At 70.3% G+C, this 54788-nt stretch carries 49 protein-coding genes, 2 tRNA genes, 8 pseudogenes and 1 riboswitch (2 of these 60 only partly in view); of the genes and pseudogenes, 32 read left to right on the top strand and 27 right to left on the bottom strand.

Going from position 1 to position 54788, the window contains the following annotated elements; translation table 11 throughout:
• Window positions 1–430 carry the 3' portion of a glycine zipper domain-containing protein gene (locus tag LRS04_RS18175; RefSeq protein ID WP_257817541.1) on the top strand. Its footprint begins 215 nt before the window's first position, so the window shows 430 of its 645 coding nt (coding positions 216–645); the start codon falls outside the window, past its left edge; the stop codon is at window positions 428–430.
• 63 nt (window positions 431–493) lie between these two features.
• Here LRS04_RS18175 and LRS04_RS18170 read toward each other — a convergent pair whose 3' ends face one another.
• The 3 genes from LRS04_RS18170 to LRS04_RS18160 form a co-directional block, all read right to left on the bottom strand.
• The gene (locus LRS04_RS18170; protein ID WP_257817540.1) at window positions 494–793 is read right to left on the bottom strand and encodes a hypothetical protein; all 300 of its coding nucleotides are present in this window, start codon (window positions 791–793) and stop codon (window positions 494–496) included.
• 178 nt (window positions 794–971) lie between these two features.
• On the bottom strand, window positions 972–1664 hold the full coding sequence (locus LRS04_RS18165) for a TlyA family RNA methyltransferase (protein ID WP_257819177.1): 693 nt from the start codon (window positions 1662–1664) through the stop codon (window positions 972–974).
• 40 nt (window positions 1665–1704) lie between these two features.
• On the bottom strand, window positions 1705–3465 hold the full coding sequence (locus LRS04_RS18160) for a class I adenylate-forming enzyme family protein (protein WP_257817539.1): 1761 nt from the start codon (window positions 3463–3465) through the stop codon (window positions 1705–1707).
• A 227-nt stretch (window positions 3466–3692) separates the two neighbouring features.
• Between LRS04_RS18160 and LRS04_RS18155 the strand changes: the two genes are divergently transcribed.
• Together LRS04_RS18155 and LRS04_RS18150 are read left to right on the top strand one after the other, a co-directional pair.
• The gene (locus LRS04_RS18155) at window positions 3693–5795 is read left to right on the top strand and encodes a TonB-dependent siderophore receptor (RefSeq protein WP_257817538.1); all 2103 of its coding nucleotides are present in this window, start codon (window positions 3693–3695) and stop codon (window positions 5793–5795) included.
• A gap of 11 nt (window positions 5796–5806) precedes the next feature.
• Window positions 5807–6784 carry a PepSY domain-containing protein gene (locus LRS04_RS18150; protein ID WP_257817537.1) on the top strand — a complete coding sequence of 326 codons (978 nt, stop codon included), beginning with the start codon at window positions 5807–5809 and terminating at the stop codon, window positions 6782–6784.
• Window positions 6785–6808: 24 nt separating this feature from the next.
• Here LRS04_RS18150 and LRS04_RS18145 read toward each other — a convergent pair.
• From LRS04_RS18145 to LRS04_RS18130, 4 genes and pseudogenes are all read right to left on the bottom strand, one after another.
• A pseudogene (locus tag LRS04_RS18145) lies at window positions 6809–9473 on the bottom strand (valine--tRNA ligase).
• A 152-nt stretch (window positions 9474–9625) separates the two neighbouring features.
• On the bottom strand, window positions 9626–10111 hold the full coding sequence (locus LRS04_RS18140) for a DUF2497 domain-containing protein (RefSeq protein WP_374576601.1): 486 nt from the start codon (window positions 10109–10111) through the stop codon (window positions 9626–9628).
• Window positions 10112–10337: 226 nt separating this feature from the next.
• On the bottom strand, window positions 10338–11876 hold the full coding sequence (locus LRS04_RS18135; RefSeq protein ID WP_257817536.1) for a TolC family outer membrane protein: 1539 nt from the start codon (window positions 11874–11876) through the stop codon (window positions 10338–10340).
• Window positions 11877–12001: 125 nt separating this feature from the next.
• Window positions 12002–12568 (bottom strand): protein-L-isoaspartate O-methyltransferase, encoded by a 567-nt coding sequence (locus LRS04_RS18130; RefSeq protein ID WP_257817535.1) that lies wholly within the window; start codon window positions 12566–12568, stop codon window positions 12002–12004.
• A 148-nt stretch (window positions 12569–12716) separates the two neighbouring features.
• Here LRS04_RS18130 and LRS04_RS18125 point away from each other — a divergent pair.
• Window positions 12717–12790, top strand: a tRNA-Cys gene (locus tag LRS04_RS18125).
• Here the strand turns inward: LRS04_RS18125 and LRS04_RS18120 are convergent.
• Window positions 12780–13964, bottom strand: a complete 1185-nt coding sequence (locus LRS04_RS18120; RefSeq protein ID WP_257817534.1) for a glycosyltransferase family 9 protein — start codon at window positions 13962–13964, stop codon at window positions 12780–12782. The genes LRS04_RS18125 and LRS04_RS18120 overlap by 11 nt on opposite strands.
• Window positions 13965–13972: 8 nt before the next feature.
• Window positions 13973–16019 (bottom strand): annotated as a pseudogene (locus LRS04_RS28265) (prolyl oligopeptidase family protein).
• 237 nt (window positions 16020–16256) lie between these two features.
• On the opposite strand from LRS04_RS28265, the gene LRS04_RS18110 reads away from it, so the two are divergent.
• The 4 genes and pseudogenes from LRS04_RS18110 (at window position 16257) to LRS04_RS18100 (ending at window position 19651) form a co-directional block, all read left to right on the top strand.
• Complete coding sequence (locus LRS04_RS18110; RefSeq protein ID WP_257817533.1) at window positions 16257–17573, top strand: MFS transporter; 1317 nt, start codon at window positions 16257–16259, stop codon at window positions 17571–17573.
• A 94-nt stretch (window positions 17574–17667) separates the two neighbouring features.
• Window positions 17668–18153: pseudogene (locus tag LRS04_RS28260) on the top strand (radical SAM protein); the annotation flags it as partial.
• 499 nt (window positions 18154–18652) lie between these two features.
• Window positions 18653–19087, top strand: a pseudogene (locus LRS04_RS28255) (SPASM domain-containing protein); the annotation flags it as partial.
• A 387-nt stretch (window positions 19088–19474) separates the two neighbouring features.
• Window positions 19475–19651, top strand: a complete 177-nt coding sequence (locus LRS04_RS18100) for a hypothetical protein (RefSeq protein WP_257817531.1) — start codon at window positions 19475–19477, stop codon at window positions 19649–19651.
• Here LRS04_RS18100 and LRS04_RS18095 read toward each other — a convergent pair.
• Window positions 19648–19806, bottom strand: a complete 159-nt coding sequence (locus tag LRS04_RS18095) for a hypothetical protein (protein WP_257817530.1) — start codon at window positions 19804–19806, stop codon at window positions 19648–19650. The two genes, LRS04_RS18100 and LRS04_RS18095, sit on opposite strands and share 4 nt — an antisense overlap.
• A gap of 37 nt (window positions 19807–19843) precedes the next feature.
• On the bottom strand, window positions 19844–20833 hold the full coding sequence (locus tag LRS04_RS18090) for a YafY family protein (RefSeq protein WP_257817529.1): 990 nt from the start codon (window positions 20831–20833) through the stop codon (window positions 19844–19846).
• A gap of 77 nt (window positions 20834–20910) precedes the next feature.
• On the opposite strand from LRS04_RS18090, the gene LRS04_RS18085 reads away from it, so the two are divergent.
• Window positions 20911–21189 carry a hypothetical protein gene (locus LRS04_RS18085; RefSeq protein ID WP_257817528.1) on the top strand — a complete coding sequence of 93 codons (279 nt, stop codon included), beginning with the start codon at window positions 20911–20913 and terminating at the stop codon, window positions 21187–21189.
• Window positions 21190–21203: 14 nt separating this feature from the next.
• Complete coding sequence (locus LRS04_RS18080; RefSeq protein ID WP_257817527.1) at window positions 21204–21596, top strand: GFA family protein; 393 nt, start codon at window positions 21204–21206, stop codon at window positions 21594–21596.
• On the opposite strand, the gene LRS04_RS18075 is transcribed toward LRS04_RS18080, so the two are convergent.
• Entirely contained in the window at window positions 21593–21949 is a 357-nt protein-coding gene (locus tag LRS04_RS18075) for a DUF6285 domain-containing protein (RefSeq protein WP_257817526.1), read from the bottom strand. The genes LRS04_RS18080 and LRS04_RS18075 overlap by 4 nt on opposite strands.
• Window positions 21946–22941 carry a phosphotransferase family protein gene (locus LRS04_RS18070; protein ID WP_257817525.1) on the bottom strand — a complete coding sequence of 332 codons (996 nt, stop codon included), beginning with the start codon at window positions 22939–22941 and terminating at the stop codon, window positions 21946–21948. Before LRS04_RS18070 ends, LRS04_RS18075 begins: the two co-directional genes overlap by 4 nt.
• A gap of 117 nt (window positions 22942–23058) precedes the next feature.
• On the opposite strand from LRS04_RS18070, the gene LRS04_RS18065 reads away from it, so the two are divergent.
• On the top strand, window positions 23059–24408 hold the full coding sequence (locus LRS04_RS18065) for an acyl-CoA dehydrogenase family protein (RefSeq protein WP_257817524.1): 1350 nt from the start codon (window positions 23059–23061) through the stop codon (window positions 24406–24408).
• Here LRS04_RS18065 and LRS04_RS18060 read toward each other — a convergent pair.
• Window positions 24405–25817: a Mur ligase domain-containing protein gene (locus tag LRS04_RS18060; RefSeq protein WP_257817523.1), complete on the bottom strand. Its 1413-nt coding sequence runs from the start codon at window positions 25815–25817 to the stop codon at window positions 24405–24407. The two genes, LRS04_RS18065 and LRS04_RS18060, sit on opposite strands and share 4 nt — an antisense overlap.
• 349 nt (window positions 25818–26166) lie before the next feature.
• Here LRS04_RS18060 and LRS04_RS18055 point away from each other — a divergent pair.
• The 7 genes from LRS04_RS18055 (at window position 26167) to LRS04_RS18025 (ending at window position 30986) form a co-directional block, all read left to right on the top strand.
• Window positions 26167–26242: transfer RNA gene (locus tag LRS04_RS18055), tRNA-Asn, on the top strand.
• 166 nt (window positions 26243–26408) lie between these two features.
• Window positions 26409–27248: a hypothetical protein gene (locus LRS04_RS18050; RefSeq protein WP_257817522.1), complete on the top strand. Its 840-nt coding sequence runs from the start codon at window positions 26409–26411 to the stop codon at window positions 27246–27248.
• Between the two features lie 245 nt (window positions 27249–27493).
• Complete coding sequence (locus tag LRS04_RS18045; protein ID WP_257817521.1) at window positions 27494–28588, top strand: PPC domain-containing protein; 1095 nt, start codon at window positions 27494–27496, stop codon at window positions 28586–28588.
• 122 nt (window positions 28589–28710) lie between these two features.
• Window positions 28711–29373: a M10 family metallopeptidase C-terminal domain-containing protein gene (locus tag LRS04_RS27075; RefSeq protein ID WP_308238174.1), complete on the top strand. Its 663-nt coding sequence runs from the start codon at window positions 28711–28713 to the stop codon at window positions 29371–29373.
• Complete coding sequence (locus tag LRS04_RS18035; protein WP_257819270.1) at window positions 29370–29567, top strand: hypothetical protein; 198 nt, start codon at window positions 29370–29372, stop codon at window positions 29565–29567. The genes LRS04_RS27075 and LRS04_RS18035 overlap by 4 nt, the downstream gene beginning before the upstream one ends.
• Window positions 29568–29611: 44 nt before the next feature.
• Window positions 29612–30469: a hypothetical protein gene (locus LRS04_RS18030; RefSeq protein WP_257817520.1), complete on the top strand. Its 858-nt coding sequence runs from the start codon at window positions 29612–29614 to the stop codon at window positions 30467–30469.
• 148 nt (window positions 30470–30617) lie between these two features.
• Window positions 30618–30986: a group III truncated hemoglobin gene (locus LRS04_RS18025; RefSeq protein WP_257817519.1), complete on the top strand. Its 369-nt coding sequence runs from the start codon at window positions 30618–30620 to the stop codon at window positions 30984–30986.
• Here the strand turns inward: LRS04_RS18025 and LRS04_RS18020 are convergent.
• The 3 genes and pseudogenes from LRS04_RS18020 to LRS04_RS18010 form a co-directional block, all read right to left on the bottom strand.
• Window positions 30983–31840: an MFS transporter gene (locus LRS04_RS18020; protein WP_257817518.1), complete on the bottom strand. Its 858-nt coding sequence runs from the start codon at window positions 31838–31840 to the stop codon at window positions 30983–30985. The two genes, LRS04_RS18025 and LRS04_RS18020, sit on opposite strands and share 4 nt — an antisense overlap.
• Before the next feature lie 70 nt (window positions 31841–31910).
• Window positions 31911–32153, bottom strand: a pseudogene (locus LRS04_RS18015) (MFS transporter); the annotation flags it as partial.
• A 215-nt stretch (window positions 32154–32368) separates the two neighbouring features.
• A complete protein-coding gene (locus LRS04_RS18010) occupies window positions 32369–32809 on the bottom strand; it encodes a VOC family protein (RefSeq protein WP_257817517.1) in 441 nt (146 codons plus the stop codon).
• 243 nt (window positions 32810–33052) lie between these two features.
• Between LRS04_RS18010 and LRS04_RS18005 the strand changes: the two genes are divergently transcribed.
• From LRS04_RS18005 to LRS04_RS17990, 4 genes and pseudogenes are all read left to right on the top strand, one after another.
• Window positions 33053–34126: an efflux RND transporter periplasmic adaptor subunit gene (locus LRS04_RS18005; RefSeq protein WP_257817516.1), complete on the top strand. Its 1074-nt coding sequence runs from the start codon at window positions 33053–33055 to the stop codon at window positions 34124–34126.
• Between the two features lie 26 nt (window positions 34127–34152).
• Window positions 34153–34536: pseudogene (locus LRS04_RS28250) on the top strand (efflux RND transporter permease subunit); the annotation flags it as partial.
• A 25-nt stretch (window positions 34537–34561) separates the two neighbouring features.
• Window positions 34562–35635, top strand: a complete 1074-nt coding sequence (locus LRS04_RS17995) for an efflux RND transporter permease subunit (RefSeq protein WP_374577250.1) — start codon at window positions 34562–34564, stop codon at window positions 35633–35635.
• Between the two features lie 22 nt (window positions 35636–35657).
• The gene (locus LRS04_RS17990) at window positions 35658–37391 is read left to right on the top strand and encodes an efflux RND transporter permease subunit (RefSeq protein ID WP_257817514.1); all 1734 of its coding nucleotides are present in this window, start codon (window positions 35658–35660) and stop codon (window positions 37389–37391) included.
• A gap of 3 nt (window positions 37392–37394) precedes the next feature.
• Here LRS04_RS17990 and LRS04_RS17985 read toward each other — a convergent pair whose 3' ends face one another.
• Together LRS04_RS17985 and LRS04_RS17980 are read right to left on the bottom strand one after the other, a co-directional pair.
• Window positions 37395–39155, bottom strand: a complete 1761-nt coding sequence (locus LRS04_RS17985; protein ID WP_257819175.1) for an ABC transporter ATP-binding protein/permease — start codon at window positions 39153–39155, stop codon at window positions 37395–37397.
• 107 nt (window positions 39156–39262) lie between these two features.
• Window positions 39263–40006: an Ig-like domain-containing protein gene (locus tag LRS04_RS17980; protein WP_257817513.1), complete on the bottom strand. Its 744-nt coding sequence runs from the start codon at window positions 40004–40006 to the stop codon at window positions 39263–39265.
• A gap of 114 nt (window positions 40007–40120) precedes the next feature.
• Here LRS04_RS17980 and LRS04_RS17975 point away from each other — a divergent pair, with 114 nt between their 5' ends.
• On the top strand, window positions 40121–40720 hold the full coding sequence (locus tag LRS04_RS17975; RefSeq protein WP_257817512.1) for a TIGR00730 family Rossman fold protein: 600 nt from the start codon (window positions 40121–40123) through the stop codon (window positions 40718–40720).
• Here the strand turns inward: LRS04_RS17975 and LRS04_RS17970 are convergent.
• The gene (locus LRS04_RS17970; RefSeq protein WP_257817511.1) at window positions 40717–41640 is read right to left on the bottom strand and encodes a LysR substrate-binding domain-containing protein; all 924 of its coding nucleotides are present in this window, start codon (window positions 41638–41640) and stop codon (window positions 40717–40719) included. The two genes, LRS04_RS17975 and LRS04_RS17970, sit on opposite strands and share 4 nt — an antisense overlap.
• Window positions 41641–41737: 97 nt before the next feature.
• On the opposite strand from LRS04_RS17970, the gene LRS04_RS17965 reads away from it, so the two are divergent.
• A complete protein-coding gene (locus LRS04_RS17965) occupies window positions 41738–41905 on the top strand; it encodes a hypothetical protein (RefSeq protein ID WP_257817510.1) in 168 nt (55 codons plus the stop codon).
• Here LRS04_RS17965 and LRS04_RS17960 read toward each other — a convergent pair.
• The 4 genes and pseudogenes from LRS04_RS17960 to LRS04_RS17945 form a co-directional block, all read right to left on the bottom strand.
• The gene (locus LRS04_RS17960; RefSeq protein ID WP_257817509.1) at window positions 41902–43947 is read right to left on the bottom strand and encodes an NAD(+) synthase; all 2046 of its coding nucleotides are present in this window, start codon (window positions 43945–43947) and stop codon (window positions 41902–41904) included. The two genes, LRS04_RS17965 and LRS04_RS17960, sit on opposite strands and share 4 nt — an antisense overlap.
• Before the next feature lie 94 nt (window positions 43948–44041).
• Window positions 44042–44551 (bottom strand): carboxylesterase family protein, encoded by a 510-nt coding sequence (locus LRS04_RS28245; RefSeq protein WP_257817508.1) that lies wholly within the window; start codon window positions 44549–44551, stop codon window positions 44042–44044.
• 223 nt (window positions 44552–44774) lie between these two features.
• Window positions 44775–45650: pseudogene (locus LRS04_RS28240) on the bottom strand (carboxylesterase family protein); the annotation flags it as partial.
• A 72-nt stretch (window positions 45651–45722) separates the two neighbouring features.
• Window positions 45723–47309 carry a carboxylesterase/lipase family protein gene (locus LRS04_RS17945; protein WP_257817507.1) on the bottom strand — a complete coding sequence of 529 codons (1587 nt, stop codon included), beginning with the start codon at window positions 47307–47309 and terminating at the stop codon, window positions 45723–45725.
• A 279-nt stretch (window positions 47310–47588) separates the two neighbouring features.
• On the opposite strand from LRS04_RS17945, the gene LRS04_RS17940 reads away from it, so the two are divergent.
• The gene (locus LRS04_RS17940; protein ID WP_257817506.1) at window positions 47589–47888 is read left to right on the top strand and encodes a low temperature requirement protein A; all 300 of its coding nucleotides are present in this window, start codon (window positions 47589–47591) and stop codon (window positions 47886–47888) included.
• 170 nt (window positions 47889–48058) lie between these two features.
• On the opposite strand, the gene dksA is transcribed toward LRS04_RS17940, so the two are convergent.
• Entirely contained in the window at window positions 48059–48487 is a 429-nt protein-coding gene (dksA, locus tag LRS04_RS17935; protein WP_257817505.1) for an RNA polymerase-binding protein DksA, read from the bottom strand.
• Window positions 48488–48579: 92 nt separating this feature from the next.
• Complete coding sequence (locus LRS04_RS17930) at window positions 48580–49008, bottom strand: flagellar assembly protein FliX (RefSeq protein WP_257817504.1); 429 nt, start codon at window positions 49006–49008, stop codon at window positions 48580–48582.
• 204 nt (window positions 49009–49212) lie between these two features.
• Between LRS04_RS17930 and LRS04_RS17925 the strand changes: the two are divergent.
• The 6 genes and pseudogenes from LRS04_RS17925 to LRS04_RS17900 all read left to right on the top strand — a co-directional run bounded on the left by LRS04_RS17925 (window position 49213) and on the right by LRS04_RS17900 (window position 52690).
• Window positions 49213–50334, top strand: a pseudogene (locus LRS04_RS17925) (flagellar basal body P-ring protein FlgI).
• Window positions 50334–50642 carry a rod-binding protein gene (locus tag LRS04_RS17920; protein WP_257817503.1) on the top strand — a complete coding sequence of 103 codons (309 nt, stop codon included), beginning with the start codon at window positions 50334–50336 and terminating at the stop codon, window positions 50640–50642. The pseudogene LRS04_RS17925 and the gene LRS04_RS17920 overlap by 1 nt, the downstream one beginning before the upstream one ends.
• 11 nt (window positions 50643–50653) lie before the next feature.
• Window positions 50654–51103: a flagellar basal body protein gene (locus tag LRS04_RS17915; protein WP_257817502.1), complete on the top strand. Its 450-nt coding sequence runs from the start codon at window positions 50654–50656 to the stop codon at window positions 51101–51103.
• Between the two features lie 65 nt (window positions 51104–51168).
• A riboswitch (FMN riboswitch) is annotated at window positions 51169–51329 on the top strand.
• An 85-nt stretch (window positions 51330–51414) separates the two neighbouring features.
• Window positions 51415–51909 (top strand): 6,7-dimethyl-8-ribityllumazine synthase, encoded by a 495-nt coding sequence (locus tag LRS04_RS17910; RefSeq protein ID WP_257817501.1) that lies wholly within the window; start codon window positions 51415–51417, stop codon window positions 51907–51909.
• Entirely contained in the window at window positions 51909–52334 is a 426-nt protein-coding gene (locus tag LRS04_RS17905; protein ID WP_257817500.1) for a PaaI family thioesterase, read from the top strand. The genes LRS04_RS17910 and LRS04_RS17905 overlap by 1 nt, the downstream gene beginning before the upstream one ends.
• On the top strand, window positions 52331–52690 hold the full coding sequence (locus LRS04_RS17900; RefSeq protein ID WP_257817499.1) for a DUF1330 domain-containing protein: 360 nt from the start codon (window positions 52331–52333) through the stop codon (window positions 52688–52690). Before LRS04_RS17905 ends, LRS04_RS17900 begins: the two co-directional genes overlap by 4 nt.
• Here the strand turns inward: LRS04_RS17900 and LRS04_RS17895 are convergent.
• The gene (locus tag LRS04_RS17895) at window positions 52619–54202 is read right to left on the bottom strand and encodes an ABC-F family ATP-binding cassette domain-containing protein (RefSeq protein ID WP_257817498.1); all 1584 of its coding nucleotides are present in this window, start codon (window positions 54200–54202) and stop codon (window positions 52619–52621) included. The genes LRS04_RS17900 and LRS04_RS17895 overlap by 72 nt on opposite strands.
• 165 nt (window positions 54203–54367) lie before the next feature.
• Between LRS04_RS17895 and LRS04_RS17890 the strand changes: the two genes are divergently transcribed.
• On the top strand, window positions 54368–54788 hold the 5' end (the start) of the coding sequence (locus tag LRS04_RS17890; RefSeq protein ID WP_257817497.1) for a DUF2157 domain-containing protein. It continues 647 nt past the right edge of the window; 421 of the gene's 1068 nt are visible here — the first part of the coding sequence; the start codon lies at window positions 54368–54370; the stop codon falls past the right edge of the window.

The following is a 54788-nucleotide window of genomic DNA, read 5'->3' as shown; positions in this document are numbered from 1 at the left end:
GGCGGCCCGCAACAACCGCCAGGACGGCGCCCTGCTGGGCGGCGGCGTGGGCGCCATCGCCGGCGCCATGGTCGGCAACAAGAGCGCCGCCTGCACCGGCGGCCAGGTCCCCTACTCCTCGTCGGGCAGCTACTACGGCGGCAGCAGCTACGGGTCGTACGGCGGCGGCTACCCGCAATACTCCTACGGCTACGGTTCGGGCTACGCCCCGCGCCCGGGCCGCTACGTCGAGCGCAGCTACTACGGCGATGGCTATGATGACGCCTGGGCCTATGGCCGCCGCGGCGAACGCTATCGCGTGGCCCGCGCCGCCGGCCCCGACGGCTGCACCCTCGCCGAGAGCCCGATCTACATGCCCGACGGCCGCACCGAGACCCGCATGGTCCGGGTGTGCCGCGACAGCTCCGGCCGCTACGCGGTCGTCGACTAAGCCTTCTACCTGTAGAGCATCTGACCTTCAGGCCGCCCGGCTCGCCCGGGCGGCCTTTTTCTGTCAGTGGGCGCCGCCCGGCTTCGGCGCCTCGGGCTTCTTCTCCTCGTCCGCCGGCTTGCAGGCGCATTTGCAGGGCCCGGGCGGCTTGCCGCTGGCCATCGCCTTCCACTGCGGACCGCCGCAGGATGCGGCCTGGGCGACGCACTTCGAGCCCCCCACCTTGCCCGGCGGAGGGCTCTCGGCCATGGCGCGGCGGCGCGGGGGATCGCCGGACGGCGCAGGCGCGGACTGGGCGACAGCCGGCGCAGCGGCCAGCGCCCAGACACAGAGGATGACGGACGCACTCAGGCGGATCGACATGGCTTGGGCCTCCCTGGCTTTCGTTGCAGGGGTCGGTCCTCGGCGGAGATGTCGGCGGCCCCGATCGCGAAGACAAGGCGATCCGTGGTCGTCGAAGCGGCAAGCGACTCCGACATGGGGTGATCCCCTGGGCGATGACGGAGGCTAAGCCTGCCGGCAGATACAGGCAATCTCGACTTTAGCTGCGCCGAACGGCGTGGAGCAGCCACTCCCGGTTCCCCTCGCCGCCCGCGATGGGACTTTCCATGGTGGCGAGAACGTCCCAGCCCGCTGTCGCCAGGAAGGCGGCGACGCCGTCGAGGGCCTCCCGCCGAGCCGCCTCATCCTTGACCAGGCCGCCCTTCCCCACCCGCTCAGGACCCACCTCGAACTGGGGCTTCACGAGCGCGACCAGCGCGGCGCCCGGCGGGGCGAGCGCGAGCGCCGCCGGCAGGGCCTTGGCGAGGCCGATGAAGCTTACGTCGGTGACGATCAGGTCGATGGGTTCGGGGATCAGCTCCGGCGTCAGGTCCCGGGCGTCCGTCGCCTCAAGGTTCACCACCCGGGGGTCGGTCTGCAGGTTGGGATGGAGCTGTCCGCGGCCCACGTCGACCGCATAGACCCTGGCCGCGCCGCGGCTGAGCGCCACCTCGGTAAAGCCGCCGGTCGAGGCCCCGACGTCCAGGACCACGGCGTCCCGGACCGTGACGTCCCAGACCTCGAGGGCGTGAACCAGCTTCAGCGCGCCGCGGCCGACCCAGGGGTGGGCCGCGACCGCGGCGATCTCGGCGTCCCCGGCGACCAGGTCCGAGGCCTTGGCGACCGTGCGGCCGTCGACGGTGACGCCGCCGGCCTCGATCGCGGCGCGGGCCTTGGCGCGGCTGTCGAACAGGCCGCGCTCGACCAGCAGGAGATCGACCCGCCTGCGCAGATCAGGCGTCCGTCTTCTCGGCCTCGAACAGCTTCTTGAGCTCGTTCTTGAGGATCTTGCCGTTGGCGTTCCGGGGCAGGGTCTCGTGCCAGAACTTCACCTGCACCGGCACCTTGAAGGCCGCCAGCCGCTCGGCCACGTGGGCGCGGAGCTCCTGTTCCGTGGCCTCGGCGCCCGGCTTGAGGGTCACGACGGCCGCCGGCTCCTCGCCGAGGATCCGGTGCGGCACGCCGACGATCGCCGCGTCCATGATCGCGGGATGGTCGTAGAGGACGTTCTCCACCTCCACGCAGTAGATGTTCTCGCCGCCGCGGATCAGCATGTCCTTGGCCCGGTCGATGATGAAGCAGAAGCCCTCCTCGTCCATGCGGGCGAGGTCGCCGGTGCGGACCCAGCCGTCGACGAAGGTCTGGGCCGTCGCCTCGGGCTTGTTCCAGTAGGCGCGGGCGTTCATCGGCCCCTTGGACCACAGCTCGCCGACCTCGCCCGGCGGCAGCACGGTCTTGCCGTCCTCCACGTCGCGGATCTGGATCTCGGCGACCGCCGCGGCGACGCCGCAGCTGTCGGGGCGGTTGACGTAGTCCTCGGCGCCGTTGGAGGTCACCGTGGCGCAGGTCTCGGTCATGCCCCAGCCCTGGCCGGGCTGCGACTTGGGGAAGGCCTCGCGGATGCGCCGCACCAGCTCCGGCGCCGACGGCGCGCCGCCGTAGGCGACGGCTTCCAGGCTGGAGAGGTCGTAGTTGCCGCGCGCCGGGTGCTCGATGAGCTGCCAGGCGATGGTCGGCACGCCGCCGGCCTGCATGATCCGCTCGCGCTCGATCAGCTCGAAGGCCCGGATGGTGTCCCACTTGTACATCATCACCAGCTTGGCCCCGGCGAACAGCGACGGGTTCAGCACGGCGAAGCAGCCGGTGACGTGGAAGAACGGCACGCTGATCAGGCTGGAGCGCTGCGGCGCGCTCGGATCCGGCATCGGGGGCATCTCGCCCCGGCGCAGGAAGCCCCTCGCGCCGGCGGCGGCGGCCGTCAGGATGTTGGAGTTCACGCCACGCTGGGTGGCGAGCGCGCCCTTCGGCTTCCCCGTGGTGCCGGAGGTGTAGAAGATGGTCGCGTCGTCGTCCGGGTCGATCCGGACGTCCGGCAGCGGCTGGTCGGGCAGCTTCGCCCAGTCGTTGGGCGCGCCGATCACGTCCTCCAGCTTGGACACGTAGGGGTGGGCGATCTCCTCGGGCTCGCGGCTCACGTAGGCGCGGACGAGGTCCGGGCACTCGCTCAGGTGCTCCTTCAGCCGCTCGTAGCGTTCGGCGTCCATCACCGCGACCTTGGCCCCGGAGTCGGTCAGGCCGTAGTGCAGCTCGGGCCCGGTCCACCAGGCGTTCAGCGGAGTGACGATCGCGCCGATGGAGGCCGCGCCATAGAAGGCCACCACCCACTCCGGCACGTTGCGCATGATCACCGCCACCCGGTCGCCCTTCTGCACGCCCTGAGCCTGCAGCTCGCGGGAGAAGGCCGAGACGGCGCGGTAGAAGGCCTCGAAGCTGACCCGCTCGTCCTCATAGACCAGGAAGATCTTCTCGCCGTGGGCCCGGCCCGCCTCGACGACGGCGCGCAGCGACGGCGGAAGGTGCTTCCAAACCTTGTAGGTCACCCCGCGGATGACCTTCTCCTCGGCCTCCAGCGGCGTGCCGGGCTGCGTCATGAGGGCGTGGGCCTGCTGGATCGACATGGCGGGCCAGCCAGGCGGCAGAACAGCCTCGGACATCGTTTCACTCCTAATGCTCGCGCGTGGTCTCGAACCCCAGCCCCGCGTCTGTCGGTAGGTGAACAAGCATAACCTAGCGTCAGAGGCAAACGGCCGTTTGAGTCCGGCCGCCGCCCGCACCCTGCGGCGCCAAGGTCACGCTACGCCCGTTTCGGCGCCGGTGCATTGACGCTCGCGAAGCGCCCGAGTAGCTGCAACTTATTCTCAGAAGCGTTCGCAGAGTTCCGATGCCCCTGCCCCACACCCGCCTGTCCGCCGCCCTGCTCAGCGGCGCGAGCCTCCTGGCCACGACCGCGGCCTACGCGGCCGAAGATGCGCCACGCCAGATCGAAGAGCTGGTTGTGACGGGCGAGGTCGGCTTCGGAGCGGACACGGTCCAGGCCGGCGCCTTCAACAACGCCCGCGTGCTCGACACGCCGCTGACCGTGAACGTCATCTCCCGGGAGGTGCTCGACGCCCAGGGCGCGCAGGGCCTGTACGACGCGCTGCGCAACACCGGCGGCGTCACCCGCTCGCAGCTCGCCGGCGGCACCTACGACAACATCGCCATCCGCGGCATCCTGGTGGAGAACCGCGGCAACTACCGCCTGAACGGCGCGCTGCCGGTCATCAACCTCGTGGAGCAGCCGCTCGAGAACAAGGCGCGGGTCGAGGTGCTGAAAGGGGCCTCGGCGCTCTACTACGGGTTCGTCCCGCCCTCGGGCGTGATCAACATGACCACCAAGCGCGCCGAGGCGGGCGCCGCCCCGGTGGCCGAGGTGACGTTCCGCGCCGACAACCACGGCTCCACCATCGGCTCGGTGGACCTGGGCGACCGGTTCCTCGACGACCGGCTGGGCGTGCGCGCCAACCTGGCCGGCGGCCACCTGGAAACCGGCGTCGACAAGGTCTCCGGCGACCGGGCGCTCGCCGCCTTCGCCATCGACATCGATCCGATCGACCAGCTCAGCATCGACCTCGATTTCGAGTACCTGGAGAAGGACATCGCCGAGACGGCGGCCATCGCCCTGCTGGGCGCGGTGAACAACGCCATCACCCTGCCCGGCGTGCCGAAGAACACGACGAACCTCGCCGACGACTGGCAGCACTACGACGCCAAGGCCAAGAACATGCTGGCGGCGGCGACCTACCGGATCACGCCGCAGATCTCCGTGAAGCTGCAAGCCGGCCGCGCCGAGACGGTGCGCGACCGCGCCTTCTCGCAGTTCGGCGGCTACAACCTCTCGACCGGCGAAGGCACGCTGACGGTCTTCCAGACCCGGGGCCAGAAGTACGTGAACCGGAACCTCCGCGCCGAGGTCACCGGCCTCTTCGACACCGGCCCGGTCGAGCACGAGGTCGTCCTCGGCTGGACCTGGAACGAACGCGAGCAGAACGGCCGGCAGAGCCCGACCTACACGGTCTCCCAGAACCTCTTCACGCCCCGGGATGTGCCGCACCGGCCGCTGACCACCGCGCTCACCCAGAATCCGTCGATCATCCATGACGAGGGGACCTACCTCGTCGACCGCATGACCTGGGGCCCGCTGCAGGTGATGGGCGGCGTGCGCTGGACCGACTACGAGAGCCGCTCGAACCTCGCCGCGGCGCAGCCGACGGTCTATTCGGCCTCCAAGGCCACGCCGGCCGTGGCGGTGGTCTACAAGCCCGTGGAGTGGGTCAGCCTCTACGCCACCTACCTGCAGGGGCTGGAGGAAGGCGGCATCGCGCCGGCGAATACAGTCAACGCCTTCGAAGTCCTGCCGCCGGCGGAGTCCGAGCAGTGGGAAGCCGGGGTGAAGGCGGAGGTCGGCGCCGGCGTCGTGGCCTCGCTCGCCTGGTTCGAGATCACCCGGGCCAACGCCTTCACCAACGCCGAGCGCCGCTTCGTGCTCGACGGCGAGGTGGAGTACCGCGGCGTCGAGGCCATGGCCGCCGGCGAGCTCACCGAGAACCTGTCGCTGGTCGGCTCTCTGCTGTGGCTGGACGCCGCCCAGAAGAACGCCGCGGACGTGCGCCTGATCGGCAAGCGGCCCGAGAACACCGCCGAATGGACCGCCAGCCTGTTCGCCGAGTACGAGATCGCCCAGGTGGACGGCCTGGCGGTGAACGCCGGCGTCTTCTACACGGGCGACCGGGCGGTGAACGCGCTGAACCAGGCCTTCATCGACGGTTACGCCACCTTCGACCTGGGCGCCCGCTACACCCGGGAGATCGCCGGCAAGGAGACCTCCTTCCAGGTCAACGTCGAGAACCTCGCCGACAAGGACTACTGGAACACCGCCGGCAACGGCCTGATCGGCGTCGGCGCGCCCCGCACGGTGAAGTTCCGCATCACCCGGGCGCTCTGAGGATGGGGACCTTGCGCAAGCTGCACGCCTGGTGCGGGCTTGTGCTCTGCCTGCTGCTCGTCCCGATGGCGCTGTCCGGCGCCGGCCTGGTGTTCAAGCCGCAATGGCTGCGCGCCACCGTGCCGGGAGCCGACGCCGCCGTCGTGGTGACGCCGGACGAGGCCGCCCGGGCCATGCGGGCGGCCGAGGCCCAGTTCCCGGCGGCGACCTCGGTGATCTTCGCGGGGCCGGCGATCGGCGTGCACGAGGTGCTGGGCCCCGATGGCGGCGGCTACGTCGCCGCAGGCTCGGGAGCGCGCGTCCAGGCGTGGGGCAAGAACGAGCGCGTGGTCGACTGGCTGTTCGACCTGCACCACCACCTGCTGGCCGGCGACACGGGCACGACGGTCGCCGGGACCGCCGGCTTCCTGGCGGTGCTGATGATCCTGACCGGCGTGATCCTTTGGCTGCCCGCCTGGCGGAGTTTCGGCTGGCAGTTCTGGCCGATGCGCAACCGGCGCGCCGGCTGGATCGGCGCGCACCGGGACCTCGGCATCGTCGCCGCCCCGGTCGCCGCCTTGGTCGCCCTCACCGGCTCGGGCGTCGCGCTGGACGCGGTCTATGCCAGGGCCATGGGCTTCGAGCGCATGAAGCCCCCGGCGGCGGCCGGGATCGGCGAGATGGACTGGGCGGCGGCCTTCGCGGCGGCGCAGGCGCGGTTCCCGGGCGCCGAGATCCGCATCGCCGCCTTCCCCAAGCCGGGCAAGCCCGCCCTGATCCGCGTGCGCCAGCCCGCCGAGTGGCACGCCAACGGCCGGACCAGCCTCTGGCTCGACCCGGCCACCAGCCGCATCCTCAAGGTCGACGACGCCCTGGCGCAGGCGCCCGCCCAGCAGGTCTACAACACCTTCTGGCCGCTCCATGCCTCGAAGGTGGGCGGCCTCCCCCTGGAAGGTGGTCACCTTCCTGGCCGGGCTATCCCTGGCGGCGCTGTCGCTCTACGGGGCTGAGTCCTACCGCCGGAAGCTGTTCCGCTAGACGGCCGCCAGGCGCGCCAGGGCGCCTTCCAGCTTGGCCCTGGCGGTCTCGGCCTCGGCCAGGCGCTCGCGGTTCTCCTCGACGACCTCTTCCGGAGCCCGGGCCACGAAGTCGGGGTTGCCGAGCTTCTTGGCGGTCTTGTCGATGTCGGCCGAGAGGCTGGCGACCTCCTTGGCGAGGCGCGCGCGTTCGGCGGCCAGGTCGATGAACTCGGCCACCGGCAGGGCCAGGGTCGCGCCATCCACGACGTAGGGGATCGACCCTTCCGGCGCGGCGTCCACGAAACGGACCTCCTCGACCCGCAGGAGGCGGGCGATCAGCGAGGCGCCGTCCTTCAGCACCTTCTTCTGGGCGTCGGTGGCCTCGACCACCAGCAGGGCCGGCTTGGCCGACGGCGGCACGTTCAGCTCGGAGCGGACCGAGCGGCCTTCCGAGATGGTCTCGATCAGCAGCTCGATCTCGGCGTCGGCCCGTCGGTCGATCAGGGCGTCGCCGAGCTGCGGCCAGGGCGCGGTCATCAGGAAGCCCCTCGTGGGCCCGCGTCGCGCCCAGGTCGGCCGTCTGGCCCCACAGCTCCTCGGTGAGGAACGGCATGACCGGATGCAGCAGGATCAGGATCTGGTCGAGCGCCCAGGCGGCGGTCGCCTGGGTCTCGGCCTTGGCGACTTCGTCGTCGCCGTTGAGGATCGGCTTGGCGAGCTCCACGTACCAGTCGCAGAACTGGCGCCAGATGAACTTGTAGAGCGCGTCGGCCGCCTGGTCGAAGCCGCAGTCGGCGAGCGCCGCCGTGACCGTCTGGGCGGTGCGGGCCGTCTCGCCGACAATCCAGCGGTTCAGCGGAACCTGCACCTGCGCCGGGTCGAAGCCCGCGGCCCGCTGGCAGCCGTTCATCTGGGCGAAGCGCGTGGCGTTCCACAGCTTGGTGCCGAAATTGCGATAGCCCTCAATGCGTTGCTTCGAGAGCTTGATGTCGCGCGCGGCGCCCGACATGGCGGTCAGGGTGAAGCGAAGCGCGTCGGCCCCGAACTCGTCGACGAGTTCGAGGGGGTCCATGACGTTGCCCTTGGACTTCGACATCTTCGCGCCCGAGGCGTCGCGGACGAGCGCGTTGATGAACACCCGCCGGAACGGCACCTCGCCCATGAAGTGCAGACCCTGCATCATCATCCGGGCGACCCAGAAGAAGATGATGTCGAAGCCGGTGATCAGGGTGTGGGTCGGGTAGAACCGGCGCAGGTCCTCGGTGTCCTCCGGCCAGCCCAGCGTCGAGAACGGCCAGAGCGCCGAAGAGAACCAGGTGTCGAGGACGTCCTCGTCCTGGCGCAGCGGCTCGTCGCGGCCGTAGAGCTCGCGGGCCTGCCGCTTCGCCTCGGCCTCAGTCTCCGCGACGAAGCACTTCCCGTCCGGTCCGAACCACGCCGGTATGCGGTGGCCCCACCAGAGCTGGCGTGAGACGCACCACGGCTGGATGTTCCGCATCCACTCGAAGTAGGTCTTCTCCCAGTTCTTCGGCACGAAGACGGTGCGGTCGTCCTCCACCGCCTTGATCGCGTCGCGGGCCAGCACGTCGGCGGCGACGTACCACTGGTCGGTCAGGTAGGGCTCGACGACGACGCCGGAGCGGTCGCCGTGCGGCACGGTGTGGCGGGTCTTCTCGACCTCGCGCAGCAGGCCCAGGGCCTCGAACGCCTCGACCACCTTCTTGCGGGCCGCGAACCGGTCCAGGCCGCGGTACTCCACGGGGACGTTGTCGTTCAGCTTCGCGAAGTCGTCGAAGACGTTGATCATCGGCAGGTTGTGCCGCTTGCCGACCGCGAAGTCGTTGAAGTCGTGGGCCGGCGTGATCTTCACGGCGCCCGAGCCCTTCTCGGGGTCCGGATATTCGTCGGCGATGATCGGGATCGGCCGGTTGACGATCGGCAGGCGCACGGCCTTGCCGACCAGCGCCTTGTAGCGCTCGTCGCTCGGGTGGACCGCGACGGCGGTGTCGCCCAGCATGGTCTCGGGACGCGTCGTGGCCACGACGATCTCGCCGGAGCCGTCCTCCAGCGGATAGGCGAAGTGCCAGTAGTGGCCGTCGACCTCGCGCTGCTCGACCTCCAGGTCGGAGATCGCCGTCTGGAAATGCGGATCCCAGTTCACCAGCCGCTTGTCGCGGTAGATCAGCTTCTCCTTGTAGAGCGTGAGGAACACCTTGCGGACGGCGGCCGACAGGCCCTCGTCCAGGGTGAAGCGTTCGCGGCTCCAGTCGCAGGAGGCGCCCAGCCGGCGCAGCTGGTTGACGATGGTCCCGCCGGACTTGGCCTTCCACTCCCAGACCTTGGCGACGAAGTCGTCGCGGCCCATGTCGCGGCGGCTCTGGTTGCCCTGCTCGGCGAGCTGGCGCTCGACCACCATCTGGGTGGCGATGCCCGCGTGGTCCGTGCCTGGCAGCCACAGGGCCGCCTTCCCACGCATGCGCTCGAACCGGATCAGCACGTCCTGAAGGGTGTTGTTCAGCGCGTGCCCGATGTGCAGCGATCCCGTCACGTTCGGCGGCGGGATGACGATGGAGAACGGCTCGGCGGCCGGGTCGTCGGTCGGCGCGAAGCCGCCCGAGGCCTCCCAGGCGGCGTAGAGGCGCGGTTCGGCGGTCTTGGGGTCGAAATTCTTGTCGAGCATGGGTCAGCTTTGTTGCGAGAGCGGTGCATACACACCCGCTCATCCCGGCGAAAGCCGGGACCCAAGCTGAATCTCGGGAAGGGCTCTCTAGGCCGCGCGTCCGCCGACGCCGCATGGGTCCCGGCTTTCGCCGGGATGAGCGGTGTTGGAGATCAGCGTACTCGGCCGCGGGCGATGCGCTCGACCTCGGCGTCGACGGCGGTCTGGACGATGGCCGGCAGGTTGTCGTCCAGCCACTGCTGGAGCATCGGGCGGAGCAGTTCGCGGACCACGTCCTCGAGCGTGCGGCCGTGGGCCGGCATCTCGATGGCCGCCGTCAGGCGTCCGAAGGCGGTGGCGGCCGCGCTGGCGGCCACGGCGCCGACCAGGGCGTCGGCGGCAGCCGGGGCTGGCGCCGCAGCGGCGACCGGCGCGGGCGCGGGCTCGGGTTCCGGCGCCGGCGGCGTGTAGACGTCGAGGTCGCCGTGGGTCTCGACCTTGTCGGTCAGCTCCAGGGCGTCGTCGTCCTCCGCGTCCGGCTCCGCGGCAGCGGCGGCGGCGACCGGCTCGGGCTCGGGTTCGGGGCGCCGGCTCAGGTTCCGGAGCGGCCTCGGCCACCGGCTCGTCGGCCGGCGCCGCCTCGGCGGGAGGTTCCTCACCGGCGGGCGCAGCGTCCTTGGCCTCGGCGGCAGGCGCGTCGTCCTCGGAGATGATCCGGCGGATGGAGGCCAGGATCTCCTCCATCGTCGGTTCTTGCGAAGACTGCTCGGACATGGGGTCGGACCGCCGCTCTAGAGAGAATCCCTGAGACGCAGCCTAAGCGCGCCCGGCCAATCCTGCAATTTGCGCGACAGGACCAAATTCGCCTGCCGCGCGAATGACCGCCTAGGGCTGTGTCGCAACACCCGGCGCCGGCTGGGCGACAGGCGGCGGCTGCAGTCCGGGACCGATCGGCGCCTCGACCGCCTTCTCCGCCGGATGCGGTGTCGGCGGCAGGGCCACCGTGCGGTCGATGATGGCGATGGGCTCTTCCCAGGGCACCCAGCCCCAGGTGATCCGCAGCTTCCGGAAGTTCCGGCTGGCGTCGTACTGCGGCACGGTCGGCACCAGGTTGCGGCCTTCGAGACGGCCCATGGCGGAGATCACGCTGGCGGCGGCGACATATTCGTCGCGGCGGGCGGTCACCTGGGCGAGCTGGCCGGCGCGCAGCTCCTGCTCGGCGTTCAGCACGTCGATGGTGGTCCGCAGGCCGACCTGCTGCTCCTGGCGCGTGCCTTCGGCGGCGATCTGGGCGGCGCGCACCTGCTCGGCGGTCGAGGCAATGTTGGCCCTGGACGCGATCAACTGGTTCCAGGCCTGGGTGACCTGCTGCAGCACCGTGCGGCGCTGGGTCTCGACGTTGATCCGGTCGGCGTTGTTGCGCTCCGAGGCCGCACGGATTCGCGAGGACACCAGCCCGCCCGAGAAGAGCGGCACCGTGACGCCGATGGCGGTCACGGTCTCGCGCGGGTAGAGCCCGCGTTCGAAGGGATCCAATGGCGCCGGCCCGAAACGCGTGGTGCTGGAGACCGCCACGTTCGGCAGGCGCTCCGCGTGGGCGCCGGCGAGACGCGCCCGGCTGGCGGCTTCCGCATACTGCTGGCCGCGCAGCAGCGGACTGTACTGCTCGGCCACCTGGAAGGCCTCGTCGACCGTCGGCGGCAGCAGGAAGGCCAGCGACGGCTCGGGCTCCAGGGTGCCCGGGTTGCGGCCGACGACCGTGGCATAGTTCGACCGGCTGTTGCCGAGCTGGGCCTGGGTGCTTTCCAGCAGCGACTGGGCGGCCGCCAGGCGGGCCTGCGACTGGGCGACGTCGGTGCGGGTGATCTCGCCGACCTCGAAGCGGGCGTTGGACTCGTCGAGCTGGCGCTGCAGGACCGAGACGTTCTCCTGACGGATGAGCACGGCTTCCTGGTCACGCCGGACGTCGGCATAGGCGGTGATCACCTGGCCGAGCACCTGGGCCTCGATCCGGCGCAGGTTCTCGCGGCCGGCCAGCACGTCGGCGTTGGCGGCCGAGACCGCCGCGGCCACCCGGCCGCCCGTCCAGATCGGCTGGGAGAAGGTGATCGTGGTCGAGCCGGAGTTCCCGTCGACGATCGTGCGCTGCAGCGGGCTGGTCAGCGCCTCGCGCGGCGTCCGCACGTCGGACCAGGCGGCCTGGCCAGATACGTTCAGCGTCGGGCGCCAGCCCGTGCGGGCCTGGACGTAGCTTTCGTCCAGCGCGCGCTGGCTGGCGCGCTGGGCCTGCAGCGTCGGATTGCTCTCGTAGGCCGCGGCGATGGCGTCGGCGAGGGTCTCAGCGGCGACGGGCGCGGCGACGGCGCCTGCGGCCCCCACGCTGAAGATCGCGGCCATCAGGCGGCCGCGAAGGCTCTTCGACATCAGATATCCCCGATATTTAGGCAAGAGAGACTGTAGCCCTATATGACTTTGCCTAAGGCCAAGACCAACCGGGCGTCACCTTAAGCTTTTTTCACCCGGGAGTTTCCCAGGTGTTTCAAGCCCACTTAAAAGGCGAAACCGTGTTGAGCCTCGAAGCCTTCGAGGACCGGCGGCGTCGCGTCGAAGAGCTCACGTCGACCGATCCCGTCCTCGGTGCGCAGGTAGATGCACGCCTTGCCGACCGGACCGTCGCGCTCCACCACCGCCAGGCGGCCGCCGGGCGCCAGGGCGTCGAGCCAGGCCTGCGGCGCCTTGGCGACCGCGCCCTCGCACACGATGCAGTCGTACTCGCCGCTCACCGCCGTCAGGTCCTCGCCGTCGACGCGGTCGACGCTGAGGCCGAGGCCCTCCACCACCGCGCCCGCGTAGGGCGCCGCGATGGCCAGCGTCCGCTCGCCCGGCATGGGACGCAGTTCCTGCAGCAGCTTGGAGACGTCGCGCGGCTTCAGGAGGAAGCGGCCCGGCGCATATTCCACCTCGATGTCGGCGTAGGCCAGGTAGGCCTTGCCGGCCGGGGCGAACTGCTCGCGCGGCAGGGCCCGCATCACGTCATGGAGGCGCACGTCGGTGACGTCCTGGGTGCGCACCTGGCTTTCCACCATGTTCAGGCGGGCGGCGGCGAGATCGGCCATCTAGTCCTCGAGACGCAAGCGGAGATCGTGCCGGGCTTATAGGTCTGCGTCGCGGCCTCACGCAATGCGGCCCGCTGACAGACGTTGCTCCGGGCGGACGGTTCTGTTAGCCAGCGCGTCTTCTCGGACGCCGCGGCGCCCGAGAGGCGGCCTGATGGCGGAGTGGTGACGCACCGGACTGCAAATCCGTGAACCCGGGTTCGATTCCCGGTCAGGCCTCCAAATTTCCCGACAATCGACCTTCCAGCGCGGCGTCCATCGCTGCGACGACGCTCGCCCAGTCGCCGGGCGCCGGCTGGCGGAAGAGCTTCAGCTCCGGATACCAGGGCGTCCGCCGGCCGTCGGCCCAGCGCCAATCCAGGGCGATGTAGGGCAGCATGACGAAGCAGGGCCGCCCCAGCGCCCCGGCCAGGTGCGCCATGGCCGTGTCCGTCGTGATCACCAGGTCGAGCCGGTCGAGAATCGCGGCGGTGTCGGCGAAGTCGCCGCGCGGATCCTGCAGGTCCGCCAGCGCGCCGTGGCGGGCGAGCGGCGCCAACAGGTCCGGGGACGGCAGTCCGCGGTAGCGCTCCACCGGCTGGGCCGGATTGCCGTGCCAGACGACGCCGATCCGGCCCTCCGCGAAGTCCCGCCATCTGGCCTTCGCCGCGTCCGGCGTCGCGAGATAGGGCGGCGATGGCAGCCCGCCCACGTGCAGCGGGAGAGAGAACGGCATGGTCCAGAGGTCGTGCGCCGGCACGGGCACGGTCTCGTCGGGCCCGCAGGCGATCACCGCGTCGACGCCGGGCATGGCCGCCAGGAGCCGCACGAGCGGAGCCTGGGCCAGCACCGTCACGCGTCCCGCGCCCATCGCCTTCAGCCGCGGCACATAGCGGATCGCCTGGATCTGGTCGCCGAAGCCCTGCTCCGGCAGCAGGAGGAGCGAGCGTCCGGCCAGGGGCTCGCCGCGCCACTCGGGACAGCCGATCCCCTGCCCCCGCCGGACCTGCAGGTTGGGCCGCGCGTCCTTCAGCCGCCAGCCGTCCTCCAGTCGGCCGGCCCCCAGAAGGGCGTCCGCGGCGTCCTGCAGCAGGTCGGGCGTCGCCGCGCCGGCGGCGATCACCCGGTCGTAGAGTCCCGCCGCCTCGTTCCAGCGGGCGACCCGCCGGTAGAGGTTGGCGAGGTTGACCAGGGGCCGGAGGTCACCGGGCGGCGCGAGCGCCACGGCGGCGACCAGCGGCGCCTCGGCCTCGAGCACCCGGTCCTGGGCCCTGAGCAGGGAGCCCAGGTTGGCGAGCGCCCCCAGGTGATCCCCCTGCCCCGCCAGCACGGCGCGGTAGCCGGCCTCCGCCTCGGGAAGCCGGCCCTGCTGGTGGTGACGCGCCGCCTCGGCGAAGCGCGCGGCAAGCTCGCTCACGGCCGGCGTCAGTCCATCAGCTGCTGCGACAGGTAGGTGTATTCCAGCGCCTGTCGCATGGCCCGCTCGTTGAGGTTCGCGGCCGCGGCGTGACCCCCGTCGATGTTCTCGTAGTAGAGGAAGTCGTACCCCAGCTCCTTCAGGCGGGCGCCGGCCTTGCGGGCATGGGCCGGGTGCACGCGGTCGTCCTTGGTCGAGGTCTCCAACAGCACGCGGGGGTATTTCTGGCCGGCCTTCAGGTTCTGGTACGGGGAATAGCTCTCGATCACCGCCCGCTCGGCCGGCACGGCCGGGTCGCCGTACTCCCCGACCCAGGAGGCGCCGGCGCCGATGCGGGTGTAGGCGATCATGTCGAACAGCGGCACCTGGATCACCACCGCATTGTACAGCTCCGGCCGCTTGGTCAGCGCCACGCCCATGAGCAGGCCACCGTTGGAGCCGCCCATGATGCCGAGGCGGCGCGGGCTGGTGATCTTCTTCGCGATCAGGTCCTCGGAGACGGCGAAGAAGTCGTCATAGACCCGCATGCGGTTCAGCTTCAGGCCGGCGTTGTGCCAGCGCGGGCCGAACTCGCCGCCGCCGCGGATGTTGGCGACGACGTAGACGCCGCCCTTCTCCAGCCAGAGCTTGCCGACGGTGGCCGCATAGGCCGGGGTCTGGCTCGAGAGGAAGCCGCCGTAGGCATAGAGCAGGGTCGGCGCCTGGCCGTCGAACTTCAGGTCCTTGGGCCGGACCACGAAGTACGGGACCTTGGTGCCGTCCTTCGAGGTCGCCCAGTTCTGCTCCACGACGTGCTTCGAGGCGTCGAAGCGGGCCGGCATGGTGCGCAGCACCACCGGCTCGCCCTGGGCGGCGTCGGCCAGGAACTGCTGGGTCGGCGTCAGGTAGCTGGTGGCGATGACGATCATCCGGTCGTCATGGTCGGTGGTCGAGCCAATCTGGATGGTGGAGTCCTTCGGCAGGTCGAGCTTGCGCGAGGTCCAGGCGTCGCCCTTCCGCGCGAAGGTGACGATCTGGCCCTTCACGTTGTCGTAGAGCGCCACCACCAGCCGGTTGCGGGTCGTCGCCACCTGCTCGATGGCCTGGCTTTCGGTCGGCCGGAGCACCAGCTTCGCCGAGAGGTTCGACGGGTTGGCCTTCACGGCCGCGAGGTCGAAGTCGAGGAGATCGCCCCTCCTTGAAGCCCTTGGCCGCCCAGTCCTGCTCGAGGCTGACCAGCAGCCGGCCGGCGACATAGCCCTGGACGCTGGCCTTGGACGGCAGGTCGAGCTTCTTCGGCCCGGCCTCGGTGATCAGGTAGTGCTCGGCGTTGAAGGTATCGAGCGGCCGGTGCGCCAGGATCGCCTGCACCTTGCCGTCCGGATCGCGCAGCACGATGGACGAGACGCCGTAGCCGCCGTCCTTGGCGTCGCCGCGGAACACCTCCTTCGCCGCCGACAGCGGCTGGCCGCGCTTCAGCAGCTTGAGGACATAGGGATAGCCGGAGGTCGTGACCTGGCCCTTCTCCCATTCGGTCGCGACGGCGAGCGTGTCCTTGTCCACCCAGTCGTAGCGGTGCTTGCCCTCGGGCAGGCGGAAGCCGCCGTCCACGAACTTGCCGGTGGCGATGTCGAACTCGCGGACGATCTCGGCGTCCTTGCCCCCGTCGGACAGCGCCACCAAGCAGAGGCGGCCGTCGGGCGGCAGGCAGTCGGCCCCGTGCCAGACCCAGTTGGCGTTCTCCGCCTTGGCGAGTGCGTCGACGTCGATGATCGTCTTCCACTCGGGCTTGCCGGTGCGGTAGCTCTCGACGCTGGTCGTCCGCCAGATGCCGCGGACATGCTCGCGGTCCTGCCAGAAGTCGCGCAGCGTCCCGTCGTCGGCGAAGCGGACGGCCGGGATCCGGTCGGTGGCCGTGGCGATCTTCAGGGCGTCCTCGTAGAGGCCCTTGTAGCGCGGGTCGTTCTGCAGCTGCGGCAGCGAGCGGGCGTTCTCGGCCTTGGCCCATTCGAGGGCGCGGGTCCCCTCGATCTCCTCCATCCAGGTGTAGGGATCGTCGTTCGGGGCGGCCCCCATCAGGAAAACTCCGGCCAACAAGGTCGCAAGGACGCGCGCATTCATCTGTGAGGTGACCCCGACTGAGACTTTGCGCCGATAGAGCGCGAACTGGGCCCGGCGCTCAAGACCGAAGATCGCCCGGCGGGGATCGGACGGGGCTGCCCCGAACACCGGGGCTGGAGCCGTCGCGGTCGCTTCCCCTATGCTGGACGCCTCGCCGGCCCCAGGGGCGCGGCCGCATCCGTCAGGCCGCGCATGACCCCGTTCCACCTGCTCCTGGCCAACAACCTGGTCGCCAACATCACCAACTTCACGGTGTGGTTCGCGATCACCTTCTGGGTCTATCTGGAGACGCGCTCGGTGTTCGCCACGGGCATGATCGCCGGCGTCTATCTCACCTTCACCGCGGCGTTCGGCATCTGGTTCGGCAGCCTCGTCGACCACCACCGCAAGAAGGTCGCCATGCTCGGCTCCAGCGCCGTCTCGCTGGGTTTCTACGCGCTCGCCTTCGCGCTGCACGAGCTCGCGCCCGACGGCGCGCTCCGGGAGGTCTACGGCCCCTGGCTGTGGGCCTTCGTGCTCACCGTCATGCTGGGCGTCATCGCCGGCAACGTGCGGATGATCGCGCTCCCCACCCTCGTCACCCTGCTGGTGCCCGAGGATCGGCGCGACAAGGCCAACGGGCTCGTGGGCATGGTCACCGGCATCGGCTTCCTGACCACCTCGGTGATCTCGGGCTTCCTGGTCGCCTGGGGCGGCATGCATCTGACGCTCCTGCTGGCTCTGGCGGCGACGGCGCTGGCCATGCTCCAGCTTTCGGCGGTCCCGGTGCACGAGCCGCGCGCCGAGGCGCATCCCGACGCCCCACGGGAACCCAAGCGGGTGGATCTGGCCGGCACCATTCGCGTCATCGCCGGCGTTCCCGGCCTCTTCGCCCTGATCCTGTTCGCCAGCTTCAACAACTTCCTGGGCGGCGTCTTCATGGCCCTGATGGACGCCTATGGCCTGTCACTGGTGTCGGTGCAGACCTGGGGGCTGCTGTTCGGCGTGCTCTCCACCGCCTTCATCTTCAGCGGCCTGGTGATCGCCAGGACCGGGCTGGGCAAGAGCCCCTTGCGCACCCTGCTGCTGGTCAACCTCGCCATGTGGGCGGTGTGCTGCGTCTTCACCCTGCGCTCCTCGATCGAGCTGCTGGCGGTCGGCTGCTTCATCTGGTTCGCCCTTGGCCCCTATGCCGAGGCGGCCGAGCAGACCACGCTGCAGACGGTGGTTCCCTTCGAGCGCCAGGGCCGGGTCTTCGGCTTCGCCCAGTCGGTGGAACAGGCGGCCTCGCCGCTCACCGCCTTCCTGATCGGGCCGCTGACCCAGTTCTACTTCATCCCGCTGATGACCCACGGCGCCGGCGCGGACGCCATCGGCGCCTGGTTCGGAACCGGCCCGGAACGCGGCATCGCGCTGGTCTTCACCCTGGCCGGCCTGATCGGCGTGGTGGCGACGGTTCTGGCGTTCAACTCGCGCGCCTACCAGCAGCTGAAGGACGCCTATGCGCGGGCGCCGGCCGCGGTGGCATGAGGCTCTGGCGCCACCTGTGATTGTGCCTTAAGGTCGCCCTCGGTCAGACAAACGATTGGACCGGGGTGGGCGCCGGAGTTGCGAGGGCGCGTGCGTGTTTGGTCCCATCGACCGTCGAGATCCCGTCACCGACTGGGCTGAGAAGCTGGCGCCGCTCGCGCCCCATAGCCTGAAGGTCCTGCTGGACGTCTCCAACAAGTGCAACCTGCGCTGTCGGATGTGTCACTTCAGCTATGACACCGTCTTCTACCGGCCCAGCCAGTACATGACCCCGGACGCCTTCGCGCAGATCGCCGCGAAGGTCTTCCCCTATGCGCGCGAAGTGGTGCTCTCGGCGGGCAGCGAGCCCCTCACCTCGCCGCACTTCGTCGAGATCCTGCAGATCGCCGGCCAGTATGGCCTGCCCGAGCTGAAGTTCCTGACCAACGCCCAGTTGCTGACGCCGGAGATTGGCGAGGCGGTCATCGCCCACGGCGTCACCCAGATCGACGTCTCGATCGACGGGGCGACGAAGGCGACCTACGAGCACATCCGCCGCGGCGGGTCGTTCGAGCGGCTGAAGGCCAACCTGGCGCGCCTGACCGCGCGAAAGCGCGAGCTCGGCGTCGCGACGCCGCTGCTCCAGTTCAATCTCACCCTGATGCGCGCCAACCTCGGCGAACTGGACGCCTTCGTGGACCTGGCCGAGGAACTGGGCGTCGCGCGGATCGGGGCGCGGCACCTGATGCCCTACGACGGGCTAGGCATGGACCTGGAGTCGCTCAGCCACGTCCCGGACGAGGCCGACGCCGCCTTCCGCCGCTTCCTGGACCGCGCCGCGCGCTCGGCGGTGAAGGTGATCAACTTCCCGGACTTCTTCCGGCCGGAGCCCCCTGCGCCGGCCATGCCGTGCGCCGCGCCCCTTGTCGACGCCGCCGCGCCAGAGCCCGCGACCTTCGCGCCGGCCGCGCGCAACACCCTGCCGCTGGCCGCGCACGTGGACCAGCCCGCCGTTCCGGTGGTCGAGGCCGGCGACGTCCTGCTGCTCCAGGGGTGGGCGGTGGACGGCGGCGGGCGGCCCCGGGTGGTGGTCGAGCGCGATGCCATGGCCGTCGATCCGCCCGAGCTGGTCCAGCCGAACTGGCGGGTGCGGATGGGAGAGGCCAGGTTCGTCAACGGGAGCCGGTTCGACATCGCCGAACTCTTCCCCGACCATCCCGGCAACAACGCCAGCGCCTGGACCTTCGAGGTCCGGCGCGAGGACATCTGGTCCGCCCCCCGCGTTCACGACGCGCCTGCATGTGACGGCCGAGGGCGCCGGCGGGGCGCGGAAGCCGCTCGGCAGCTATCAGGTGGCCTTCACGGGCTCGCAGGCGGTCGCCCCCTTCGTGTTCTGCGGCAAGCCGTTCGAGGCGGTCTTCATCGACGTGAACGGCGACGTGAACCCTTACGCCGACTGCCGGCCGGACGGGCCGTACGGCAACCTCCTGGCCGAAGGGTCGACCTTCGAGGCCATCTGGTTCGGCGACGACTACCGGAGCCTGCGGGAGGCGATCATCCGGCGCAATCCGCCGGCCATGTGCCTGACCTGTCCGAACTTCATCAACCGCAACGTCAACGACGGAGCCTACTTCGAGGCCCGGACCATCGAGGGGGCCTTCCGCCGTCCGATCGGCCGCATCGACGACGCCGGGGCGCTGCGCCGGCTCCCCGGCGGCGCGCTGGAGATCGCCGGCTGGACCCTCGCGTTCGACCCCATCGCCCGGGTCGAGATCTGGGCGCGGGAGGGCGACGAGCCGCCGACCGCCGCCGGACGCCGGCTCGGCGAGGCGACCTTCCATGAGGGTCACGCGAAGGGCGCACCGGCCCAGCCGGCCTTCCGCCGCTACGCCAACCGCGACCGCTGCCAGTGGACCTTCCACGTGGGCCGGGACGCCCTGCGCATGCTGGGCCCCGCGCCGAGGCTCGAGGCGGTGGCCTTTGTCGAGGGCGCGGACCTGCCCACGCCGGTCGGCGCCTTGCGCCTGCCCTCGAGGCGGAGCTTGGCCGTCCCGCTCGACGGCTTCGTGCAGCGCTTCCGCGACGCGGCGCGGAGCTAGGCCTGGCCGCGCCGCTCGCGCCAGATCTCCAGGGCGAGCTTCGGACGGATCAGGAACAGGCCGCTCCAGACCACCAGGGCCAGCGCCCGGGTCAGCCGACGGCGCGGACGGATCTCGAGTTCGTAGAGCGTGGCGTAGTCGGCGGTGACGGTCATCGGCTGGCTCCTCTTCACGAGGACCAACCTGGAGCCCCTATGCGTCAGTTCCGGACGTATGTGCGCGGCGGGCCAGTTCGATCTGCTCCACGAGGATGTCTTTCAGCCGCTGCGGGGCCAGGACCTGGACCTGGTCGCCCCAGGTGAACAGGTGCCAGGCTAGCTCGCGCATGCCGCTTGCCCGGAAGCGGACGACGACCGACCCGTCGGCCTGGGTCTCCAGGGTCTGGTCGGAGTGGAAGCGCCAGCGGAGCGCCCCCTCCGCCGAGGCCGGGAGGATGCGCAACACCACGTCCTCGGTGTCGTCCTGGTAGATGCCGAAGCTCTCGTCGGCGTAGTCCTGGAGCGAGAACGCCGGATCGCGCCGCGCCGGCCTGCCGGTGGCCTCCACGTCTCTCAGCCGGTCGAGCCGCCAGTTCCGCGGGCTCCCCTCGCCTTCCGCCGCCACCAGGTAGTTGGCCCGGCCGAACAGCACGCCATAGGCCGTCACCTCCCGCTCCCGGCCCGGGGTCGAGCCGCCCTCGTACCGGAAGCGAAGGGTCGAAAGCCCCTTGAGGGCGTCGCGGATCGTCGCCAGCACCGCCTCGTCCTCGAACGGCCTGGGCCCCGCCTGCACGGCGATGGTCTCCGCCTGCAAGAGGGCCTCGAGATCGGGCGCCAGCCGCCGCCGCGCCGCCGCCCGGGTGGCGGCCAGGACCTTCTGCTCCAGCGTGCGCAAGGCGCCGGCGCGGCCGGTGGCCCCCTGGGCGGCCCAGGCCTCGGCCGCGGCGTTGAGCGCCGCGAGCTCCTCGGCGGTGGGTGCCTGGAAGAGGCCGTCGAGGCCGCTGGGGATGCGGAACCTACGGGTCGGCGGGTCCTCCACCACCTCCAGCTGAGGGAAGATCTCCCAGACGGCGTCGCGCATCCGCTCGGCGGTGCGTCGCCCGACGCCCAGCCGCTCGGCCATCTCGTCCAGCGTCAGCCCTTCGGCGGTGCTGGCGAGCATCCGCGCCAGCTCCAGGAGCTGGGTGGCCTTTTCGTGCCTCATAGGCGGTACGTCCGTTTCTGTCGCACCAGCCCATCAGAACCGAACCTGTCGCAACCCGCAACGGAGTTCGAAATCCGATGGCCAGCTACCGCCGCTTCAAGCCCCGCACCGTCCGCCCGATCGACGATCCGCGCCCCGTGCCGCCGCCGGCCGCGCTGGTGGACGCCGTGCTGCGCTACCACGACTGCGAGGACGAGCAGAGCTCGGGCTTCACCCTGCTCCGGCTCTCGGCCGCCCGTCTGCGCCAGCGCGAGGTGAAGGCGGCCCTGGGAACCCATGCCGCGCGCGCCGCCCGGGTCTCGATCCTCTGGAACGAGCGCGAGAGCGAGATCATCCGGGTGCTGGAAGCCGCCTGAGGCGTTCAGGCCTCATGACCGAGACTGTCAGAACCGGCGGCTGCGCCTGCGGCGCCGCCCGCTTCACCACCCGCGGCGAGCCGGACCGCGTCGGCCTCTGCCACTGCCTGACCTGCCGCAAGGCCCACGCCGCCGCCTGCTTCCCCTTCGCAGTGTTCCGCGCCGACCAGGTCGAGACGGCGGGCGACCTGGCGTCGTGGGAAAGCTCCCCCGGCTACCATCGCAACTTCTGCCCGGCCTGCGGCTCGCGCGTGACCAACGAGACCGGCGGCGAGATCGAGATCAGCATCGCGAGCTTCGACGAGGTCGGCGTCTTCGCGCCACAGTACGAGAGCTGGACCGTTCGCCGTGAGCCGTGGCTCCCGCCCCTGCCGCTGCCGCAGTACGACCGCAACCGCGGCGACTAGCCGACCTCGGGCCGGTACTTCGGCTGGTCGATGGCGAGCTGGTCGAAGGCCAGCGTGCGGAGCGCCTCCAGGAGGCCCGGCGTCGTCTCCGTGAAGTCCCCGGACCGGATGCGCTCGCAGAGCTCCGCGTTCAGGGCCGAGAACTCACCCGGATGGCCCAGAACTTCGGCGAACGCCTCGGAGGCGCGCGCTTCCGCAGCCGGGCCCTTCGTCAGCTCCCGCTCCACCACCGACAGGACATTCACCGCCACCCGGGCCAGGAAGGCGTTCCTCGGATCGAGGCCCGGCCGCACCTGGTCGATCCAGAGCGCGACAGCCTGCACGAGCTCTTCGGTTTTCGGATGGGTGATCACAGGCCCTGCTCCAGGAGGACGACGAGGTCGGCCTCGGTCTCCGACACGCGCCGGCCGATCATCGGCCGCTCCACCGACTTTTCGACGCCGGTCTGCCAGCTCATGTACATGGTCAGGCACATGACGCCCCAGCGCAGCGAGCCCAGCATCTGCCAGAACCGCAGGCGGGCGAGATCGATCGGCCGGCCGCCGGCCGCCTCGTAGCCCGCCAGCAGGTCGGCGTAGTCGCCGAAGCCGCCCACCGGCTTCTCCGGCCGCCCGAACCGCCAGGAGTTGGTGCAGATCCAGCCCATGTCCTCGGCCGGGTCGCCGATGTGGGCGAGTTCCCAGTCCAGCACGGCGGCGACGCCCCGCTCCGGGTCGAACATGATGTTCCCGTTGCGGAAGTCGCCGTGCAGCAGGACGGGCGCCGCCGGCTCCGGCGTGCGCTTGCGCAGGTACTGGAACGCCAGCTCCAGGACCGGCCGCTGGGCGCCTGTCGTCCGGTAGACCTCCTCGTAGCGGTCGAGCTCCAGGACCGCGTCAACCGTCTTGAGGTTCAGCCCGTCCGGCGGCGGCGTCGCGTGGATCCTGGCGAGCACCTCGCCACACTGGAAGGCAAGCTTCGGCCGCACGCCATCGAACCGGGAATCCTCGACGATCTTCTTGCCGAGCGTCTCGCCGGCGGCCCGGACCATCACATAGGCCTCGCCGAGGCCATCCGAGTCGTCGCAGACGTGGCGGACGTGCGGGACGAGCGCGGTGTTCTTCGCCGCCGCGCGGATCAGGGCCGCCTCGGTGGCGAGCGAGATCGATCTCGCGGTCTCGGGATCAAAGGGGGCCGTGCGCCGCCGCAGGATCAGCCCCTCGCGGGCCGCGCCCGAAACGATGTCGAAGGTCCAGGTCTCCATGCTGGCGCCGCCGGACAGCCGTTGCGCGCCTTCGACCCGCGCGCCCTCGCCCGCCAGCCGCTGGGCCAGCTTCGGAAGCGCTTCGGCAACGGGCGTTTCCATGACCCGGGGGAACCTCCTCGATACTCTAGGCTCACGATCTGGCGGGGCTCCGGCGGGCTTGTAAATCCTCCCCCGGCGTCAACTCCGCCCAAGAGACGAGAGCCCGGAGGAAACGCCATGGACTTCGCCCTTCCGCAGGAGCTGCAGGACTACCTGGACGAGCTCGACCGCTTCATCGAGGCGGAGATCATGCCCCTGCAGCGGCAGGACGATAACGAGCGCTTCTTCGACCACCGCCGCGAGCACGCCCGCACCGACTGGGACAACCAGGGCCTGCCCCGGCCAGAGTGGGAAGCCCTGCTCGCCAAGGCCCGCAAGATCGCCGACGACGCCGGCCACTACCGCTTCGCCTGGCCGAAGGAGATGGGCGGAAAGGGCGGCAGCCAGCTCGCCATGGCGGTGATCCGCGAGCATCTGGCGGCCAAGGGCCTGGGCCTGTTCAACGACCTGCAGACCGAACACTCGATCGTCGGCAACAACCCCTTCGTGCTGATGTTCAAGGAGTTCGCCACCAACGCCCAGTACGAGCGCGACGGGGACAAGCTGCTGAACGGCGGCATGCGCACGGGCTTCGGCCTGACCGAGCCGAACCACGGTTCCGACGCGACCTTCATGGAGACCCGCGCCGTCCGCGAGGATCGCGACGGCCAGCCCGGCTGGCTGATCAACGGCGAAAAGATGTGGACGACGGGCATGCACGTGGCGACCCACGTGATGGTCTTCGCCCGCACCTCGGGGAAGGACGGCGACGCCACCGGCATCACCTGCTTCATCGTCCCGGCCGATACGCCCGGTGTGAAGGTCGAAGAGTACATGTGGACGTTCAACATGCCGACGGACCACCCGCGCGTCAGCTTCACGAACGTCTGGATTCCCGAGGACAGCTACTGGGGGCAGATCGACCGCGGGCTGGGCCTCGGCCAGAGCTTCGTGCACCAGAACCGCATCCGCCAGGCCGCCTCCAGCCTGGGCGCGGCGCAGTTCTGCATCGACGAGAGCGTGAAGTACGCGAGGAAGCGCAAGCCGTTCGGCAAGGCGCTGGCCGAAAACCAGGCCATCCAGTGGCCGCTGGTCGAGCTGCAGACCCAGTGCGAGATGCTCAGGCTGCTGATCCGCAAGACCGCCTGGCAGATGGACCAGATGGACCACAAGGAGATCGAGAAGACGATCTCGGACAAGGTGTCCATGTGCAACTACTGGGGCAACCGGCTGGTCTGCGACGCCGCCGACCGGGCGATGCAGATCCACGGCGGCATGGGCTATTCCCGGCACACGCCGTTCGAGCACATCTACCGCCATCACCGGCGCTACCGGATCACCGAGGGCTCGGAGGAGATCCAGATGCGCAAGGTGGCCGCCTACCTGTTCGGCTACCTCGGACCCAAGCGGGAGCAGTTCAAGGAGCTGAACGCGGCGGAGAAGGCGGCGAAGGAAGCCTACGTCCAGCCGATCCCGGGGCCCCGCTAGGCGGCGGCCGCGCTGGCATAGAGCCGGTCGAACACCGCGGGCAGGCTGTCCGGCAGGCCGAGCAGCGGGCCGGACGACAGCAGCAGGACGACCTCGTCCCCCTTGAGGGACGACAGCGCCGCGGTGGCGTCCTCGGCCGTGCGCACGCCCTCCGTCGGGATGCCGGCTGCGGCCGTCCGGGCGAGGATCTCCTCGAAGCTCGACTGGTTGTGGCTGGCGGCCCCGTGGCTCGGCGGCGGCGCGATCAGCGCCCGGGCGACGCCCTCGAACACGGTGTCGTACCAGCTGAGCGCATCGCGCGAGCGCCAGGAGAACGTGTGCGGCTCGAAGACCACGGTCAGCGGCCGGGTCGGATAGTGCAGCAGGAGCGCCTCGATGGCCGAGCGGGCCTTCTCGTAGGAGGAGCCGAAGCCCTCGATCACCGGCACCTTGGAGGCGGCGGTCAGGCGGTCCAGCCGGCGGCGGATGCCGGCGAAGCTGGCCACCGCCCGGACGAGCTGGGCCTCCGGGACCAGCCCGCGCTCCAGCAAGTAGGCGGCGACGCCGACGATGTTCTCGATGTTGTGCTCGCCGAGCAGCGAGGTCGAAAGGGAGATCCGGCGTCCGTCCGGGGCGACCAGGGTGAAGCGGGTGACCTCGCCGTAGGCGACGCCCTCGCTGTACCAACCCTCGCACGGCGCGGTGTCGTACCAGACGATGCGGGACCTGGCCTCGCCGGCGATGGCGCGGACCGCCGGATGCTCGCGGGCGACCAAGAGGCCCTCGGCGGGCAGCAGGCGCAGCAGCTCGCGGAACGGCGCCTCGTAGTCCGCGAAGGTCGGGAAGACGTTGACGTGGTCGTGGATCAGCGAGGTCAGCAGCAGGTCGCGGGGGTGGTAGAGCACGAACTTCGAGCGCCGGTCGTTCGGCCCGACGATGTACTCGTCGCCTTCCAGGATCACCTCCGGCGCGGCGCCCCAGTGGCCGGTGGCCGGCAGCGAGGGCGAGATCGCCCCGATCATCCAGCCGGCGTCGCGGCCGGCGTCCTTCAGCACATGGGCCATGAGCGCCGTGCAGGTGGACTTGCCGAAGGAGCCGGCGACCACGGTGTTGAGGCGCCCGGCGCTCGCCTCCCCCACCAGTTCCGGGAAGGTGGTGACGGTCACGCCGCGGCGACGGGCCTCCGCCACCTCCACATTGTCGTCGCCGCCGAGCTTGGCGCTGGCCCCCAGCACCAGGACGTCGAGGTCCTCCGGCAGGTTGGCGGCGTCGAACTGGCGGTGGAACGGGAAGCCCAGACCCTCGACGTAGGTGGACATGGGCGGGAAGACGTCGGCGTCAGAGCCCGACACCTCGTGCCCGGCGTCGCGCATCATCAGGGCCGCCGCGCTCATGCCCGCCCCGGCGATGCCGGTGAAGTGGATGCGCATGACGGCCTCCCGGGTACGCTTTTCTGATTCCGTCCTCGAGTAGCCGATCCGCGGGCGCGCTCCAATCGGGAGCGACAAACGGCGGCGCCGGGCGAATCGTGAATCCCCGCCCGAGGAAATCGGTTGGCGGAATTAATCAATGTTCGCAGGCGTTTACCGTTGTTAACGGGGACTTAACCACAGACCGCGATTCTGTGAGCGTCTTCCTTGAAGACACCCCACCATCACCGACTTTTTTGAAGCCCGGCGCTCGCGCCGGGCTCTTTTTCGCCCCGAGGCGGGTTCGGCCGACCGGCGGCTTGCAAGCCGCGGGATCGCATCGTATATGCCGCGCCTCTCGACGGCCTGATCCCCGGTAGCTCAGTTGGTAGAGCAGTCGGCTGTTAACCGACTTGTCGCAGGTTCGAGTCCTGCCCGGGGAGCCATCGAGAGCCCTTCCCCCTCAAGCTGACGCGGCCTCCGGGATTTTCCCTGCGGCGGGCCTCCCGCTCCCGGCATCGTCTCAGGTCCTTCTCGGGGTAATCCCTGATGGCTGGCACGGCTCGCTTGCGGGCAAGCTCGAACCTCAACGAGCCGCCGCGAGCTGACCCCATGGAAAATATCCGGGCGCGAGACGCCAGAACCGTCGTCCTTCCCGCAGCGGCGACGCTGCTGCTGGTCGCGGCCGGTCCCGCCGCCGCCCAGTCGTTCGGGGACAGATACTGGATCGAGGCGCAGGTCTTCCGGCCCAACATCGACACCACCGTGGACCTGACGCGCACTGGCGGCACGCGGGGCACCGAGATCGACTTCGAGAACGACCTGGGGCTGAAGGACACCGACAATCTCCCGGCCCTGCGCGGCGGCGTCCGGTTCGGCCGGTTCTTCGTCGCCGGCGAGGTCTATTCCCTGAAACGGGACGCGTCGAAGACCCTCACGCGCGACGTCGTGTTCGACGGGGTGACCTATCCGACGAACGTGAACCTCAGCAGCGAGTTCGACTCGCAGATCTACCGGGCCTCGCTCGGCTACATGTTCTTCCAGCGCGACACCTGGGAGATGGGCGCGACGGCCGGCCTGTTCGCCACGGACTTCGCAATCTCGACCAGCGGCCAGGGTCAGATCGGCAGCAATCCGGTGCGGCAGACCGAGACCCGCGCGCGCGACTTCATCGCGCCCCTCCCCACCGTCGGCGTGATCGGCAGCGCGCAGCTCGCGCCGCGCTGGGTGGTGAGCGGCCGCGCGGACTACATGTCCCTGAGCCTCGGCGACTACGGCGGCGGGATCGCCAACATCGAGGGCGACGTCGCCTACAAGGTGACCGACAACATCGCGCTCGGCGCCGGCTACCGTTTCGTGGACTACGACCTGGAGGTCGACAAGTCGGACTGGGAGGCCGATGTCGAATACGGCTTCAACGGCCCGTTCCTGTTCGTCCGGGCCGGATTTTAGGCGCGCTGCCGACCGCCCGGCGCCTTTCGGGGGCACAACAACCCGTGCGGCCACGTCACGGTTCCCGACGGGCCTAATCGTGGCGCCGCGGCGGCGCAAACCCCTGAAAAACGTACCGAAACCGCCCAAGTCTCGCCCCAACTCCCCGCAATCTGAGAACGTTGTTCTCGTCGGGGAGGGCCGTTCGCGGCGAGGGGGTTCTCGTCCGTGACCGTGCGTAACAAACGCCCAGGACGAGAGGAAACATGCGCGACGAGTTCACTGCCGAAGGATTTTCTTCCCAGACCGCCCTCACCGCCTCCGCCGACTTCGGCGCGGGCCTCAACTGCGGATGCCCGGCCTGCCTGCGGACCGCTTTCTACCGCGACGCGGCGGGCGAGCCGCTGGGCTCGGCGGCCGCCAAGCCCGGCCTCGCCGCCCTCACCGCCACGGCCCTGATCAGCGACGACATCGCGGACGACCGGTCCACGGGCGCCACGCTCACGGTCAACGGCCCGCGCGTGGTCTCGACCCTGAACAGCCTGGGCGACCAGGACTTCTTCAAGGTCACGCTGAACGCCGGCCAGACCTATGACATCAGCCTGATCGCCAAGACGCTGGGGCCGAGCGGCGTCCCGCTCGCCGACGCCTATGTCGAGCTCTACGACGCCAGCGGCAAGCTGGTGGGTCTCTCGGACGGCGGCGCGAACACCACGCTGAACCAGCTCAACTCCGGCTTCGACGCCGTGCTGACCTTCACCGCCCCGGCCGACGGGACCTATTATGTGAACGCCCGCGCCTTCGACCAGGACGCCGCCAACGGGACGAGCGGCGACTTCGTCGGCGACTACGAGGTGTTCGTGGCCCAGGCCGATCCTCGGACCGCCTACAAGCCGCTCTACACCATCGACAGCCCGCTGCACTCGATCGACTGGGGCAGTCAGGTGGACCGCACCTCGCGCAATCCCGATGGCGACAACGGCCCGCGCGACAACGGCTCGATCTTCACCGGCGAGCTTTCGAACCCCGCCTTCGGGGTCACCGGCAAGAACGTCATCACCTACTACTTCGCCCGGCAGGGCGACGTGTTCGTGGATCAGAACCCCGCGACCCCGGGCTCCACCGACACCATGATCCAGGCGAAGGACATGGCCGACTGGGAGAAGGCCGCCTTCCGCGCCGCTTTCGCCGAGTACGAGAAGGTCGCCGACATCGTCTACATCGAGGTCCAGAACCGGGCCGAGGCGGACTTCAAGCTCATCACCTACCAGGGCACCCCCCGGCGTCGGCGCGAGCCTGCTCGGCCGCATGAGCCCGCCGAACGAGGAGAACGAGGGCCAGACCGAGTTCAACGCCGGTGACGTCCGCTGGACCGAGGCCGGCCTGCGGCAGGGCGGCTTCTACTTCCCCCACCCTCCTCCATGAGTTCGGACACGGCCACGGCCTGGCCCACCCGCACGACACAGGCGGCCGCTCGAGCGTCATGCGCGGGTCCGACGACGGCAGCGTGATCGGCGGGGCGACCGCCGACTACGACCTGTCGCAGCAGGTCTTCACGATCATGTCCTACAACGACGGCTGGACGCTCTCGCCCTATGGCCAGCCGAAGTCCGGCGGCCTGACCGGCACGGACGTGGAGCACTTCGGCTGGATGGGCACGCTGGCCCCGCTCGACATCGCGGTCCTCCAGGACAAGTACGGGGTCAACGAGGACCATGCGACCGGCGACGACACCTATGTCCTGAAGGACGAGAACGCGCCCGGCACCTTCTACGCGGCGATCTGGGACGCCGGCGGCATCGACCAGATCACCTACGGCGGCGCCCGCGACACCATGATCGACCTCCGCGCGGCGACCCTGGAATACGAGGAAGGCGGCGGCGGGCGCGTCTCCTACGCCTACGGCATCCACGGCGGCTATGTGATCGCCAATGGCGTGACCATCGAGAACGCCAGCTCCGGCTCGGGCGCCGACACCCTGAACGGCAACGGGGGCACGAACGTGCTCAGCGCCAATGCCGGGGCCGACGTGCTCAACGGGTTCGACGGCGACGACCTGCTGACCGGGGAGCGGGGAACGACACGCTCAGCGGCGGCGCGGGCGCGGACCAATTCTGGTTCGATCACCTCTCCGGCGCCGACGTGATCGTCGACTTCACGCCCGGCCAGGACCGCATCGGCTTCGGCGGCGATGGCCCCAACGCCTTCGAAGAGCTGACGCTCGCCGACGAGGATCGCGACGGCGCCTCCGGAACGCTCATCGGCTGGGGCGAGAATACGCTCTGGCTGAAAGGCGTGGTGTCCGGCTCGCTGGGCGCCGGGGATTTCCTGTTCGCCTGATCCGCCCGTGATAGGCTCCCCGGCGAGCCCTGCCGGGGAGCGTCATGGCCGAACCGATCCGCATCCTGCTGCAGACCACCATCCCGCCGGTCGAGGACGACTGGCACATCGGGCGCTTCTCGCGGCTGACCGAGTTCCTGCGCGGGCTCGACGGCGTCTCGGTCACGGCGCGCGACCGCGAAGCGCCGGGCGGCGAGACCGATCCGGTGCTGGGCTCCATCGACACCTCGGACTTCGACCAGGTCTGGCTGTTCGCGGTCGATATCGGCGATGGCCTGAATTCCGAGGAGTGCGCCGCCTTCGGACGTTTCCACCGGCGCGGCGGCGGCCTGATGGTGACGCGCGACCACATGGACCTGGGCAGTTCGGTCTGCACGCTCGGCGGCGTGGGCGACGCCCACTTCTTCCACAGCCGCAACCTCGATCCCGACGCCAGCCGCCACACCCGCGACGACCCCTTCACCACCTACATCGACTGGCCGAACTACCACTCCGGCGCCAACGGCGACTTCCAGGAGATCGCCCTCGACGACGAGCCCCACCCGCTGTTCCGGCGCCCCGACGGCGGCCCGATCCGCCGCCTCCCCGCCCATCCGCACGAGGGCGCGGTGGGCGTTCCGAACGGACGGCCCGCCCGGGTGATCGCCCGCGGGCGCAGCAAGGTCTCAGGCCGCGACTTCAACATCGCGGTCGCCTTCGAAGGCGGCCCCGACGGCGGGCCGGCGGTGGCGCAGAGCACCTTCCACCACTTCGCCGACTACAACCTTGATCCCCGCCTGGGCTGCCCGAGCTTCGTGGACGAGCCGCCGGGCGACGGCATACTGCGCGATCCTGAGGCCCTGGCGGACACGTTGGCCTACTACCGCAACCTCGCCCACTGGCTGGCCGGTCGTCCGCTCTGAGGCGCGCGCTCCGTAGCCGCACGGAGTTCGCGCCCCGGTGGGCAGCGCCTATATCCACCCAATGTCCGGCGACCGATCGACTCCCGAACTCCGCGCCCAGACCCGAGCCCGCCTGGCGCCCGGCGCGTCCCTCGGGGTGACTGAGGAGATGATCCACGCCCTGGTCCACGGCTTCTACGCCAGGGTCAGGGCCGACGCCGTTCTGGAGCCGATCTTCGGCGGCCTGATCGCCGACTGGGATCCGCATCTCGACCGGATGGTCGACTTCTGGTCGTCGGTTATGCTGATGACCGGCCGCTTCAAGGGACAACCCATGGCGGTGCATGTGCGCATCCCCGGGCTTGAGGGCGCGCACTTCGAGCGCTGGCTTGGCCTCTTCCGCGAGACCGCGGCCGAGGTCTGCCCGGCCGAAGCCGCCACGGCCTTCGTCGCCAGGGCGGAGACGATCGCCCAGAGCTTCCAACTCGGCATCGCCCACAGCCGTGGAGAGCTTCCGCCCCTGAAGGCGCCGGCCTAGGCGGCGGCCTCGGCCACGCGGGGCCGGTCCCCTTCCCGGTCGATCATCAGGGCGAGCGCTGCGGCGACGAGGGCGAAGGCCCCGGCGATAACGAACGCTTCCAGATAGCGCCCGGTCAGCTCGCGCAGCAGGCCTGCGCCAAAGGCCGCCGTCGCCGCGCCGGCCTGGTGTCCGACCAGCACCCAGCCGAAGACGATCGGAGCCTCGCGGTCGCCGAAGCTCTCATTGGCCAGCCGGAGCGTCGGCGGCACGGTGGCGATCCAGTCCAGGCCGTAGAACACCGCGAAGATCGTCAGGCTCATCGCCCCGAAGTCGGTGAACGGCAGGATGATCAGCGAAAGGCCGCGCAGCCCGTAGTAGGCGAACAGCAGCTTCCGGGGATCGTAGCGGTCGGTGAGCCAGCCGGACGCGGTCGTGCCCACCAGGTCGAAGACGCCCATCAGCGCCAGCAGGCCGGCGGCCTGGACGATCGGCAGGCCCATGTCGCCGCAGAAGCTGATCATGTGCGCGCCGACCAGGCCGTTGGTGGTCAGCCCGCAGACGAAGAAGGTGCCGAACAGCAGCCAGAAGGTCGGCGTCCGTGAGGCCCGCGCCAGGGCGCCGAACGCCAGACGGACGCTGTCGGCGGCGCGGCCCTGGGCCGGCGGCGGCTCGTCGGCGGTCGCCCCATAGGCCGTCAGGCCGATGTCGGACGGGCGCTCCGGCATCAGCAGGAAGACGAAGGGGATCAGGGCGGCGGTGACGATCGAGACCAGCACCGCCACGGCCCGCCAGCTGTCCAGCTCGATCAGGCGCGCCATCAGCGGCAGGAAGATCAGCGCGCCGGTGGCGGTGGCCGCGCTGAGCACGCCCATGATGAGCCCCCCGCCGCGCGGTGAACCAGCGGTTCACCACCGCCGCCCCCAGGACCATGGCCACCGCCCCCGAACCGAAGCCGGAGAGCACGCCCCAGGTGGCCACATAGTGCCAGGGCTCGGTCATCAGCAGGCTGAGCGCCGTCGACGCGCTCATCAGGGCGAGGCCGGCGACCAGCGTGCGCCGGATGCCCAGGGTCTGCATCAGGGCGGCCGCAAAGGGGCCCACGAGGCCGTAGAGGAAGATCCCCACGGCGGCGGCCAGCGAGACGTCGCTTCGCGTCCAGCCGAGCGCATCCTGCAACGGCGTCATCATCACGCCCGGCGCGGCGCGCAGGCCGGCGGCGGCGATCAGGGCGGCGAAGGTGACCCCCACCACCACGAAGGCGTAGTTCTGGCCGAACGGCCGCCGTGCGCTCATGGAAGCTTTCCCCTTGCTTCAGGCGTCACAGATGGAGGGCTTGGCGCCCGGCCCGAAGCCCGTCGCCCTGGCAGAAATACTGGGGTCCGCCCCAGCTTAGCCCTGGATCACCAGGCGCCGACGTTGGGCATCGAGGCCCACGGCTCCGCCGGCGGCTGCGAGCCGCCCTTCTGCAGCAGTTCGATGGAGATGTTGTCCGGCGAGCGGACGAAGGCCATGCGCCCGTCGCGCGGCGGGCGGTTGATGGTCACGCCGCCGTCCTTCAGCCGCTGACAGGTCGCGTAGATGTCGTCGACCTCATAGGCCAGATGCCCGAAGTTCCGGCCGCCCTGGTAGGCCTCCGGATCCCAGTTGTAGGTCAGCTCGACCATGGGAGCCTTGGCGGCCCTCGCGAGGTCCTCGTCCTCCGGCGCGCACAGGAAGACCAGCGTGTAGCGCCCGGCCTCGTAATCCTTCCGAGAGAATTCCTTAAGACCCAGCTTGTTGACGTAGAAGTCCAGGGACGCATCGAGGTCCGTGACCCGGACCATGGTGTGGAGATATCTCACCGGGAGGGCCTTTCCCTTACTCTGTAAATCGTGCGACATAGGGTCACGCGGCAGGGTTTAGCAGACCGTGTTGCACTCGTAACGCGCGGTCCAGGAATTGCCGTCGCTGGCTCCGCCTGTCCGCGAATTCATTTGCGCTCGCGTAACGGTGGCATCACAAGCGCCGGGCCCCCATTTTGGTGCGGGACCACGGGCCGAGGGCGAGGCCCGGCCGCGCGAGCTGGGGGGCTCGGGGAACAGCTTATGCGTTTGAAACCGCAGTATGTCTTCGTCATCGCGGTCGCCGGGGCTGTGGGCCTGTACTTCGGCGCCATGACGCTGTTCGGACCCGAGGCCAGCCGCGCCGACGCCAAGACCCCGCCCCCAGCCAAGGCCAGTGATCTGCCGAGCGTTCAGGCGAAACTCGTGCCTGCGGCGGTGCGCGAATACGAGGTCGTCCTGCGGGGACGCACCGAATCGGCGCGCGCTGTGGTTGTCCGCTCCGAGACCGCCGGCGTCGTCGCCCAGACCCCGGCTGCGGAAGGAAGCTATGTCCGCAAGGGCCAGGTTCTCTGCCGCCTCGCCGTCGACGCCCGCCAGGCCAGCCTCGACCAGGCCCGCGCCAACCTCCGGTCGCGCCAGCTCCAGCGGCAGGCCGCCGCCCAGCTAGCCGAAAAGGGCTACCGCTCGCAGACCCAGGTCCTGGAGAGCCAGGCGGCGCTCGATTCGGCCCAGGCGCAGGTGCGCGCCGCCGAGATCGCGCTCAACCAGGTGAACATCGTCGCCCCGTTCTCCGGCGTCTTCGACCGGCGCGAAGCCGAGATCGGGACCTACCTGGCGCCCGGACAGGCCTGCGGCACCCTGATCGAACTCGACCCTCTGCTGGTGGTGGGCGACGTTCCGGAGACCGAGGCCGCCCGCATTCGCGTTGGCGCGTCGGCGAAGGCCCGGCTGGTCAGCGGCCAGCTCCTGAACGGGCGGGTCCGGTACGTGGCCCACGACGCCGACCCGCAGACACGCACCTATCACCTGGAGATCGCGGTCGCGAACCCGAAGATGGCCGTCCGCTCGGGTCTCTCGAGCGAGGTCCGGATCAACGCCGGGGCCGGTCCCGCCCACTTGGTGCCGGTCAACACCCTGGTGCTCGACGCCGCCGGCCGCCAGGGCGTGCGCTACGTCCTGCCGGACGGCCGCGTCGCGTTCGCGCCGGTCGCCATCCTCGAGGAGTCGCCGGAGGGCGTCTGGGTGTCCGGGCTCGCCGGCGAGGCCCGCGTGATCACGGTCGGCCAGTCCTACGTGGCGGATGGCCAGAAGGTTCGTGTCGCCATGGCGCGCTGAGCGTCGGCGGCGACGGGAGGAGCAGGATGATCGAACCGCTGATCGATGGGGCCATCAAGCGCCGCAAGGTCGTGCTTGGCGTGACCTTCATCGCCTGCCTGTTCGGCCTGCTCGCCTACTTCAGCATGCCGAGAGAGGCGCAGCCGGACATCAAGCTGCCCTACATCTTCATCGCCGTGCCGTTCCCCGGCGTGAGCCCCGAGGACGCCGAGCGCCTGCTGGTCAAGCCGCTGGAGGTCCAGCTCCAGACGATCCAGGGCGTGAAGCACATGAACTCCGTGGCCCGCCAGAACATGGCGATCGTCACCCTGGAGTTCGAACCCACCGTCTCCACCGAGAAGGCGCTGGCCGACACGCGCGCCAAGGTCGACCTCGCCCGCGGCCGGTTCCCGCCGGACGCCGAGGAGCCGATCATCCAGGAGCAGAGCATCGCCGATCAGCCGATCATCGGCATCGTGCTTTCCGGGCAGCGCGCCCGAGCGCGAGCTCGCCCGGCTGTCCCGCGATCTGAAGGATCGACTGGAGAGCTCGCCGGGCGTCCAGGAGGTCTTCCAGTCGGGCGCGCGCGAGGAGGTGCTCGAGGTCACCATCGATCCCATGCGGATGGAGGCCTACAACGTCACCGCGCCCGAGATCGCCAGCGTGATCGGGCGCAACAATCAGCTCGTCCCGGCGGGGAACCTGCGCACCGCGGCCGGCAAGTTCGCGGTGAAGGTCCCGGGCGTGGTGCAGACCCCGGCGGACATCCTGAACCTGCCGATCAAGAAGGCAGGCGACCGGCTGGTGACGGTCGGCGACATTGGCGACGTGCGCCGCACCTTCAAGGAGCCGGAGTTCATCACCCGCTTCAACGGCGAGCCGGCGGTGGCCCTCGACGTCTCCAAGCGCAACGGGGCCAACATCCTCGAGACCGTGCGCACGGTGCACAAAGTGGTCGAGGAGGAGTCGGCCCACTGGCCGTCGACGGTGAAGGTCTCTTTCACCTACGACAACTCCGACTTCATCGGCCGCATCCTGATGGTGCTGGAAAGCGGGCTGCTGGTCGCCAGCATCCTGGTGATGCTGATCGTGGTCGCCACCCTTGGCATCCGCCAGGGTCTGATGGTCGGGCTCTCGATCCCGATCTGCTTCCTGCTCGGGCTGATGGCCATGAACTTCATGGGCGTGACGCTCAACCAGATGGTCATGTTCGGCATGGTGCTGGCGGTCGGCATCCTGGTCGACGGCGGCATTGTGGTGGTCGAATACGCCGACCGGAAGATGGCCGAGGGCCTGACCCGGGAGGAGGCCTACGCCGCCGCCGGCAAGCGGATGTTCTGGCCGGTGGTCAACGGCACCTTGACCACGCTCTGCGCCTTCCTGCCGTTCATGTTCTGGAACACCATCACCGGGAAGTTCATGAGCTACTTCCCGCTCACGTTGTTCTTCGTGCTGGGCGCTTCGATCTTCGTCGCCCTGCTGTTCACGCCGGCGTTTGGCTCGCTGTTCGGCGGCGGCCGCAAAGGCTGACGCCGCCCACCTCGAAGACCTGATGAAGTCCGAGCACGGCGATCCGACCCAGATGACCGGCTTCATGGGCCGCTATGCGCGCGCCATCTCCTATCTGGGCGATCACCCCGGCCGGACCCTGCTGGTGTCGCTCGCGGTCGTGGCGGCCATCTTCGTTGCGTTCGGCGCCACCAAGCACCGGACCGAGTTCTTCGTGGAAGAGGACCCCGAACAGGTCACCGTCTATGTGAAGGCCCGCGGCAATCTCTCGCCCGAAGCCCAGGACCTGCTGGTCCGCGAGGTCGAGAACCGGATGACCGACGTGAAGGGCATCCAGTCCTTCTACGTGCGGGCCGGCGCCTTCACCTCCAACGGCGGCCCCAACTCGGCCCCGAACGACACCATCGGCCGCATCGTCGTCGAGTTCGCCGAGCACGAGGACCTGGTGGCGGCAGGCCTGACCGGCCGGCAGGTGATGGAGAACATCCGCGGCAAGGTAAGCGACATCGCCGGCCTGCAGGTGGAGGTCCGCGAGCCGCAGAACGGTCCGCCGACCGGCAAGGCCGTGCAGGTCCAGCTCTCGAGCCACGATCCAGCCCTCCTCGACCAGGCCGCCAACCTGGTGCGCGACAAGCTCGCCGCCGATCCCGACTTCATCGAACTGGAGGACACCCGCACGTCGCCGGGCATCGAGTGGAACCTGCAGGTCGACCGCGAGGCGGCCGGCCGCTACGGCGTCGACGTGCTCTCGGTGGGCCAGGCGATCCAGTTCATGACCGGCGGCGTTCTGGTTGGGCGCTTCCGGCCGGACGACACCCAGGACGAGCTCGACATCCGTGTCCGCTTCACGGAGACGGCCCGCAACACCGCCGCCTTCGAGCAGCTGAAGATCACCACCCCCTTGGGGCCGGTGCCGGCGAGCTATTTCATCAAGCGTCTGCCGGCCCAGCAGGTGACCCAGATCCAGCGGCGCGAGGGCCAGCGGCTGGTGATCATCCAGGCCAACACCGAGGAAGGCGTCGCCGCCAATCAGAAGATCGCCGATCTCAAGCCCTGGCTCGCCGAGGCGCCGATCGACCCGGCGGTCCGCTGGAAGTTCACCGGCGCCGACGAGGAAGGCCAGGCCGCGGCGCGGTTCTTCATGACCGCCATGGCGGTGTCGCTGTTCCTGATGGGCGTGATCCTGCTGTGGCAGTTCAACAGCTTCTACGGCGTGCTGGTGACCCTTTCGGCGGTGGCGCTTTCGACCGCCGGCGTCCTGCTGGGCGTCCTCGTGAACATCGCCAACACCTTCGAATACATCTCGGTGATCATGCTGGGCACGGGCGTCGTCGCCCTGGCCGGCGTCGTGGTGGGCCACAACATCGTGCTGGTGGACACCTTCTACCAGCTCCGACGGCACGGCCATGACGCCCATGACGCGGCGGTCCGCGCGGCGACCCAGCGGTTCCGGCCTGTGGTCCTCACGACCCTCACCACGGTGGTCGGCCTGCTGCCGCTGATGTTCCAGATCCACCCGAACTTCGGCACCGGCCACATCGAGGCCAAGGCGCCGGGCTCGGACATCTGGGTGCAGCTCTCCGGTTCGGTGGTCTGGGGCCTGTCGTTCTCGACCCTGCTGACCCTCGTGCTGACGCCCGTCCTGCTCGCCGCGCCGCAGACGCTGTCGCGCCGGTTCGGCTGGCTGCGCGATCATCTGCCGGGGCAATCCCGGCGCCTTCGCAGCATCGACAGCCGGCAGCGGCCGCCGCTCGACCTGCCGGAAGCCGCCGAGTAGCGCCTAGGCCTGGCGGGTCTGGCGCCGCCACAGCGCGGCGTACTCGCCCTGCTTCGCCAGCAGCTCGGCATGGGTGCCGCGTTCGACGATCTTGCCGCGCCGGAGCACCAGGATCTGGTCGGCGTCGACGATGGTCGACAGGCGGTGGGCGATGACCAGGGTGGTCCGCCCTTCCCTCGCCTTGCGCAGGGTCTCCTGGATCGCCGCCTCGGTAGGCCCGTCCAGCGCGCTCGTCGCCTCGTCGAGGATCAGCAAACGGGGATTGGCCAGCAGCGCCCGGGCGATCCCCACACGCTGGCGCTCGCCGCCTGAGAGCTTCAGGCCCCGCTCGCCGACCAGGGTCGACATCCCGTTCGGCAGCCCGTCGATGAAGGCCCCGAGTTCGGCGGCGTCAGCCGCGGCGCGCACGTCCTCGGCGCTGGCGTCCGGCCTGGCGAAGGCGATGTTGGCGTAGAGCGTGTCGTTGAAAAGGGCGACGTCCTGCGGAACCAGGGACACGGCCCGCCGGAGCGAGGCCTGGCGCACCTCGCGCATGTCCAGGCCATCCAGGGTCACGCGGCCGCCCTGCGGGTCCAGCAGGCGCATGGCGAGCCGGACCGCGGTGGTCTTCCCCGCGCCGGAGGGCCCCACCAGGGCGACGGTCTCACCCGGCCTGGCGTGGAAGCTCACGTCGCGCAGGCCGGTCGAGCGGGCATCGTGGGTGTAGCGGACGTCCTCGAACGCCACCGAGGCCCCCTGCCCGCTGGCCGGCGGAAGGTCGAGGGCCGTCGCGGCATCGACGATGTCCGGCGTGCGCTGCTTCAGCGCCACCATCTGCTCCATGTCGATCAGGCCCTGGCGGATCTCCCGGTACTGGAAGCCCAGCATGCCCAGCGGCGCATAGAGGTTGGAGAGCAGCAGGATCGCCATGGTGATGTCGCCGATCTGCAGCCGGCCGCCGGCCACCTCGTAGCCCGCCATCACCGTCAGGCCGGCCAGGCCCACGTTCAGCACCAGAGCCTGGGCGGCGTTCAGCAGGTTCAGCGAGCCGTTGGCCCGCGAGCTGGCGTCCACATAGGTCGCCATCGCCGTCTCATAGGCGCCCTCGACGCGGCGTTCGGCGCCGAAGGTCTTCACCGTCTCGTAGTTGATCAGGGCGTCGGACGAGAGCCCGGCCACCCGGTTCTCGGCATCGTTCAGCTCGCGCCGGTGGGAGAGCCGCCAGTCGGTGATCTTGAAGGTGATCACCGCATAGATCACCAGCGTCACGAAGGCGGTGAGCGCGAAGCGCCAGTCGAGCCTGAGGGTCATCACCGCCATGGCCAGCACCAGCTCCACGAGCGTCGGGCCGAGGCTGAAGATCAGGCTCCTGATCAGGAAGTCGGTCGCCCGCGCCCCGCGGTCGATGATCCGCGACAGCGTCCCGGTCTGCTTCGACTGGTGGAAGTCGAGGGACAGCGCCAGCGCGTGGCCGAAGGTCTCCACGGCCGCCCGCGCCATGGTCGATTGCGAGACGCGGGTGAAGATGGCGTCGCGGGCGAAAGGCGCGCAGGCGGCGATCAGCCGGAGCCCCGCGAACCCGGCCGCCAGACTGATGAAGGTCCAGCCGACGACGACTCCGAGCCCGTCGGCGCTGGGCGTGAGCGTGTTGATCCCGTCGCCCAGCAGCACCGGTGCGAGCACCGTGCAGACCTTGCCGATCAGCACCAGCACCAGCGCTGCGCCGATGCGCAGGCGAAGCTGCGGCGCGCCTGAGCGGAGCACCAGGCTGCCCAGGTCGGCCATCGACCTCCAGAAGTCGAACTTCGCCCCGGCCGGCGCGATGGCCTCGGGCCCGCTGAACTTGCCCCGGGCGGCATGGGCGCGGATGTACGCCAATCTCGGAGGCCTCTTCAGTCGATGAGCACGGTGGTCTGCACTCCGCCGCCCGGCGTCAGCCAGTCGGCCCGCAGGCCTGCGCCGGAGAACTGGCTACGGAGCGGGCCGCCCACAAGGGGTTCGGCCGGACGGGTATCCACGCTCGCCTCGTCCTCGAAGCCGTCGCCCTGCACTTCCAGGCGGTGTCCGCCGCCGCCGATCGGGGGCAGCGCGATGGTGAACCGCCCGGCGGCGTCGGCCCGCCCCTCTGCGACCTGGCGGCCGTCGAGCCGCACGAGCACGACGGCGCCGGCCGGCGCTGCCCCGGAGATCACCGCGCCGCCGCCACGGTCGTAGTCGAAGGCGCCCAGCCCCGCCGCCTGTCGATCGAGCCGTCGAGATCCGCCTCCCGCGCGCAGCAGGGCGGCCTGGCCACGGGGCGAGACGAGCACATAGCCCTGGGCCTGCACCGTTCGCCCCCCCGACGTCATGGAGAGGCCGTAGATCCGCGGCTCCTGCGCCGGGGGCGGCCGGAAGGTCCAGCGGCCGTCGGACGCGACCTCGGCGAACTGCGCCGCGCCGCCGGGACTCGCCAGCCGGACGCGGGCGCCGGGCGCGCCGGAGCCCGACAGGAGCCCGCCCGCGAAGGCCGCGGCCACCGGCGGCGACAGGTAGCCGGCCGCCTCCGGCCGGTCGCCGGCGGCGCCTTCCGCGGGGTTGTCCGCGCCGCGACCGCAGGCCGCGAGGGTCAGAACGGCCGCAACCGCGGCTATACGCATGGGGACGGACAACACGGCTGGCTTGAATCTCCCTGGCCCTGGCCATAGCTAATCGGGTTTGGCCCCGCGCTGAAGAGAGCGCCCGAGCCCAGCGATTCTTCGGAGTACCATCTCATGGGGCGTGACCGCCTGGATTCTGTCTGCGTCTTCTGCGGTTCCTCGGACGCCGCCGATCCGCAGTTCCTGAGCGCGGCCACCGTGCTCGGCCAGGCGCTGGCGGCCGCGGACCTGAAGCTCGTGTACGGCGGCGGCGGCGTCGGCCTGATGGGCGCGGTGGCGCGCGGCGCCCACGAGGCCGGCGGCCGGGTGCTCGGCATCATCCCCGACTTCCTGGTCGGCAAGGAGCGCGCGCTGGAAAGCGTCGAGCACATCGTCGTCGCCTCCATGCACGAGCGGAAGATCATGATGTTCGAGCGCTCGGACAGCTTCGTCGTCCTGCCCGGCGGCATCGGCACGCTGGAGGAGATCGTCGAGCTGCTCTCCTGGCGCCGCCTCGACCTGCACGCCAAGCCGGTGGTGTTCTTCAACCCGCGCGGCTTCTGGGATCCGCTCTACAGCCTCTTCCAGCACACCGTGGACGAGAAGCTCACCCCGCCGGAGTTCATGGACGCCTGGGTCTCCGTCGACCGCATCGAGGACGTGGTCCCGGCTCTCCTGGGCAAGGGCGTCTCGGTGGACGCCCACGACGAGCAGCGGATCGCCGGCCTCAGCTAGAGCGTGTTCCAGCGGGCGACGGCCGGGTCGTTCGACACGCTCTCCAGCAGCCAGTCCCGGAACGCCGCGATCTTGCGCGTCCGTCGCCGGTCCTTCGGATAGACCAGCCAGTAGGCTTGGCCCATGGGAACGGTGACCTCGAACGGCTGCGCCAGCCGGCCCGATGCGATGTCCGCCGCATAGAGGATCGGCGAGGCGAGCGCGAAGCCCTGTCCGGCGAGGGCGGCGGCCACTTCCAGGATCTGGGCGTCGCCGGCCAGCCGGGGCGTCACGTCGAGCTTGCCCGGCGGCGGCGTCACCCCGGCCGCGCGGAACCACAGGTCCCATTCCCAGCCGGCCCCGATGCGCGGCAGGTCCAGGAGGTCCGCCGGCCCGGCGATCGGCCCCAGGCGCGCCAGCAGCTCCGGCGTCGCCACCGGCGTCTCCACGGCCGAGAACAACCGCACGGTCTCCAGGTCCGGCCAGTCGCCCTTCCCCGCCCGGATGGCGACGTCCACATCCTCGCGCAGCAGGTCGACGATCCGGTTGGAGGTCTCCACCCGCACCGCGATCTGCGGATGCGCCACCTGGAAGGCGCCGATGCGCGGCGCCAGCCACTGCATGGCCAGCGTCTGCAGGGTCGAGATCGCCAGCACCCCGTCGGACTTGTCGAGGATGTCGGCGAGCGCGCCGCGCAGCGCCGTGGTCGCCTCGGTGGCCGCCCGGGCCAGCCGCTCGCCGGCCGGGGTCAGCGCCACCTCGCGGGGCAGCCGGCGGAACAGCGGCTGGTCGAGCCGCGTCTCCAGCGCCTTCACCTGCCAGCTCACCGCCGCCTGGGTCATGCCGAGTTCGTCGGCGGCGCGGGTGAAGCTGCCCAGGCGGGCGGCCGCCTCGAACACGCGGATGGCGCTGAGCGGGAGGGTGGCGAGGACGTCCGACATAAGTTGTCTTTATGGATGCAGCAGGAGAACCGGTTTGTCCACAGCCCCGCTCCAGCGCACCTTCCCGTCACATTCAGCCCCAGACGGGAGAGAGCTCATGGACCTGCAATTCAAGACCCACCGCGACGTGCCTTATGGCTGGGTCCTCGTGGTCGCCGCCGCCTGGCGCTGGCTGAAGGCGCGGCGCGAGGCCGGGAGGCCGGACACCCACCACGCGCTGGCGGCCGGCCTCTTCCGGATGTCGGGCCCCCCACTGAGCGGCTAGGGGACGTTGGCTTCCAGCTCCTCCAGCCAGACCCTGGCGGTGCCGTCCGAGGGCGCCCGCCAGTCCCCGCGCGGCGAGAGGTTGCCGCCGGAGATCACCTTCGGCCCGTTCGGCATGGCCGAGCGCTTGAACTGGCTGATCTCGAAGAACCGGAACAGGAACACGCCCAGCCAGCGCTTGATGGTCGCCAGGTCGTATTCGTTGCGCGCCTCGGCCGGGAAGTTCGGCGGCCACGGCTCGGCGGCCCTGTCCTTCCACGCGTGCCACGACAGGAAGGCCACCTTCGACGGCCGCAGCCCGAAGCGGGTGATGTAGTAGAGGTTGAAGTCCTGCAGCTCGTAGGGGCCGATCTTCGCCTGGGTCGACTGGATCGCGCCTGACGCGTCCGGCGGCACCAGCTCCGGCGAGATCTCGGTCCCCAGGATGTCCAGCAGGGTCTCAGACGCCTCCGGATTGAGCTGGCCGGTCTTGACCACCCAGCGGATCAGGTGCTGGATCGAGGTCTTCGCCACCGAGCCGTTGACGTTGTAGTGGCTCATCTGGTCGCCGACGCCGTAGGTGCACCAGCCCAGCGCCAGCTCCGACAGGTCGCCGGTGCCCAGCACGAACCCCTGCCGCTGGTTGGCCAGCCGGAACAGGTAGTCGGTGCGCAGCCCCGCCTGCACGTTCTCGAACGTCACGTCATAGACCGGCTCGCCGCCCGCGAACGGGTGCCCCATGTCCTTGAGCAGCTGGATCGCCGCCGGCCGGATGTCGATCTCCTCGCCGGTGACGCCCAGCGCGTTCATCAGCTTCCAGGCGTTCGCCTTGGTCCCCTCGCTGGTCGCGAAGCCCGGCATGGTGAAGCCCAGGATCTCCGAGCGCGGCTTGCCCAGCAGGTCGAAGGCGCGGGCCGCGACCAGCAGCGCGTGCGTGCTGTCGAGCCCGCCGGAGACGCCGATTGTGATGTGCTTCGACTTCGTCGCCCGCAGCCGGCGGACCAGCCCCTGCACCTGGATGTTGAAGGCCTCGTAGCAGTCCTGGTCGAGCCTCGCCGGATCGTCCGGCACGAAGGGGAAGCGGTCGATGTGGCGCAGCAGGCCGATGTCGTCGAACGACGGCCTGTGCCGGAAGCGCACCCGGCGGTAGCGGCGCTCGGGATGGCCGGCCGCCGCCGCGGCGTCGTTGAAGGTCGGCGTCCGCATCCGCTCCAGCCTGAGCCGGTCCACGTCCACGTCGGCCACGGCCATCTGCGGCTCGGTCGGGAAGCGGTCGGTGCAGGCGAGCCGGGCCCCCAGCTCATGGATCGAGGCCTGGCCGTCCCAGGCGAGGTCGGTGGTGCTCTCCCCCGGCCCGGCCGCCGAATAGAGATAGGCCGCCTGGCAGCGGGCCGACTGGGCGGAGCACAGCGTCTCGCGGTCGCCCGCCTTGCCGACCACGATGTTCGAGGCCGAGAGGTTGCAGAGGATCAGCGCGCCGGCCAGCGCGGCCTCGGTGGACGGCGGGGTCGGGGCCCAGAAGTCCTCGCAGATCTCCGCGGCGAAGACGAAGTCGGCCAGGTCCTCGGCCTCGAAGAGCAGGTCCACGCCGAACGGGACCTCCTCCCCGGCCAGCCGGACGGTCAGGCCCGTGACGCCCGCGCCGGGGGCGAACCAGCGCTTCTCGTAATATTCCCGGTAGTTCGGCAGGAAGCTCTTCGGCACCACGCCGAGGATCTTACCGCGATGGATCACCACGGCGCAGTTGTAGAGCCGCCCGTTGTGGACCACCGGCGCGCCGACCAGCAGGGCCGGCGTCAGCTTGGCGCTGGCCTTCACCAGGCCCGCGATCTCCGCCTCCACCCGCTTCAGCAGCGCATCCTGCAGCAGCAGGTCGTCGATGGCGTAGGCGGAAAGCCCCAGCTCGGGGAACAGCATCAGGTCGCAGCCGCGCGCGTGCCCCTGCTTGGCCAGGACCAGGGTCTCGGCCGCGTTGAACCCCGGATCGCCGGGCGACACCGCCGGCGTGCAGGCCGCCACCCGGACGAAGCCATGGGTATGGATCGAATAGAACGCCTGGCTCACCCGCGGCTCCCCTGCTCTGTCGCCGAGCAACGCACGCCCGGGGCTCAGGCGCCAGCGCGGCTATAGCAGACACATTGCCCCGAGGGGGAAATGCTCAGATTGAGCATATATAGCGGCAGCGTTGACGAAGCGCAAAGACGGCCGCGGACCTCACCCGGCCGGCGGCGTCGCCCACAGCTTGCGGAACGGCGCCCGGGGGGTCGCTCTCGACACGACTGGCCGGATTGTCGAACACCAGGGTCTCCCGGCGCGTCGGCTCGTAGGGCGGCCATTTCGGCAGCTTGCTGGTGTTCGGATCGCCCGTCGCCGCGAAGGCCACGATCGCCGACGAGAGTTCATCGGCCAGGCGTGCGCTGTTGGCGTTCGGCCCCTGCAGGGCGCCGCGGATCTCGCGCGAACTCGGCCCCACGTCAACCCCGTGCGTCGCGCCATAGCGCCCGCCCCAGGCCGGGCTCGGAGCCTTCCACAGATAGGCATAGGCCGGCGCAGGGCCCAGCGCCGCCTTCCGCTCGGCCATGGCGAAACTGGCGCCGCGCCCCATGTCGCTGATGACCCGCGACTGGATGAGGTAGGGCGCCGCCCGCGGATCCTCGTCGCGGTACATCTGGAGGATCTCGGCCGTCCGGGCGCCCAGCCGGGGCGTGAAGGCCTTTGCGACGCCTTCCCAGGTCTCGTCGAAGTTCCGCTGGCGGTAGCTCCGCTCGTCGAGCGTGGTCGAGACGATCATCGGCACGTCGGCGCTGATCGCCGGGGCGTCGGGGTCGAATGGGTGGCGGGGGCATGGCCACCCCGTCCAGCACGGGCGTGAAGGCGTTCGGCGCCTCCCCGCGCAGCCGCTGGCCCGCCTCCATGTCGGCCTGGGCCGAGAGGAGATCGTAGGCCGGGATCGACTGGAGCCTGCGGACGTCGCCGCCCGCGAGGTTCAGGGTCTTGAGGAAGGCGTCCGCCGTCGCCTGGGCGCGCTCGCGCGGCGCGACGCGCAGCATGGCGCCGCTCATCTGGACGGCGCGGTGGAAGAGGCCGGCGGCCGACGGCATGGCCATCAGGCCCGAGACCTTGGCCCCGCCGCCGGACTGCCCGATGATCAGCACGCGGGAAGGATCGCCGCCGAACGCCTCGATATTGCGGTTCACCCAGCGGAGCGCCGCGGCGAGGTCCAGCATGCCGGCCATGCCCGACTGGGCGAAGGCCGCCGGCGCCCCGCTGTCGGCCAGGTGCAGGAAGCCGAACGCCGACAGCCGGTGATTGACGCTCACCACCACGCAGTCCCCGTGGCGGGCCTGCATCTCGCCGTCCATCCCGGGCGAATTGCTGGAGCCGCCGTAGAAGCCGCCGCCGTGGAAGCGGACGATGACCGGCTTGCGAGCCGATCGCGACAGCTCAGGCGTCCAGACGTTCAGGTTCAGGCAGTCTTCGCCCATCCCGCCGGGCTGGATGTCCAGATAGATCAGGTTGGCGTAGTCGGAGCGCCGGTCGCCGGGGGTCTGCGGGCAGACCTGTCCATAGTCGAGGGCGTCGCGGACGCCGGCCCAGGGCTTCACCGGCTGTGGCGGCCGGAAGCGGTTCGGCCCGGAGGTGTCGGCGCCGTAGGGCACGCCCTTGAACACCTTCACGCCCCCCGAGACGAGGCCCCTCAGCCGGCCGTCCGCCGTCTCGACGATGGGGAAGATGTCGGTCGTCGCCGCACGGGCCACGCCGGCCATGAAGAACGAGGCGCCCGCAGCGCCCAGCACCGCGCGCCGGCTCGATTTGAGGTCGGTCATGCCTGAAGGCTCCTAGCTGCCGCCGCGAACGGCGGGGAAGCGCGCCATGAACATCCGCTCTTCGCGGAACGGGTCGTTGGCCACCTTCGGGGGCGCGTCGAACTGCATCACGGGTCGGGTCGCCGGGTCGTAGGTGGGCCACTTCGGGAGGCCTGGATGGTTCGGGTCGCCCGTCCTGGCGAAGGCGATCCAGGCGTTGGCCATGGCCTCGGTCATCACCTTCGTCTCCTCGCTGGGCGGACCCGTCAGGTGCGGCGCACGCGCGACATTGTCGAACATGAAGGGCAGGTCGATCGTGTGCTCGCTGTACCGGCGGCCGCCCTGCACCGGCGAGCGCCAGGTGACCTGATAGACCCATGTGCGGCTGTCCTTCCCCCGCTGGGCATGCCGCCTCTCCGCCATGGTGGTGGCGTTGGTGATGTAGGCCCGCCATGAGGCGACCTTGAAGAAGATCTCGGCGTTGGAGCCGGAAGGGGTCGAGGCCTTGAACACCTGGACCGCCTCGTCGACGGCGTCGGGCGGGATGAGGGTCGCCAGCCGGGTCTTCAGGCCCGCCTCGTCCATGGTGAAGAGCGTTTCGTCCCGGCCGAGCTGGTTCGACAGTTCCGTCTGGGTCGTGCCCAGCATCAGGGGCACGTCCGCGCTTTGCCGGGGCGCGTTGGGAAGCCAGGGGTCCGCCTTGAACGAGATCCCGTCGATGACGGGCTCGAACCGGTAGCCGGCCGCCGCGATCACCTTGCGCTGAGCGGCGCCAAGCTGGTCGGGGGCGACCTGCTGCAGCTTGCGGGCGTCGCCGGGCGCGATCTCCAGCGTCTTCAGCAGGGCGTTGGTCAGCGCCGCGGCCTGGTCGCGGGTATGGACCCGCAGGTGCGAGCCCGACTGCACGACGCCCTTGTGGAAGAGGCCGTTGGCCTCCGTCCCGGCAAAGCAGACGCTGACCTTACGGCCCCCGCCCGACTGGCCGTAGATCATCACATTGCCCGGGTCGCCGCCGAAGGCCGCGATGTTGTCCCTCACCCACCTCATGGCGAGCACCAGGTCGAGGTAGCCGACATTCCCCGACTGCGCGAAGTCGGCGCCGAGCGCGCTCGACAGGTCGCAGAAGCCGAAGACGTTCAGGCGGTGGTTGATCGTCGCGACCACCACGTCGCCGCGGGCCGCCATGTTCGCGCCGTCGTAGAGGCCGCTCGAACCTGTGCCGGCCTCGAACCCGCCCCCGTGAAACCACAGCAGGACCGGCCGCTTCCCGGAACCGCCCACGGCGGGGGTCCACACATTGATGCGCAGGCAATCCTCGCTGATCGGACCGGGCACGGTCAGGATCGTGCGAGGTTGCGGGGCCTGGTCTCCGAACTCGAAGGCGTCACGGATGCCGGCGAACCGCTCCGCCGGCCGGGGCGGCCGGAACCGTCCGGCGCCTGAGGTGTCCGCGCCGTAACGCATGCCCCGGAAGACCTGGACGCCGTTCTCGACCCGGCCGCGGTAGCGTCCCTCGGTGGTCTCGACGACGCCGCCCTCCTGCGCCCAGGACCGGCCCGCCGCCAGCAGCCCGACCCCGAGACCGACCAGGCCCCGGCGCGAAAGACTCAAGCTCTGCATCCCCCGTCTCCCGCCTTTACGGCGCGGCATCGACGGCCGCGCTTCCGCCAATCCATACCGTAAATTCGAACGGCGGCAATTGCAGACATGCATCATTTGACCCTGCGCGACCGCGCGCCGTCAGGGTCGCCGCCGCCCCGCCCCCGTCCCGGCGCCGGCGGCTTGCCGTCGGGCCAGGGGGCGTCCAGCGGCTCGTGCCAGCCTGGCTGGCCACCTGGCTCACGGTTTCGGCCTTCCGTCGGCGCATGGACGCAGGGACGCGACCGGGATTGGGAGCTGGTGCTGGCCCATCCCGACGGGCACGTGGCCACCTCGACCGTCTGGGTCGTGGTCGGCGGCCCGGCGGTCTCCCTGGCCGGCGCCCTGTGGTTCAAGTGGGCGGTGCTCGGCGTCGTCGCCCGCTCGCGGGTGACGGGCCTCGTCCTGCTCCTGGCGCTCGCGGCCGCCGCGCACTGGTTCAGCCCGCTCGGCCTCTCGGCCGCCGTCAGCGCTGTCCCGATCTTCGTGGGCGCCTGGGAGACCGCCGTGCGCCTGCGCCAGCCCGGCCTGCCGGTCCGCGCGGCGTCCTCCCTCCCTTAACGGGGGAGGGTCGACTCGCCGCCAGGCGAGCGGGGTGGGGGCTCTGTGGGTCAAGCTCAGAGTCAGCGCTTGAGCGTGACTTCCCCACCCTGCGCGCTGACGCGCGCTGTCCCTCCCGATCAAGGGAGGGACGAAAACAAAAATGGCCCCGCGCGGGGCCATCAGGTCGGTCAGTCGTCGCGGTGGACGCGTTCGCGGCGCTCGTGCCGCTCCTGGGCTTCGAGGCTCAGCGTCGCGATCGGCCGGGCCTCCAGGCGGGCGACCCCGATCGGCTCGCCGGTCTCCTCGCAGAAGCCGTAGGAGCCGTCGTCGATCCGCCGCAGCGCCTCGTCGATCTTGGAAATCAACTTACGCTGGCGGTCCCGGGTGCGCAGTTCAAGAGACCGGTCGGTTTCCGATGAGGCCCGGTCGGCAAGGTCCGGGTGGTTCTCAGTCTCGGTTTGCAGATGGGACAGCGTCTCGCGAGATTCGCGAAGGATATCTTCTTTCCAGTTCAGCAGCTTTTGCTTGAAGTACTCAAGCTGCCGATCGTTCATGAACTCCTCGTCCTCAGAAGGACGATACTCGGGCTTGTCAGCCAAGACTGTGGCCGCCTTCATGAAAACCTCACGCTCCCCCTAAGAACTGAGACACGCGACCGGCTTATAGCAAAGCGAACACCGGTTTCAACGGCCCGTATATGGCGCGGTGATTACGCCGCAGGGCGCGCCTGTTCAAGCTTCGCCACCTCGACCGCGGCGCGAACCTCGATCTCGTCCAGCACAGCTTCGAGCTTCGGATCGTCGGTCAGGGCGCGTTCGTCGCGCACCGCCCGGCGCAGCCGGTCGAGTTGGTGGCCCGACAGGGCGCCGTCGAGCAGCGCCACCTTCACCTCGTCCAGCACGTCGAGGATCCGCCCGGCCCGGCTCACCGCCCTGCGCTTGCGCTCCAGCGGCCCGCCCACGTCCTGCAGCGCGAGCAGGGCGTCGACGCCCATGATGCTCGAGGTCGCCGAGACGCCGCTGGTCTGCGACGGCCCTTCGGTCTGTCCGACGCCCGGCAGGCGGAAGCCGCCGCCACCGCCCTTCGCCTTCGACGGGCCGCCCGTCTGACTGACGCCGCCCGGTCCGATGACCTTCATGTTCCGGCCCCACTCAACCCCACACGCAGGGGCCAACCTCGGCTGCGTTGCTTGCGGTATGGTTAATGCCGGGCAATTCCTGCCGAGGGCGCCCGGCGCCGGGTGCAATCGTCCCACTCGCAACTGATTTTACAGGATTCTTTTCCCGCAGGGCGTTGGCACGTCCGTCGCAAGGGACCGATGGAAGCAGCTTCACGGTTAACCATGATCCGCGTCCTCCATCGGGCTTTCAGCCTCGCCCTCGCCCTCACCGCCGCCCTGGCGATGACCGCCCAGCCCGCGTCGGCCAAGTCCCGCATCAAGGATATCGTCGAGTTCGAGGGCGTGCGCGAGAACATGCTCGTCGGCTACGGCATCGTGGTCGGCCTGAACGGCACCGGCGACGCGCTGCGCAATGCGCCCTTCACCAAGCAGAGCCTCGAGGCCATGCTGGAGCGGCTGGGCGTCAACACCCGCGACGCGGTGCTCAACACCAAGAACGTCGCCGCGGTCATGGTCACCGCCAAGCTGCCGGCCTTCGCCGCCGCCGGCTCGCCCGTGGACGCCACGGTCTCGGCGCTGGGCGACGCCAAGAGCCTGCTCGGCGGCACCCTGCTGGTCACCCCCTGCTCGGCGCCGACGGCCAGGTCTATGCGGTGGCCCAGGGCACGGTGCAGACCGGGTCGGTCAGCGCGTCCGGCGCCTCGGGCTCCACCGTCTCCAAGGGCGTGCCCACCGCGGGGCGGATCGCCGGCGGGGCGGTGGTCGAAAAGGAGATCGGCTTCCAGCTCGCGAGCATGGAAAGCCTGCGGATGACGCTCCGCAATCCCGACTTCACCACCGCGCGCCGCATCGCCGAGGCGGTGAACAAGAGCTACCCGGGCTCGGCGATGGCCGAGAACCCGACGATCGTCGCCATCCGCGCCCCGGCCGACCGGGACATGATGACCTTCGTCTCCCAGGTGGAGAACCTGACGGTCGACCCGGACAGCCCGGCCAAGGTGGTGATCGACGAGGTCGCCGGCGTGATCGTGATGGGTGAGAACGTCCGCATCTCCACCGTGGCGATCCAGCAGGGCAACCTGACCATCACCGTCCGCGAGAGCCCGGCCGTCAGCCAGCCGCCGCCCTTCGCCCGCACCGGCGAAACCGCGGTCGTGCCGCAGTCCGACGTGCAGGTGGACGAGGAGACCGGCCGCCAGTTCGTCACCCTGCGCGCGGGCGCCCTCGCTGGCGAGCCTGGTGGGCGGGCTCAACGCCCTGGGCGTCACGCCGCGCGACATGATCTCCATCCTGCAGACCATCCGGGCCGCCGGCGCCCTGCAGGCCGACATCGAGGTGATGTGATGACCCCGGTTTCCGTCGCCCCCACCCTGCTCCAGCCCGGCGCCGGCGCCGCCTCGGCCGCCGAACTCGCCAAGCGCGGCGAGATCCGCGAGACCGCCCAGAAGTTCGAGACCCAGTTCCTGTCGATCATGCTGCAGCAGATGTTCGAGGGCGTGAACGTCTCCGCCCCGTTCGGCGGCGGCCCGGGCGAGCAGATGTTCAAGTCGTTCATGACCGAGGCCATGGCCAAGCAGATGAGCCAGGCCGGCGGGCTTGGCCTCACGGACCAGATCCAACGCGAAATGCTGAAGCTTCAGGGCCTGAGCTAGGAGACCCCACCATGGCGCTCGCCGCAGACACCGCCACCGACCGCGTCGAACAGCTGATCCTGCTGACCGAACGCCTCACCGACCTGATCACCCAGGAATGCCAGGCTTTCGAGGCTCGCCGGCCGCAGGACGCCGCCGCCAACATCGAGGAGTGCGGCCGGCTCGCGAACCTATACCGGCACGAGAGCGCCCGGGTGAAGGCCGATCCGCGGATGGTGCAGGCCGCGCCGAAAGAGCTGCGCGAGCGGCTGGTCCAGGCCACCCGGGCCTTCGACGCCGTCCTCGCCCGCCAGGGCCGCGCCATAGAGGCCGCCAAGACCGTCACCGAGGGCCTGGTCCGCGCCATCGCCGAGGAGGTCGCCAGCACCCGCCAGCAGGCGTCCGGCTACGGCCCCGGCGCGACGCTCTCCGGCCAGCCGGCCAGCACCGCCACCGCCATCACCCTGAACCGCAAAGCATGATTCAAACGCTTGTTTGACGTTGCGTCACCAGCGTAACGTCGATCCTGCCGGCGAGTCTCGCCGGCCTGCGTTCTCAGGGCGGGGTGAAACTCCCCACCGGCGGTAATGTCCCTCCGGGGAACGAGCCCGCGGGCGCCTGCTCCGGTGAATACGACGCCGACGCAGGGACGAGCAGACCCGGTGCGATCCCGGGGCCGACGGTCATAGTCCGGTTATGAGAACCGCCGCCGCATGACGGGCGGATTCCGCCTCGCCGTGCGCCCGGCGTCTCCCTGAGTCGTGGTCCCTCGAACCCGGTCAGGGAGAGAACCATGACCCAAGTTGCTTATGAGCTGCCCACCGCCAACGGCGCCTACCGCGCCGCCCGCATCGCCTTCATCCACTCGCTCTGGCATGCCGAGATCGTTCGCGAGGCCCACGCCGGCTTCATGGAGGAGATCGAAGCCCTGGGCTTCCCGCCCGGCGCGGTCGACGTCTTCGAGACGCCCGGCGCCTTCGAGATCCCCCTGCACGCCCAGACGCTGGCCCGCACCGGCAAGTACGCCGGCATCGTCGCGGCGGGCTTCGTGGTCGACGGCGGCATCTATCGCCACGAGTTCGTCGCCGAGACGGTGATCCGGGCCCTGATGCAGGTCCAGCTCGCCACCGAGACGCCGATCTTCTCGGTGGTCCTCACGCCGCATCACTTCCACGAGCACGATGTCCACCAGCGGTTCTTCCACAGCCACTTCCGGACGAAGGGCCAGGAGGCGGCCCGGGCCTGCGCCGGGACGCTGGAGAGCCTCGCCCGGCTGGCGGCCGCGTGATGGGCGCGCTCGACATCCCCGTGGGCTTCGCGCGTCACGACCGCCGCAGCCCGCTCACCGAGCCATGGGAGCCGCTCTACAGCCGCCTGGCCGGCGACACGGTGGTCCTGGGCCTGCGGGCCGGAGACGCCCACACCAACAGCCGCGGCTTCGTCCACGGCGGGCTGATCTCGGCCCTCGCCGACAACGCCATGGGCCTCTCCTGCGGCCGGAAGCTCGGCGACACCGGCGGTCTGGTCACCGTCAACCTGTCGGTGGATTTCCTCGGCCTGGCCCACAAGGGCGAGTGGCTGGAGTTCGACACCGTCTTCGTGAAGCCGGGATCGACCCTCTGTTTCGCCCAGGCCTTCGTCACCTCCGACGGTCAGCCCTGCGCCCGGGCCAACGCCGTCTTCCGGGTGCTGAGCCGGAGGGCGGCGGCATGACCTGCTATCTGGTGGGCCGCATCGCCATACACGACCCGGAACGCTACGGCCGTTACGCCGCGGCGTTCCTGCCGGTGCTGAAGCAGTACGGCGGACGCCTCCTCGTCTCGGAGGAACGCCCGGAACCGCTGGAGGGCGAGTGGGACGGCCGCAAGCTCGTCCTGCTCGCCTTCGAGGACGGGCGCGCCGCCCGCCGCTGGGCGGACTCGCCGGAGTACAGGCGGATCGCCGAGGACCGCATCGCCGGGCGCCGACGCCATCGTCGTGATGGCGGAAGGCTTCGGCTAGCCCAGCAGCAGCTCGCGATCGATCCCTACGGCCGCCAGGAAGTCGGGATCGTGGCTGACGACCAGTAGGGCTCCATCATAGCCGGCGAGCGCGGCCTCGACGGCGGTGATGGAGTCCAGGTCGAGGTGGTTGGTCGGCTCGTCGAGGATCAGGAGCTGCGGCGGCTCGTCAGCCATCAGGACGCAGGCGAGGGCCGCCCGCAGCCGCTCGCCTCCGGAGAGTTCGGCCACGCGCTTCTCGGCCGCCACGTTGCGGAACAGGAACCGGGCGAGGGCGGCGCGGGCGGCGTTGTCGGTCGTCCGCGGGTTCAGGCGACGGAACGCCTCGACCAGGGTCTCGTCGGGCCGCAGCAGCGCCGTCTGCTGGTCGAGGAAGGCCGCGCGGGCGCCCAGACGCACGCGGCCGCCGGTCGGCGTGAACTCGCCGGCCGCCAGCCGGATCAGGGTCGTCTTACCGGCCCCGTTCGGGCCGGTCACCGCCACGCGCTGCGGACCAGTGATCTGCAGCGAGACGCCCTCCAAGAGCGGCGGGCGGCCGGGCCAGGCGAAGGTCACCTCCTCCAGGGCCAGCACCAGCTTGCCGGCCGGCAGACCACACGACGGCAGGTCGAAGGCCAGCGTGCGCACGCGCTCGATCCGCGCCCGGGCTTCCGCGAGATCTTCGGCGGCCTCGCTGCGCAGGCGCTCGGCCAGGACCTGGCCCTTGCCGGCGCTCTCCTCCGCCCGCCGTTTCAGCCCGCCGAGAAGGATCTTCGGCGCGGAGCCGGACCGGGCATAGCGCTTGCCGGCGGAGTCGCGCCGCGCCTTCCTCTCGGCCATGACCTGGCTCTCCCGGGCGACCCGGTCCACGGCGCGCTCGGCGTCGTCCAGGGCGCGCTCGGCCGCGGCGGCTTCCTGCGCCTTGCGTTCGGCGTAGAGATCGTAACCGCCGCCATAGACTTTCGCGCCGAGGGTCGTCAGCTCGACGATGCGGTCCATGCGCCGCAGCAGCGCCCGGTCGTGGCTGACGACGATCGCTCCGCCCTTCCAGCGGCCGAGGGTGTCGGCGACCAGCTTGCGGGCCTCCACGTCGAGGTTGTTGGTCGGCTCGTCGAGGATCAGCAGGTCGGGCTCGGCGGCGATAAGGCCAGCCAGCGTCGCCCGGGTCACCTGGCCGCCGCTCAGGGTGGAGGCGGGGCGGTCCAGATCGAGATCGGCAAGGCCCACACCCGCCAGGGCTTCCGCGAGCCGGGCCTCGAGACCCCAGTCGGCGTCGGAGAAGTCCGCCTCGCTGCCCGCTCCCGCCGCGATGCGCGCAAGCCGCTTCAACGGCTCGGCCAGGTCCAGGAGGTCGGCGATCGTCGCGCCCGCCGGCGGCTGCAGCGCCTGGCGCAGCACGCCGATACGGCCGCGCACGGTCACGCTGCCCGATGCGGGCGTCAGTTCGCCGAGGATCAGGCGGATCAGCGTGGTCTTGCCCACGCCGTTGCGCCCCACGAGGCCGGTGCGTTCGGCTCCGAAGGCGAGCGTCAGGCCGTCGAGGAGAGTGCGGCCGTCAGGCGCGCGGTAGCTGACCGAATCGAGCGTGATGGAGCTGGGCATGGGAAACCGGGGTCGCGTGGGCGTTCAGGACGAGGCGGGTGTCCGTCGCGGTGCGCATCGCGGTCTCCTTTCAGGCAGTCGCTGGCATCTAGGCGCAGAAGCCGGTTCGGACAAGCCTTGCCGCGCGCCGGCGCCTCGGACACTGTCCGTACCCGGGAAGAGCAGATGGCCAGCTACAGACGCCGCCTCGAACGCGACCTCGACGCCTGGATCGCCGACGGCCACGTGCCCGCCGCGTCCCGGCAGCCAATTCTTGCCAGCGTTCCGGATGAGCGACGGCTGGACGCCTCGACCGCGCTGGCCGCCATCGGCGCGTTTCTCGCCGGGGCCGCCGTCATCGCCTTCATCGCCGCCAACTGGGGCGAGATCCCCCGGCTCGGGCGGTTCGGTCTCGTGCTGCTCGTCTTCCTCGCGGCCGCCGGCGGGGGTGCGTGGGCGGCGGGACGGGACAAGCGGGTGGCGACGGAGGTCTTCCTCGCCGTCGCCGCGATGGTGTTCGCCGCCGCCATTGGCCTGACGGGCCAGATCTTCGACATCGCCGGCGATCCCCAAGCGGCCCTGCGCGGCGCAGGCCTCGCCGCGGCGC

Origin of the sequence: Phenylobacterium sp. J367 (assembly GCF_024699985.1) — a bacterium.
Classification (GTDB): domain Bacteria; phylum Pseudomonadota; class Alphaproteobacteria; order Caulobacterales; family Caulobacteraceae; genus Phenylobacterium.
Note: the sequence above shows the minus strand (reverse complement) of the source record. Positions and strands in the feature narration are given on the sequence as shown.

Excerpts from the sequence above, each read along its gene's own strand:
- LRS04_RS18135 (WP_257817536.1), bottom strand. The coding sequence starts at position 11,876 with ATGTCGAAGAGCCTTCGCGGCCGCCTGATGGCCGCGATCTTCAGCGTG.
- LRS04_RS18110 (WP_257817533.1), top strand. The coding sequence starts at position 16,257 with ATGACCCCGTTCCACCTGCTCCTGGCCAACAACCTGGTCGCCAACATC.
- LRS04_RS18155 (WP_257817538.1), top strand. The coding sequence starts at position 3,693 with ATGCCCCTGCCCCACACCCGCCTGTCCGCCGCCCTGCTCAGCGGCGCG.
- LRS04_RS18085 (WP_257817528.1), top strand. The coding sequence starts at position 20,911 with ATGGCCAGCTACCGCCGCTTCAAGCCCCGCACCGTCCGCCCGATCGAC.
- LRS04_RS18050 (WP_257817522.1), top strand. The coding sequence starts at position 26,409 with ATGGAAAATATCCGGGCGCGAGACGCCAGAACCGTCGTCCTTCCCGCA.
- LRS04_RS18065 (WP_257817524.1), top strand. The coding sequence starts at position 23,059 with ATGGACTTCGCCCTTCCGCAGGAGCTGCAGGACTACCTGGACGAGCTC.
- LRS04_RS17910 (WP_257817501.1), top strand. The coding sequence starts at position 51,415 with ATGACCCAAGTTGCTTATGAGCTGCCCACCGCCAACGGCGCCTACCGC.
- LRS04_RS17905 (WP_257817500.1), top strand. The coding sequence starts at position 51,909 with ATGGGCGCGCTCGACATCCCCGTGGGCTTCGCGCGTCACGACCGCCGC.
- LRS04_RS17975 (WP_257817512.1), top strand. The coding sequence starts at position 40,121 with ATGGGGCGTGACCGCCTGGATTCTGTCTGCGTCTTCTGCGGTTCCTCG.
- LRS04_RS18005 (WP_257817516.1), top strand. The coding sequence starts at position 33,053 with ATGCGTTTGAAACCGCAGTATGTCTTCGTCATCGCGGTCGCCGGGGCT.
- LRS04_RS17970 (WP_257817511.1), bottom strand. The coding sequence starts at position 41,640 with ATGTCGGACGTCCTCGCCACCCTCCCGCTCAGCGCCATCCGCGTGTTC.
- LRS04_RS18020 (WP_257817518.1), bottom strand. The coding sequence starts at position 31,840 with ATGGGCGTGCTCAGCGCGGCCACCGCCACCGGCGCGCTGATCTTCCTG.
- LRS04_RS18170 (WP_257817540.1), bottom strand. The coding sequence starts at position 793 with ATGTCGATCCGCCTGAGTGCGTCCGTCATCCTCTGTGTCTGGGCGCTG.
- LRS04_RS18030 (WP_257817520.1), top strand. The coding sequence starts at position 29,612 with ATGGCCGAACCGATCCGCATCCTGCTGCAGACCACCATCCCGCCGGTC.
- dksA (WP_257817505.1), bottom strand. The coding sequence starts at position 48,487 with ATGAAGGCGGCCACAGTCTTGGCTGACAAGCCCGAGTATCGTCCTTCT.
- LRS04_RS17990 (WP_257817514.1), top strand. The coding sequence starts at position 35,658 with ATGAAGTCCGAGCACGGCGATCCGACCCAGATGACCGGCTTCATGGGC.
- LRS04_RS18160 (WP_257817539.1), bottom strand. The coding sequence starts at position 3,465 with ATGTCCGAGGCTGTTCTGCCGCCTGGCTGGCCCGCCATGTCGATCCAG.
- LRS04_RS18070 (WP_257817525.1), bottom strand. The coding sequence starts at position 22,941 with ATGGAAACGCCCGTTGCCGAAGCGCTTCCGAAGCTGGCCCAGCGGCTG.
- LRS04_RS17980 (WP_257817513.1), bottom strand. The coding sequence starts at position 40,006 with ATGCGTATAGCCGCGGTTGCGGCCGTTCTGACCCTCGCGGCCTGCGGT.
- LRS04_RS17965 (WP_257817510.1), top strand. The coding sequence starts at position 41,738 with ATGGACCTGCAATTCAAGACCCACCGCGACGTGCCTTATGGCTGGGTC.
- LRS04_RS18060 (WP_257817523.1), bottom strand. The coding sequence starts at position 25,817 with ATGCGCATCCACTTCACCGGCATCGCCGGGGCGGGCATGAGCGCGGCG.
- LRS04_RS18090 (WP_257817529.1), bottom strand. The coding sequence starts at position 20,833 with ATGAGGCACGAAAAGGCCACCCAGCTCCTGGAGCTGGCGCGGATGCTC.
- LRS04_RS17920 (WP_257817503.1), top strand. The coding sequence starts at position 50,334 with ATGACCCCGGTTTCCGTCGCCCCCACCCTGCTCCAGCCCGGCGCCGGC.
- LRS04_RS17985 (WP_257819175.1), bottom strand. The coding sequence starts at position 39,155 with ATGGCCGACCTGGGCAGCCTGGTGCTCCGCTCAGGCGCGCCGCAGCTT.
- LRS04_RS28245 (WP_257817508.1), bottom strand. The coding sequence starts at position 44,551 with ATGTACCGCGACGAGGATCCGCGGGCGGCGCCCTACCTCATCCAGTCG.
- LRS04_RS27075 (WP_308238174.1), top strand. The coding sequence starts at position 28,711 with ATGCGCGGGTCCGACGACGGCAGCGTGATCGGCGGGGCGACCGCCGAC.
- LRS04_RS18080 (WP_257817527.1), top strand. The coding sequence starts at position 21,204 with ATGACCGAGACTGTCAGAACCGGCGGCTGCGCCTGCGGCGCCGCCCGC.
- LRS04_RS18045 (WP_257817521.1), top strand. The coding sequence starts at position 27,494 with ATGCGCGACGAGTTCACTGCCGAAGGATTTTCTTCCCAGACCGCCCTC.
- LRS04_RS17930 (WP_257817504.1), bottom strand. The coding sequence starts at position 49,008 with ATGAAGGTCATCGGACCGGGCGGCGTCAGTCAGACGGGCGGCCCGTCG.
- LRS04_RS18130 (WP_257817535.1), bottom strand. The coding sequence starts at position 12,568 with ATGGCCGATCTCGCCGCCGCCCGCCTGAACATGGTGGAAAGCCAGGTG.
- LRS04_RS17895 (WP_257817498.1), bottom strand. The coding sequence starts at position 54,202 with ATGCCCAGCTCCATCACGCTCGATTCGGTCAGCTACCGCGCGCCTGAC.
- LRS04_RS18095 (WP_257817530.1), bottom strand. The coding sequence starts at position 19,806 with ATGACCGTCACCGCCGACTACGCCACGCTCTACGAACTCGAGATCCGT.
- LRS04_RS18025 (WP_257817519.1), top strand. The coding sequence starts at position 30,618 with ATGATCCACGCCCTGGTCCACGGCTTCTACGCCAGGGTCAGGGCCGAC.
- LRS04_RS17900 (WP_257817499.1), top strand. The coding sequence starts at position 52,331 with ATGACCTGCTATCTGGTGGGCCGCATCGCCATACACGACCCGGAACGC.
- LRS04_RS17945 (WP_257817507.1), bottom strand. The coding sequence starts at position 47,309 with ATGCAGAGCTTGAGTCTTTCGCGCCGGGGCCTGGTCGGTCTCGGGGTC.
- LRS04_RS17915 (WP_257817502.1), top strand. The coding sequence starts at position 50,654 with ATGGCGCTCGCCGCAGACACCGCCACCGACCGCGTCGAACAGCTGATC.